The sequence below is a fragment of the Amazonocrinis nigriterrae CENA67 genome (assembly GCF_016056305.1).
GTDB classification, from domain to species: domain Bacteria; phylum Cyanobacteriota; class Cyanobacteriia; order Cyanobacteriales; family Nostocaceae; genus Amazonocrinis; species Amazonocrinis nigriterrae.
Map to the genome: position 1 here is coordinate 2,317 of NZ_JAECZC010000003.1, position 57,671 is coordinate 59,987.

50 protein-coding genes and 1 pseudogene (1 of these 51 running past the window's edge) are annotated in these 57,671 nt (G+C 40.7%); 27 read left to right on the top strand and 24 right to left on the bottom strand.

Annotation, left to right across the window (positions count from 1 at the left end):
• The first annotated feature begins 316 nt into the window (after positions 1 to 316).
• Both I8748_RS03055 and I8748_RS03060 read left to right on the top strand, forming a co-directional pair.
• Positions 317 to 574, top strand: a complete 258-nt coding sequence (locus I8748_RS03055) for a cytotoxic translational repressor of toxin-antitoxin stability system (RefSeq protein ID WP_096559078.1) — start codon at positions 317 to 319, stop codon at positions 572 to 574.
• 112 nt (positions 575 to 686) lie between these two features.
• Positions 687 to 2,273, top strand: coding sequence for a glucose-6-phosphate isomerase (locus I8748_RS03060; protein ID WP_198123203.1), 1,587 nt, complete (start codon positions 687 to 689; stop codon positions 2,271 to 2,273).
• A gap of 206 nt (positions 2,274 to 2,479) precedes the next feature.
• On the opposite strand, the gene nfi is transcribed toward I8748_RS03060, so the two are convergent.
• Positions 2,480 to 3,145 carry a deoxyribonuclease V gene (gene nfi / locus I8748_RS03065; protein WP_198123204.1) on the bottom strand — a complete coding sequence of 222 codons (666 nt, stop codon included), beginning with the start codon at positions 3,143 to 3,145 and terminating at the stop codon, positions 2,480 to 2,482.
• 124 nt (positions 3,146 to 3,269) lie between these two features.
• On the opposite strand from nfi, the gene I8748_RS03070 reads away from it, so the two are divergent.
• Positions 3,270 to 4,112 (top strand): prohibitin family protein, encoded by an 843-nt coding sequence (locus I8748_RS03070; protein ID WP_198123205.1) that lies wholly within the window; start codon positions 3,270 to 3,272, stop codon positions 4,110 to 4,112.
• 264 nt (positions 4,113 to 4,376) lie between these two features.
• Here the strand turns inward: I8748_RS03070 and mnmH are convergent, their stop codons facing one another.
• Complete coding sequence (gene mnmH / locus I8748_RS03075) at positions 4,377 to 5,429, bottom strand: tRNA 2-selenouridine(34) synthase MnmH (RefSeq protein ID WP_198123206.1); 1,053 nt, start codon at positions 5,427 to 5,429, stop codon at positions 4,377 to 4,379.
• 152 nt (positions 5,430 to 5,581) lie between these two features.
• Between mnmH and I8748_RS03080 the strand changes: the two genes are divergently transcribed.
• From I8748_RS03080 to I8748_RS03095, 4 genes are all read left to right on the top strand, one after another.
• Positions 5,582 to 6,103 (top strand): hypothetical protein, encoded by a 522-nt coding sequence (locus I8748_RS03080; RefSeq protein ID WP_198123207.1) that lies wholly within the window; start codon positions 5,582 to 5,584, stop codon positions 6,101 to 6,103.
• Between the two features lie 184 nt (positions 6,104 to 6,287).
• The gene (locus I8748_RS03085) at positions 6,288 to 7,232 is read left to right on the top strand and encodes a hypothetical protein (protein ID WP_198123208.1); all 945 of its coding nucleotides are present in this window, start codon (positions 6,288 to 6,290) and stop codon (positions 7,230 to 7,232) included.
• Between the two features lie 209 nt (positions 7,233 to 7,441).
• Positions 7,442 to 8,947 (top strand): hypothetical protein, encoded by a 1,506-nt coding sequence (locus tag I8748_RS03090; RefSeq protein WP_198123209.1) that lies wholly within the window; start codon positions 7,442 to 7,444, stop codon positions 8,945 to 8,947.
• A gap of 134 nt (positions 8,948 to 9,081) precedes the next feature.
• Entirely contained in the window at positions 9,082 to 10,047 is a 966-nt protein-coding gene (locus I8748_RS03095; RefSeq protein ID WP_198123210.1) for an aldo/keto reductase, read from the top strand.
• 81 nt (positions 10,048 to 10,128) lie between these two features.
• Here I8748_RS03095 and I8748_RS03100 read toward each other — a convergent pair whose 3' ends face one another.
• The 7 genes from I8748_RS03100 to purC all read right to left on the bottom strand — a co-directional run bounded on the left by I8748_RS03100 (position 10,129) and on the right by purC (position 19,288).
• A complete protein-coding gene (locus I8748_RS03100; RefSeq protein WP_225896293.1) occupies positions 10,129 to 11,406 on the bottom strand; it encodes a DNA cytosine methyltransferase in 1,278 nt (425 codons plus the stop codon).
• Positions 11,407 to 11,487: 81 nt separating this feature from the next.
• Complete coding sequence (gene lpxB / locus I8748_RS03105) at positions 11,488 to 12,651, bottom strand: lipid-A-disaccharide synthase (protein ID WP_198123212.1); 1,164 nt, start codon at positions 12,649 to 12,651, stop codon at positions 11,488 to 11,490.
• A gap of 342 nt (positions 12,652 to 12,993) precedes the next feature.
• Positions 12,994 to 13,809: an acyl-ACP--UDP-N-acetylglucosamine O-acyltransferase gene (lpxA, locus tag I8748_RS03110; RefSeq protein ID WP_198123213.1), complete on the bottom strand. Its 816-nt coding sequence runs from the start codon at positions 13,807 to 13,809 to the stop codon at positions 12,994 to 12,996.
• A gap of 246 nt (positions 13,810 to 14,055) precedes the next feature.
• Positions 14,056 to 14,586, bottom strand: coding sequence for a 3-hydroxyacyl-ACP dehydratase FabZ (fabZ, locus tag I8748_RS03115; RefSeq protein ID WP_198123214.1), 531 nt, complete (start codon positions 14,584 to 14,586; stop codon positions 14,056 to 14,058).
• Positions 14,587 to 14,675: 89 nt separating this feature from the next.
• Positions 14,676 to 15,533: a UDP-3-O-acyl-N-acetylglucosamine deacetylase gene (lpxC, locus tag I8748_RS03120; protein WP_198123215.1), complete on the bottom strand. Its 858-nt coding sequence runs from the start codon at positions 15,531 to 15,533 to the stop codon at positions 14,676 to 14,678.
• Positions 15,534 to 15,745: 212 nt separating this feature from the next.
• Positions 15,746 to 18,277: a BamA/TamA family outer membrane protein gene (locus I8748_RS03125; RefSeq protein WP_198123216.1), complete on the bottom strand. Its 2,532-nt coding sequence runs from the start codon at positions 18,275 to 18,277 to the stop codon at positions 15,746 to 15,748.
• Positions 18,278 to 18,550: 273 nt separating this feature from the next.
• Positions 18,551 to 19,288 (bottom strand): phosphoribosylaminoimidazolesuccinocarboxamide synthase, encoded by a 738-nt coding sequence (gene purC, locus I8748_RS03130; protein WP_198123217.1) that lies wholly within the window; start codon positions 19,286 to 19,288, stop codon positions 18,551 to 18,553.
• 576 nt (positions 19,289 to 19,864) lie between these two features.
• Between purC and I8748_RS03135 the strand changes: the two genes are divergently transcribed.
• Positions 19,865 to 20,140 (top strand): DUF7219 family protein, encoded by a 276-nt coding sequence (locus I8748_RS03135; protein ID WP_198123218.1) that lies wholly within the window; start codon positions 19,865 to 19,867, stop codon positions 20,138 to 20,140.
• A gap of 130 nt (positions 20,141 to 20,270) precedes the next feature.
• Here the strand turns inward: I8748_RS03135 and I8748_RS34470 are convergent, their stop codons facing one another.
• Both I8748_RS34470 and I8748_RS03140 read right to left on the bottom strand, forming a co-directional pair.
• Entirely contained in the window at positions 20,271 to 20,411 is a 141-nt protein-coding gene (locus I8748_RS34470; RefSeq protein ID WP_404800262.1) for a hypothetical protein, read from the bottom strand.
• 382 nt (positions 20,412 to 20,793) lie between these two features.
• Positions 20,794 to 21,273: a hypothetical protein gene (locus tag I8748_RS03140; RefSeq protein ID WP_198123334.1), complete on the bottom strand. Its 480-nt coding sequence runs from the start codon at positions 21,271 to 21,273 to the stop codon at positions 20,794 to 20,796.
• A 530-nt stretch (positions 21,274 to 21,803) separates the two neighbouring features.
• Here I8748_RS03140 and I8748_RS03145 point away from each other — a divergent pair.
• The 6 genes from I8748_RS03145 to I8748_RS35600 all read left to right on the top strand — a co-directional run bounded on the left by I8748_RS03145 (position 21,804) and on the right by I8748_RS35600 (position 30,034).
• Positions 21,804 to 22,844, top strand: a complete 1,041-nt coding sequence (locus I8748_RS03145) for an LEVG family PEP-CTERM protein (RefSeq protein ID WP_198123219.1) — start codon at positions 21,804 to 21,806, stop codon at positions 22,842 to 22,844.
• A gap of 222 nt (positions 22,845 to 23,066) precedes the next feature.
• A complete protein-coding gene (gene polA, locus I8748_RS03150) occupies positions 23,067 to 25,988 on the top strand; it encodes a DNA polymerase I (protein ID WP_198123220.1) in 2,922 nt (973 codons plus the stop codon).
• 612 nt (positions 25,989 to 26,600) lie between these two features.
• A complete protein-coding gene (locus I8748_RS03155; RefSeq protein WP_198123221.1) occupies positions 26,601 to 27,482 on the top strand; it encodes a pentapeptide repeat-containing protein in 882 nt (293 codons plus the stop codon).
• A 198-nt stretch (positions 27,483 to 27,680) separates the two neighbouring features.
• The gene (locus tag I8748_RS03160; protein ID WP_198123222.1) at positions 27,681 to 28,667 is read left to right on the top strand and encodes a pentapeptide repeat-containing protein; all 987 of its coding nucleotides are present in this window, start codon (positions 27,681 to 27,683) and stop codon (positions 28,665 to 28,667) included.
• A 232-nt stretch (positions 28,668 to 28,899) separates the two neighbouring features.
• Positions 28,900 to 29,673 (top strand): 1-(5-phosphoribosyl)-5-[(5-phosphoribosylamino)methylideneamino]imidazole-4-carboxamide isomerase, encoded by a 774-nt coding sequence (gene hisA / locus I8748_RS03165; RefSeq protein WP_198123223.1) that lies wholly within the window; start codon positions 28,900 to 28,902, stop codon positions 29,671 to 29,673.
• A 226-nt stretch (positions 29,674 to 29,899) separates the two neighbouring features.
• Positions 29,900 to 30,034, top strand: a complete 135-nt coding sequence (locus tag I8748_RS35600; protein ID WP_263975716.1) for a hypothetical protein — start codon at positions 29,900 to 29,902, stop codon at positions 30,032 to 30,034.
• Positions 30,035 to 30,394: 360 nt separating this feature from the next.
• Here the strand turns inward: I8748_RS35600 and I8748_RS03170 are convergent, their stop codons facing one another.
• Both I8748_RS03170 and I8748_RS03175 read right to left on the bottom strand, forming a co-directional pair.
• On the bottom strand, positions 30,395 to 31,474 hold the full coding sequence (locus tag I8748_RS03170) for a coiled-coil domain-containing protein (protein WP_198123224.1): 1,080 nt from the start codon (positions 31,472 to 31,474) through the stop codon (positions 30,395 to 30,397).
• 54 nt (positions 31,475 to 31,528) lie between these two features.
• Positions 31,529 to 32,512, bottom strand: a complete 984-nt coding sequence (locus I8748_RS03175) for a coiled-coil domain-containing protein (protein WP_198123225.1) — start codon at positions 32,510 to 32,512, stop codon at positions 31,529 to 31,531.
• Between the two features lie 477 nt (positions 32,513 to 32,989).
• On the opposite strand from I8748_RS03175, the gene I8748_RS03180 reads away from it, so the two are divergent.
• The 5 genes from I8748_RS03180 (at position 32,990) to I8748_RS03200 (ending at position 39,160) form a co-directional block, all read left to right on the top strand.
• Entirely contained in the window at positions 32,990 to 33,742 is a 753-nt protein-coding gene (locus I8748_RS03180; protein ID WP_198123226.1) for a winged helix-turn-helix domain-containing protein, read from the top strand.
• A 59-nt stretch (positions 33,743 to 33,801) separates the two neighbouring features.
• Entirely contained in the window at positions 33,802 to 35,115 is a 1,314-nt protein-coding gene (locus I8748_RS03185; protein WP_198123335.1) for a sensor histidine kinase, read from the top strand.
• A gap of 46 nt (positions 35,116 to 35,161) precedes the next feature.
• Positions 35,162 to 35,830 carry a phosphate signaling complex protein PhoU gene (gene phoU / locus I8748_RS03190; RefSeq protein WP_198123227.1) on the top strand — a complete coding sequence of 223 codons (669 nt, stop codon included), beginning with the start codon at positions 35,162 to 35,164 and terminating at the stop codon, positions 35,828 to 35,830.
• Positions 35,831 to 36,813: 983 nt separating this feature from the next.
• On the top strand, positions 36,814 to 37,422 hold the full coding sequence (locus I8748_RS03195; RefSeq protein ID WP_198123228.1) for a Crp/Fnr family transcriptional regulator: 609 nt from the start codon (positions 36,814 to 36,816) through the stop codon (positions 37,420 to 37,422).
• Between the two features lie 142 nt (positions 37,423 to 37,564).
• A complete protein-coding gene (locus I8748_RS03200) occupies positions 37,565 to 39,160 on the top strand; it encodes an iron uptake porin (RefSeq protein WP_198123229.1) in 1,596 nt (531 codons plus the stop codon).
• Between the two features lie 204 nt (positions 39,161 to 39,364).
• Here the strand turns inward: I8748_RS03200 and I8748_RS03205 are convergent, their stop codons facing one another.
• The 4 genes from I8748_RS03205 to I8748_RS03220 all read right to left on the bottom strand — a co-directional run bounded on the left by I8748_RS03205 (position 39,365) and on the right by I8748_RS03220 (position 41,869).
• Complete coding sequence (locus I8748_RS03205) at positions 39,365 to 39,625, bottom strand: hypothetical protein (RefSeq protein ID WP_198123230.1); 261 nt, start codon at positions 39,623 to 39,625, stop codon at positions 39,365 to 39,367.
• A 246-nt stretch (positions 39,626 to 39,871) separates the two neighbouring features.
• A complete protein-coding gene (locus I8748_RS03210; RefSeq protein WP_198123231.1) occupies positions 39,872 to 40,303 on the bottom strand; it encodes an NUDIX hydrolase in 432 nt (143 codons plus the stop codon).
• Between the two features lie 8 nt (positions 40,304 to 40,311).
• Complete coding sequence (locus I8748_RS03215; protein WP_198123232.1) at positions 40,312 to 40,764, bottom strand: DUF3531 family protein; 453 nt, start codon at positions 40,762 to 40,764, stop codon at positions 40,312 to 40,314.
• Positions 40,765 to 40,933: 169 nt separating this feature from the next.
• A complete protein-coding gene (locus I8748_RS03220) occupies positions 40,934 to 41,869 on the bottom strand; it encodes a Sll0314/Alr1548 family TPR repeat-containing protein (protein ID WP_198123233.1) in 936 nt (311 codons plus the stop codon).
• A 321-nt stretch (positions 41,870 to 42,190) separates the two neighbouring features.
• On the opposite strand from I8748_RS03220, the gene I8748_RS03225 reads away from it, so the two are divergent.
• Together I8748_RS03225 and rsmG are read left to right on the top strand one after the other, a co-directional pair.
• The gene (locus I8748_RS03225; RefSeq protein WP_198123234.1) at positions 42,191 to 42,865 is read left to right on the top strand and encodes an ABC transporter ATP-binding protein; all 675 of its coding nucleotides are present in this window, start codon (positions 42,191 to 42,193) and stop codon (positions 42,863 to 42,865) included.
• Between the two features lie 74 nt (positions 42,866 to 42,939).
• On the top strand, positions 42,940 to 43,689 hold the full coding sequence (gene rsmG / locus I8748_RS03230) for a 16S rRNA (guanine(527)-N(7))-methyltransferase RsmG (RefSeq protein ID WP_198123235.1): 750 nt from the start codon (positions 42,940 to 42,942) through the stop codon (positions 43,687 to 43,689).
• A gap of 134 nt (positions 43,690 to 43,823) precedes the next feature.
• Here the strand turns inward: rsmG and I8748_RS03235 are convergent, their stop codons facing one another.
• Positions 43,824 to 44,498 carry a rhomboid family intramembrane serine protease gene (locus I8748_RS03235; protein WP_198123236.1) on the bottom strand — a complete coding sequence of 225 codons (675 nt, stop codon included), beginning with the start codon at positions 44,496 to 44,498 and terminating at the stop codon, positions 43,824 to 43,826.
• 128 nt (positions 44,499 to 44,626) lie between these two features.
• Positions 44,627 to 45,346 carry a rhomboid family intramembrane serine protease gene (locus I8748_RS03240; protein ID WP_198123237.1) on the bottom strand — a complete coding sequence of 240 codons (720 nt, stop codon included), beginning with the start codon at positions 45,344 to 45,346 and terminating at the stop codon, positions 44,627 to 44,629.
• A 271-nt stretch (positions 45,347 to 45,617) separates the two neighbouring features.
• On the opposite strand from I8748_RS03240, the gene I8748_RS03245 reads away from it, so the two are divergent.
• Entirely contained in the window at positions 45,618 to 46,121 is a 504-nt protein-coding gene (locus I8748_RS03245; RefSeq protein WP_198123238.1) for a GNAT family N-acetyltransferase, read from the top strand.
• A 249-nt stretch (positions 46,122 to 46,370) separates the two neighbouring features.
• Here I8748_RS03245 and I8748_RS03250 read toward each other — a convergent pair whose 3' ends face one another.
• Complete coding sequence (locus I8748_RS03250; RefSeq protein WP_198123239.1) at positions 46,371 to 47,138, bottom strand: SDR family oxidoreductase; 768 nt, start codon at positions 47,136 to 47,138, stop codon at positions 46,371 to 46,373.
• Positions 47,139 to 47,150: 12 nt separating this feature from the next.
• Here I8748_RS03250 and I8748_RS03255 point away from each other — a divergent pair.
• Positions 47,151 to 47,600: pseudogene (locus tag I8748_RS03255) on the top strand (hypothetical protein); the annotation flags it as partial.
• Between the two features lie 323 nt (positions 47,601 to 47,923).
• On the opposite strand, the gene I8748_RS03260 reads toward I8748_RS03255, so the two are convergent.
• Positions 47,924 to 50,194 carry a PD-(D/E)XK nuclease family protein gene (locus tag I8748_RS03260; RefSeq protein WP_198123240.1) on the bottom strand — a complete coding sequence of 757 codons (2,271 nt, stop codon included), beginning with the start codon at positions 50,192 to 50,194 and terminating at the stop codon, positions 47,924 to 47,926.
• Between the two features lie 78 nt (positions 50,195 to 50,272).
• Here I8748_RS03260 and I8748_RS03265 point away from each other — a divergent pair, with 78 nt between their 5' ends.
• Positions 50,273 to 51,631 (top strand): proton extrusion protein PcxA, encoded by a 1,359-nt coding sequence (locus I8748_RS03265; RefSeq protein WP_198123241.1) that lies wholly within the window; start codon positions 50,273 to 50,275, stop codon positions 51,629 to 51,631.
• Positions 51,632 to 51,758: 127 nt separating this feature from the next.
• Complete coding sequence (gene mltA, locus I8748_RS03270) at positions 51,759 to 53,081, top strand: murein transglycosylase A (protein WP_198123242.1); 1,323 nt, start codon at positions 51,759 to 51,761, stop codon at positions 53,079 to 53,081.
• 99 nt (positions 53,082 to 53,180) lie between these two features.
• Here the strand turns inward: mltA and I8748_RS03275 are convergent, their stop codons facing one another.
• The 3 genes from I8748_RS03275 to I8748_RS03285 all read right to left on the bottom strand — a co-directional run bounded on the left by I8748_RS03275 (position 53,181) and on the right by I8748_RS03285 (position 55,514).
• Complete coding sequence (locus tag I8748_RS03275) at positions 53,181 to 53,810, bottom strand: J domain-containing protein (RefSeq protein WP_198123243.1); 630 nt, start codon at positions 53,808 to 53,810, stop codon at positions 53,181 to 53,183.
• Positions 53,811 to 54,150: 340 nt separating this feature from the next.
• On the bottom strand, positions 54,151 to 54,744 hold the full coding sequence (locus I8748_RS03280; protein ID WP_198123244.1) for an ATP-dependent Clp protease proteolytic subunit: 594 nt from the start codon (positions 54,742 to 54,744) through the stop codon (positions 54,151 to 54,153).
• Between the two features lie 107 nt (positions 54,745 to 54,851).
• Positions 54,852 to 55,514, bottom strand: a complete 663-nt coding sequence (locus tag I8748_RS03285) for an ATP-dependent Clp protease proteolytic subunit (RefSeq protein ID WP_198123336.1) — start codon at positions 55,512 to 55,514, stop codon at positions 54,852 to 54,854.
• A gap of 250 nt (positions 55,515 to 55,764) precedes the next feature.
• Here I8748_RS03285 and I8748_RS03290 point away from each other — a divergent pair, with 250 nt between their 5' ends.
• Both I8748_RS03290 and I8748_RS03295 read left to right on the top strand, forming a co-directional pair.
• Positions 55,765 to 57,021, top strand: a complete 1,257-nt coding sequence (locus I8748_RS03290) for a vWA domain-containing protein (protein ID WP_198123245.1) — start codon at positions 55,765 to 55,767, stop codon at positions 57,019 to 57,021.
• Positions 57,018 to 57,671, top strand: partial view of a vWA domain-containing protein gene (locus tag I8748_RS03295; RefSeq protein ID WP_198123246.1) — the 5' portion only. It continues 627 nt past the right edge of the window; the window shows 654 of its 1,281 coding nt (coding positions 1-654); it begins with the start codon at positions 57,018 to 57,020; its stop codon lies off the right edge, out of view. Before I8748_RS03290 ends, I8748_RS03295 begins: the two co-directional genes overlap by 4 nt.

Below are 57,671 nucleotides of genomic sequence, written 5' to 3' on the forward strand. Positions count from 1 at the left end.
CTTGATAGCGTTTGGAATGCTCTCCACGCTTTGCATTGCGACTTTTACATGCTAAAAGAAATACAAAAAGTAAAACAATTGCAGCAACCGTGGGACATCTTAACCCATGACGAAGCAATGCGTATGCTAATGTTTGTCTGAATCAGCAGTCAAAAAGGGACTAGGTACTGGGGACTGGTGACTGGTGACTGGGGACTGGGGACTGGGAAAAAATATTAGTTCATCAAACAGCGGTTTTTTTCTAATACCCAATCCCCGATACCCAATACCCAATCCCCAATCCCTAATCCCCAGTCCCTAGTAAAGGTGACGCCTAGTGAGTCTGGAAGTGCGCTATGCCAGGTCTTTTTTGGTAGACCTGAAGAGTTTAGAACCGGCTGCCTACCAGCGGGTATATGATTTTGTGTTTTTAGAGTTTGCCCAAAAGGGACTGCTGCATAGTCTACCAGAACTGCGGCAGCTTGATAGTGAGGGTATTTTTCATCGCTTTACTATAGATAAATATCTTATTGGTATAGAAATTAGGGGTGAAATTGTCAAATTTTTGCGGGTCATCCCTATGCCAGATGTTTAAGCTAGAGAGTTAGACCAACACTTAAAACTGTAAACTGTATAAGGCTAGGCAGGGATGGCTCTATCCTTAAATTAAACTTGTTTTGGAAAAACACTTTACTTGAGATTTCCCTATGGATGCAAGGGCACTTTGGCAACGATACCAAGATTGGTTATATTTCCACGAGGGATTAGGACTTTATCTAGATGTAAGTCGGATGCGTTTTGATGACGCTTTTGTGGAGTCGTTGCAGCCGAAGTTTGACAAAGCGTTTGCGGATATGGCGGAATTAGAGAAGGGCGCGATCGCTAATCCTGACGAAAACCGCATGGTTGGTCACTACTGGCTGCGAAATCCCGATTTAGCACCGTCTCCAGAACTTACACAAGAAATTGTCCAAACTCTAGAAAAAATCGAAGCCTTTGCTGAAAAAGTCCAAACAGGTGCTATTCATCCTCCTAGGGCTAGCCGCTTTACTGATGTGATTTCCATTGGTATTGGTGGTTCTGCCCTTGGCCCTGAATTTGTCGCTGAAGCTTTGGCACCTGATTTCCCACCCCTAAAAATTCACTTTATCGACAACACTGATCCCGCAGGTATTGACCGCACTCTCAATCATCTACGAAACAATCTTGCCAGCACTTTGGTGTTAGTCATCTCTAAATCAGGTGGCACACCAGAACCCCGCAATGGCATGATTGAGGTCAAAAAAGCTTATGCTGGGCACAATTTGGACTTTGCTCAATATGCTGTAGCTATTACTAGCCCTGATAGCAATTTAGATAAAGTGGCTAAGTCTGAAGGTTGGTTGGCCAGGTTTCCCATGTATGACTGGGTAGGAGGACGCACTTCAGAAATGTCTGCTGTGGGGCTAGTTCCAGCAGCATTACAGGGTATTGATGTTCGCGCCATGCTAGAAGGCGCAAAAGAAATGGATGACGCTACCCGCATCCCGGATGTGAAAAACAACCCAGCAGCTTTGTTGGCTTTATCTTGGTATTTTTCTGGCAATGGACGCGGTGAAAAAGACATGGTTGTCCTGCCATATAAGGACAGCTTGCTGTTGTTTAGCCGCTATTTGCAACAGCTGGTGATGGAATCTCTAGGTAAGGAAAAAGACTTAGACGGTAACGTTGTCCATCAAGGCATCGCCGTTTATGGTAATAAAGGTTCAACAGACCAACACGCTTACGTGCAGCAGTTACGCGAGGGTGTACCGAATTTCTTTGCTACTTTCATCGAAGTTTTGGAAGACCGTAACGGGTCATCTCCAGAAATTGATCCTGGAGTCACAGCAGGCGATTATCTTTCTGGTTTTCTCCAAGGAACTCGACAAGCGCTTTATGAAAATCAGCGCGATTCGATTACTGTCACTATTCCTCAAGTAAACCCCCGAACTGTTGGGGCGCTAATTGCTTTGTATGAACGGGCTGTTGGTTTCTACGCCAGCTTAGTCAATATCAATGCTTACCATCAGCCAGGGGTAGAAGCTGGCAAAAAAGCTGCTGCGGTCATTCTCGACTTGCAAACACGAGTATTAGCAGTCCTACAAAAAGAAAAAACTCCCCTTTCCTTGGGAGAAATTGCCGATAAAGCAGGTGCTGCTGATCAAATTGAGGCAATTTACAAGATTCTGCGTCATCTCCATGCCAATCAACGGGGTGTGGTTTTGCAAGGTAATCTTGGACAACCCAGTAGTTTGAAGGTTTCTGCTAGCTAATAAATCATACCTACTTCAGTAGTGTTAACACATGCTTGTTAGTACTAATCAGTTGAGATTATTAGTTGATGTCGAGAAGTATGCTTTCTCGACATCTTTTTTCATTGGCAGCAATATAGTTAATGTTTTCGATCATGTATAGTTGTTTGGACTTTTGACTATCAAAAGCTCTTACAAATGGCTATGCAAAGAATATGTGTTTTACTTTATCTCGCAGATGCTAATTTATCAGCAATGCGTGTAGTTTCTGGCAACCGATATTTTGGTGTGCAACGTAATACATAGTCAATTGCTGTAGGTAAACTAACTTTATATCCACTAGAGACATACACTGGTTTAACTTTTGTGCGTGTCCTTAAAACTGCTCCTATTGTTTCACTTCGATCTATTAGTGGTTGCCAGCTGCCTCTTGTTTCTGGCAATTCTTGATGTTTGCCAATAAGTAATGATTTTGCTACACCTATTGTTGGTATATCAATAAGTATTCCTAAATGAGAAGCTATACCTAATCTGCGAGGGTGGGCGATTCCTTGACCATCACACAAAATGATATCTGGTATTGTTTTAATCTTTTCCAGGGCATCAAGGACAGCAGGAATTTCTCGAAAGGAGAGAAAACCAGGAATGTAGGGAAAGGTCGTAGGACGGTATGCTAAGGTGGTTTCAATCACCTGTAAATCAGGGAAACTCAGTACAGCTACTGCTGCACGGCTAATAGTTCCATCAGCTTCAAAACCCATATCAACTCCAGCAACACACTGGACGGGTTCTTTAAATTTATCCTCTGTAATAACCTGCGATCGCAATTGTTCTTGAATAGCTATGGCTTCTTCCAGCGTCGCTGGCCAATTATGAGCTTGATAAATCTTCATATATATTTTGCGAAATTATTACTGGCAATGGTGTATCTACCCTTGCGATTAATTTTAACAATTTTGTACTATTTTTGGCTGAATCAATCAACAACAAATACTCAGTTAATTTAGTAGGCTAACTATGCATAATCTACGCAGTAATAGTCTGAATAACTTCAACTATATTTTCTACATAGCTGGAGGGATAATTGTATTACTTTTAATAACTAGTTTGTCCCCTTTTACAATTATTAATGCAGGCGAACGTGGCGTTGTGATGAAATTTGGCAAAGTCCAAGATAAAGTCTTAGATGAAGGTATTCATCCAATTATGCCAATTGTGACATCAGTTAAAAGACTCAGCGTCCGCGTACAGCAAAACAGTTTTCAGTCTGATGCCGCTTCCAAAGACCTCCAGAAAATTACAACAGAACTCGCTGTCAATTGGCATGTTAATCCAACACGAGTTAATCAGGTTTTTCAGCAAATTGGCGACCAAGAACAAATCATTGGAGGAATAATTACTCCAGCGGTATCTGAAGTTTTAAAAGCAGCAACTGCGAAAAAGACAGCAGAGGAAATAATTACTAAAAGAACAGAATTAAAAGACGAAATTGATCAGCACCTAAAAACTCGTCTAGCAGCCTATAATTTGATAGTAGATGATGTCTCTCTAGTGAATTTTGCGTTTTCTCCAGAGTTTGGTAAAGCTATTGAAGCCAAACAAATCGCTGAACAAGAGGCTAAACAGGCAGAATTTATTGCTCAAAAAGCAACTCAAGAAGCTCAAGCAGAAGTCAATCGCGCCAAAGGTCAAGCAGAAGCGCAAAGATTACAAAGGCTTACTTTAACACCAGAATTATTACAAAAACAAGCTATTGAGAAATGGGATGGTCGTTTTCCGATGGTTATGGGTGGGAATGGTTCGCTGCCGTTAGTGAATATTAATCCTGAAAGTTTAGCAAGTGAAAATAAGACTCAATAGTTTCTTTTTATTTTTTAGTTAGGCTGGTAAGTAAGGTTGATTGGATTTGCGTTTTCGCTTATTTGCTATAGCAATCTTATCTGATTTATTATGAAAAATGTTTTTTAATCGAACCGCCTTGGGGTGACGCTCGCAAGCTCGCTAACGCCAGTCCCCCATCGTGACGGAAACCGCCAAGACGGGGGCTGGACTCACCAAGGTGCAGAGAACGCGGAGAGTGAACAAACAGAGATTTTCATAATTGATTTAGAATTGCTATACTAATTAATTTGATAGCAAATCTTTTAATAAATTATCAATATTATTAGCTGATAAATTCGGTATTGATAGCAGTTGTTCAGCTTTGCCAAAAAACCGTTTGATTGACTGGTGATAGATGGGATCATAGTAAAACTGCAAAATATCTTGTACAAATATTTCCCACTCACCAGCATCAATCAATTTGTACCAATGGCTTATTTTTTCACCACCACAGCAAGATTTAAGTTTCTCCAGCTTGTTTTTTAAAATATCGGGATGAGTTACCAAATGTGGATATGTCTGTAAAAGAAAGTTAACTCTGGCAGCTAATGATAGTTGAATTTCTACACAATTACCTTGCTTCATTTCATGCCACAGAGACTGAGGTAAATAAAGTTTTCCAATTTTTTGGCTTTCTGATTCTACCCATACTGGCTGATGAAAATTAAACTTTTCCAGTTGTTGTAATAGCAAAGTTTCAAAATATTTTTGTGAAGGTTGAGGCGAAAGTTTTTCCTGCCATTCTTCACCCAGTAAAGAACCCCTATGATTAGCCAAACTTTCCAAATCTAAAACTTGAGCGCCATACTGACGCATTTTATCTAAGATATAAGTCTTACCGCTACCAGTTAGACCACACAATACTTGGTAAGTAAATTTCTCTGGTAAATATTCTAATTTTTCGCGTACATAAGCACGATAAGTTTTATATCCACCTTCAAGTAATGTCACACACCAACCAATTTGTGTTAGCACTAAAGCCATGCTATTAGAACGCTGTCCCCCACGCCAACAATAGATTAGAGGATAGTAGTCTTTATCTTTAGCTGCAAAGTGTTCTATCAAATGGTGAGAGATATTTTTTGATACTAAAGCGGCACCAATTTTCCGTGCATTGAAGGGAGAAACTTGTTTATAAATAGTTCCTACTTCAGCGCGTTCAGCATCATTTAGTACTGGTAAATTTATTGCACCAGGAATGTGATCTTCTGCAAATTCACTAGGCGATCGCACATCAATTATCTCACTATAAGTTGCTGTCCAAGGCTGTTGGGTATATGTAAGTAAACCTGGCATGATGGTTATGACTTGAGTTATGAAATTCTCTGATGTGGTGATTTCAATCAATCTCAGAAAATATTGCCTGAAAAATTAACACAATGTTACTTGCACTTCTCAATTGGGAATCCTGAGATAAAAGACTATTTTTTCAGCTTTGTGTACTAGTTATGATACAACCAAATTCTTTGGAACTTGCGAAACAGGGAGATACAGAGGCGATCGCGTTTTTGATGAATCGTCACTTACAATCTAAGGGTATCACTGCCACAGTCACTCTCAAAGATGCTTGCTTAGAAGTAATGCTGGAATCATTGCAAACGCCAAATCGGCAGGCTTTAGTTACATTTGTTCACAAAGGTATCACTGGCTTAGGTGCTGCATCCATTCAGAAAGTGAAAGTTTATTGGCAACAGACGGGTAAGGTTTTTCCCGCTTGGAGTGAAGAATTTAATGTAGGTACAGCAGAAAGTGAATTAGAAGTAATAGATAATGAAGATGATTCTAACACTCCTCATTTTTTCACTGTTTCTATTACTTTAAGTGGTGATAGCACATCTGGATTAACAGCAGAAAATTTTGAAAGTATTGCTGATAAAATGACAAAAGATATTTTTGCCTACTTTAGTGATATTTGTATTCAAAAAGTGAGTGTAACTAATGGTAGCTCTGTAATCACAAAAGAGCGTTAGTTTTTTATGTTGATGAGTCAATCTAATTACACTAGTTTTTACTTGGGATGTATAGTTACTATCAACTTATATAAATGTTGCCAAGATAAATTGAATGAAAATTTTTGATAATGTTGTTTTCAACTATAAACGGGGAATCCTGATGTTATCACAATATTTGATCAGGTTTTAGCATTTACTAGTTATGACACAGCCCAAGATTTCAGAACTTGCAAAGCATAAATTACAAAAATTTCACTGGCCTGTATGGTTTCCTTATCCTAGTTCTTGGTTGAGAGCGCTGATTCTAGTTCCAATAGTCTTCTTTGCAATACGTTTGATAGCCTTTAGCTTGACGGGAGTGCTTATATCATTTAGTAGAAATACTCCTAAATTATTAATATTGTCTACTTTATTTGGCTTATTAATACCAACAATTTTTTTAGCATTTATTTACCATATTTTTTGGTTTTTTTGGGGTAGTAAGAGTTATAACAATCGCTTACCTAAATGGATACTTAGTTTAATTAGTTTATGGTCAGGTTTCTATGCTACGGTTGTGATTGGTTTATCTTTTCTCATAGTTTTAGTTATTTTTTCCGAATTAGCTTTTTCAAATTGTAAATTATCCTATGAAATAGCAGAAGAATTAAGTGGCTATGCAGGATGTATAACTGGACGCGCTACAAGAGTAATTTTTAAAAGTATTGAGAATAAAACTTTTGTCAATAAACCTTGGTTTATAATTTGGTTACTCACCGCAACTTATCTTTATCAAATTGAATACTTATTTAGTCAATGCTTAATGCCAAAGCTGATATCCATACTCACAAAAAATAAGTTTAAGCGCCAGCCTAACAGTGTTGATAACACAGATTTAAATGTGGACAGATTACAAGGTGATATGGGTGTTATCCAGATGGAAAAGGAAAGAAAACAGCAATCAAATATGACTTCGTTACCCCAGTACTATAATCAAAAGCCTAAAAAACGAAAGAAGCAACTGCTGATATTGTTCTTAATTTCTTTAACTGCTCTAGGAATATACTTGTTTCCTAAATTATCAGAAGTTAAAGACAATATTCCTTTTCATCTAATTCCTACAAGTCAAACAAAATTGCCATCCAAAACTGTAACATTGACACCTTGATTAGCAACTTCTTAATAACCTACTTTTACACCTAAGTCTGATAATTTTCTAGAGGCTGCTAATCAAGCGATTAGTGCAGCTAACCTAACCCAATCAGCAAAAAATCAAGATGATATGTCCTGAAAAATTTAGAAACTGTTGTTTTCATCTGTAACTGGGGAATCCTGAGTATAGAAAATTATTTCCTCAGGTTTTTGTATTTACTGGTTATGACACAGCCTAATCTTTTGGAACTTGCAAAGCAGGGAGATGCACAAGCGATCGCCTCGACGATTAATTACCTTTTGCAAGACAAACACATCACTGCTAAAGCAGTTTTGAAAGACCTTTGCTTACATGTATTATTAGAATCTGCTCAAGTCCCTGAACAACAATCATCAGTCAGATTTATTCGTAATGTGATGAAAAAATTGGCAGTTAAATCTATCAAGTCAGTTAAAATATATGCAAAAAAGACTGGACAACAATCAGTAGCTTGGAGTGATTATTTAACTTTGATTGATGATGTTGAAAAACCACAAAATGACTTAGGCAATTTGGGAGTAAAATATCAGGATAATCAAAAAGCCGCTATATGGCCGGTATGGATACCTTACTTTAATTCATGGTGTAGAGCATTTATTTTAATTCCATTAATAGCTTCAATTGGGTTTATAACTTTTAGGTTGACAGGTTTTTGGGGTCTTATTTTATCAGGTATTACTAATCAACTGGAAATATTTATTATAATTTTAATTTTAGGAATATTACTGCCAATGTTTTTGGTTGCTTATATTCATACTTTTTTTGTAAGTTTATGGAAAAAACAACCAATATCATCTATCTGGCCTCGATGGTTACCCAGTGCTAATAGTTTATGGGAAGGTTTTTATGCAGAAGTAGTGATGTTTTTATCTTTGTTAATAACTATTTTTATTATTTTACCATTTTTACCAATAAACAATTGTTACCATGAGCCATTATTTACCTCCTGTCTTAGATATAGTGAAATAGTTTTAAAACAATATATAGATAAATACTCTATTGATAAAATTGGATCATCGATTTGGATTGTGACTGCTGCATATCTTTATCAAATTGAATATTTATTTAGACATCGTTTCATACCAAAAGTAAAAATCATACTTACAAAATATCAGTCTAAGCGCCAGCCTGACAGTGTTGATAACACAGATTTAGATTTGGACAGATTACTAGTTGATATGGGTGTAACCCAAATGCAAAAGGGTAAAAAACAGCAATTACAGATGACTTATTTACCACAGCAGCATAATCAAAAGCCTAAACAACTAAATAAGCGTCTACTGATATTGCTATTGATTCCCTTAGTGGCTTTAGGGATATACTCGTTTTCTAAACTATCACAATTTCAAGAAACTATTACTTTGCCGATCGCCTCTAAAATTTCAACAGAATTACCATCAAAAACTATAGCAGTTACACCTTCAGCATTAACTTCCAAATCACCTAATTTTATATCTCAGTCTGATAATTTTCGAGAGGCTGTTAATCAAGCGATTAGTGCAGCGAACCTCACCCAATCAGCAAAAAATCCAGATGAATGGAAGATAATAGTAAGTCAGTGGCAAGCAGCGATCGCGCTGATGAACAAAGTACCATCTTCTAGCCCCAATTATTCTATAGCCCAGCAAAAAATTACAGAGTATCAACGCAATCTTAGTTATGCTCAGAAAAATGCTACAGGTGGTAAATAATGGCGATCGCTCTTCAATGCTAAGGTAAAAAAGCTTTCAGTGTGTACCTAATCTAACTGTAGTTTTGCTGTCTCAAATTAATTGTCCTTAGCTAACATACAAAAAGAAAAGCAATTTCGTACCTAAAGCCTACCATGACAGAAAGACAGACACGGCGGAATTTTTTACTTACCAGTGTTGCTGTCACTGGCGGTATTGTAACAACTAGTGCTTTGCAAAAAAATGCCACCAACACGGCTACACCACCAGCAAGTATGCCAGAAAGAGTGTTGGGACGCACAGAAGTAAAAGTGCCTATCTTCGGGTTGGGAGGAGCAGGACAAACACCGCTATCCTGGGAAGGAAAAGAGCGCGATGCTGTGGCAATTATTGAAAAAGCGCTGGAACTTGGGATACGATATTTTGATACTGCGGCTAGTTATGGCCCAAGTGAAGATTATTTGGGTAAAGTCTTACCACCTCATCGTTCAAAGCTGTTTTTAACCAGTAAGACTGATAAAAGAGACCGCGATGGTGCATGGCGAGAATTGGAGCGATCGCTCAAGCGTTTGAATACAGAATATCTCGATTTATGGCAGTTACATCACGTTTCTTTTGCTCAAGAACTTGACACTATCTTTAGTCCATCTGGTGCAATTAAAGCTTTAGAAGAAGCCACTCAGCAGAAACTTGTACGCTTTGCAGGTATTACCGGCCATCATGATCCGCAAGTCATTGCTGAAGGCTTGCGCCGTTATCCGTTCCACACTACTTTGATTCCCATTAATGCTGCGGACAAACACCACCCGCGTCCTTTCATCCCCGTAGTTCTACCAGTAGCGCAAGAGAAAAACCTCGGTGTGATTGCTATGAAAGTCCCAGCCTACGGACGGCTGTTTAAACCAGGCGGATTAAGTGGTATGCAGCAAGCTTTGGGATACACGCTATCTCAGCCTGGTGTTCATTGTTGCGTAATTGCGGCTGAATCGATTGCACAATTGGAGAGTAATGTCAAGATAGCGCGGGCTTTTCAGCCTTTGAATGAGAAAGAATTGACTGCGATCGCTCAACAAACTGCTAGTATCTGGGAAGATAGCACCTTTTTCCGTGCTTGGACTTAGGGAAATCTTGCAGATAAGCGAAAACACATTTAAAACCAATTGCCTAAAATCTTATCCACAAACTCTTTCACAATCAAAAATCTAAAATCTAAAATCCAAAATTGTATAATGTTGTGCTGCTTGTGATATATTCAGTTGCAGTAGTTTATCATCACCCAACTGCTGCCGAAAACTAGGTTTAACAGGCGAAATATTCAAACTACGAATAATTTCTTTTGCCACAGCCTTGGCTAATAGTGGCGGTACAGAGTTACCGACTTGCCTGAATCCGTGCCATTTGGTGACATGAAATCTAAACCAATCTGGATAAGAATGTAGTCTTGCTGCTTCCCTGACTGTAATGCATCTGGGTGTAAATGGATGAATCGGTCTTGGAGAGGTGAAAGAACCTCTATACTTGTCTGTACCTGCGCGCAAAGTGTTACAGACACCAGCAGGATGGAGTTTACGAAAACGACTAATTGGTTCTGTTTCTCCTGGAATCGTAGCAGCAAAGCGTTCACTAGTTGCCGACGAGTGTTTTGTTCTTAAACTGGAAGAGAGAATTCGAGAATCAAATTCACGTTTATAAGAATAATCATCTGCTAAAGTTTTGATACCACGAAGTGCCAGAGCATATTTACTAGGCTTACCATACTCTGCTACAACCCAATCCCTTTGTAGTAACTCTGAATAATTTTCTATTTCTGGTAAATCTCCAATTGCATCCTGTACTGTCGGGCAAATTGGCAGTGTAGATGATTTTTGGTGTGCAGAGATATTTGGCTTCGCTACTTGGGTAATTGGTTGGGGGTATTTCGGTAACTCTACATCTTCCCTTGCACCAATTAAAAACAATCGCTCCCGTGACTGTGGTACACCATAATGAGCAGCGTTAAGAACTTGATAATTTTCTTCAACCTGATAACCTTTATTTTGGAACTCCCTAATCAAGGTTTGAAGTATTTTTTTATGTTCGCCGACTGTGATGCCTCGAACATTTTCCATGACAAAAAATTTCGGTTTTAATTCCAAAACCAAGCGATGAAAGTGAAAAACTAGAGAATTGCGTGGGTCATCAAAAACTCGTTTCCCTATTAGTGAAAATCCTTGGCATGGTGAACCACAAATAACTGCATCAATTTCGCGCTCGCCAATTTTTGATCGATTCCGAATTTCCGCTCCTGTTGTCTGTTCAACACTTTTACATAATACTGAGCAGTAAGGAAAGTTAAATTCATGTGTGGCACAATGGATGGGGTCAATTTCCACAGATGCCAGCACATCAAAACCAGCTTGTTCAAAGCCAAGTGTCATACCACCAGCACCTGCAAACAAATCAACTGCTACGGGTCGTTGTTTTCTCATCTCATGAGCCATCACACCTCTATAGGCATTGGGTATCGAGAATAGGGTATTAAGACAATTATTTACTAATTCCTAGTCCCCAGTCCCTAGTCCCTAGTCCCCAGTCCCCAATAGCATTTGCAAAATTTCGCCAGCAGCGCGATCGCATACTCCTAATTCTCCCAAACAACGCCGCATTTGAGCATAATCTGCTAAAGTTTGCTGCCGTCGGTCAGGATTTAGCAATAATTCCATTGCCGCTTGAGTAATATTTTCTGCTGTGGCTTGCTCTTGTAACAACTCTGGCACAATCGGCTTCATCACGACTAAATTGGTTGGTGAAGCAAAAGGTATGGAACCTTTGAGAATTTTTCGGGCAATCCAAACTGTAACAGAATTTAAGCGATACACCACAACTTGCGGCACATTTAATAAAGCAAGTTCCAGGTTGACAGTGCCAGATTTAGTTATGGCCAAATCAGCAGCAGCAAATACTTCCTTTTGAAGACCTGATACAACTGTAGCCCGTAGACCGTAACGTTTAATCGCCTCCTCAATCGGCTGTCTGTAGATTTCCAGAGAGAGAGGAATCCAAAAATGAACTTGGGGTAATTTCGCTTGAATAGTTTGGGCAGCTTGAAAAATAACTGGTAAGAGATATTTTAGTTCTTGGCGGCGAGAGGCAGGGAGAAGTGCGATCGCTATTTGTTCCGATTCAATACCCAATTTACCACGAGCCTCCAAGCGACTGGGAGCGTTTTGCATCCGGTCAACCAAAGGATGTCCCACCCAACTCACATTCGCCCCATGTTCCTTAAAATAACGCGCTTCTTCTGGGAATATGGCCAAAAGCTTGTCTGTAAAACCGACAATTCGGGAAGTGTTACGCAAACTCATTGACCATACCCACTCTTGGGGGGCAATGTAATATACCACAGGCACTTGTGGCATATGCTGTTGCATATAAGTGCCAATACCGAGATTTGGCCCCATATAGTCAATCAGCACCACCAAGTCTGGTGGATTTTGCTTTAAATAGGCGATCGCTTGGCGTTGTACCCAAAGAGTAGGCAAAATATAAGGCAGAGATTCTATCAGACCCATCGAGCCAATACCAGAGGTATTGCCTAGAATGGTTGCTCCTGCTTCTGCCATCTTTTCACCACCCAAAGCCACAATCTCTAACTGCAAACCAGCAGCTTGACGCTTTATGGCCTCAATTAGCAGCGACCCTTGCAAATCGCCAGACACCTCGCCAGTGCTGATAAATATCCGCATTTGGTAAACAAAGTTAAAAGTTAGGAGTGAATAGTTAGGAGTTAGGAGTGAATAGTTAGGAGTTAGGAGTGAATAGTTAGGAGTTAGGAGTGAATAGTTAGGAGTTAGGAGTGAATAGTTAGGAGTTAGGAGTGAATAATTTAATTCTTAAAACCGATTCTCTATAAACTTCCACTTAATAATTATTCCTTTCCCGCCATCAGACTCCTATTTTTTTCTTTGCGTCCTTAGCGTCCTTTGCGGTTCGTTTAATAAATATTAAATGTACGTACTCAGAGATTAAGTATAATTATTAACTCCTGACTCCTAACTCCTAACTCCTAACTCCTAACTTTCAACTCTTCATTCATCGCTTACAGTCCGTTTCCCCTTGCCAGGAATCAAACCACGCCTTCCTGGCATCTGAGAAAGTAGTAAAAAGCGACGTAGGTGTTGTAGTTGTTCAGTATCTCCCAACTGCTCCAACTGTTCTAACGCGTCCTTAAAGCTGAAGCCAGAGCGGTAGAGAATGCGGAAGGCTTTTTTGAGTGTTTGCAAATCCTCTGAACTCATCCCAGAACGTTTAAGTCCCACCAGATTCAGAGTTCGCACTCGTGCAGGATTGCCTTCCACCAGCATGTAAGGTGGCACATCCCGGTCAACACGTGCCAAGCCACCCACCATTGACATACCACCGATATGTACAAATTGATGGACACCTAAAACCCCACTTAGTCTTGCCCGTGATTCTATATGCACATGACCTGCCAACGCCACAGAGTTAGCAATGATCACATGGTCTTCAATCACGCAATTGTGAGCTACATGGACATAAGCCATCAGCAAATTATTATTGCCAATGACCGTTGCTTCACCTGCACCAGTAGCACGATTAATAGTGACATACTCACGAATCAAGTTATTATCGCCAATTTTGACCCAAGTCGGTTCCCCCACAAACTTGAGATCCTGGGGTTCCATGCCGATCGCTGCACCTGTAAAAATTTGATTTCGCGCCCCAATTTCACAAGGCCCTTCTAGCACTACATGAGCGCCAATGATTGTTTCAGGCCCCACTTTGACATGCGCTCCAATCACAGCATAGGCACCGACTTCCACTGTTGGGTGGAGTTCCGACTTAGGATGAATTACAGCAGTTGGATGAATAAGCGTCTTCAAGGGTGAATCTCCAGAACTGTCTTGAGGAGCCAGCGCTGTGCTTTGGTTGCCAAAGTTGAGGCGACTGGCGTTGCTTTTTGTGTAAGTGTTCAGTGAAAGGAAGTGTCGGGCAAAGTAAGTTAAGTGTGAGGGCGTCGAAAATCAAGAAATTTTAAAAAGCTATTGTAGATTGCTTTTTTGCTGCTATTCTTTTCAAGATTGGGTAAGAGTACATCACGGCTGTACCCTTACCAAGAAAGCAAATTTTTAGTTAACTAGAGAAAACATCAATTCGCCTTCACAAGCGAGTTGACCGTCAACCTCGGCACGTGCTTGCATCTTACCGAAACGACGTTGTTTAATCGTTAACAGTTCCACTGTCATCACCAGCTGATCACCTGGTACTACTTGGCGGCGAAAGCGCACTTTATCAATACCAGCAAAAACAAATAGTCCCTCTTCCAACCCAGGCAATTGTTTTAAGACAATACCGCCTACCTGTGCCATTGCTTCTACAATTAGTACTCCCGGCATTAGTGGTCGTCCTGGGAAGTGTCCTTGGAATTGGGGTTCGTTGACAGTAATGTTTTTAATGCCTACAGCTAATTTTCCTGGCACATAGTCAATTATTTTATCTACAAGTAGAAATGGGTAGCGGTGGGGTAGCAATTCCTGAATTTCTTCAGATGTGAAAGTAGTTTTAATCTCAGGTGTGGGTGTTGTTTCATCATTGGGCTGTGGTTCAGTAGATGTAGGCGTTGTAGTATCTGTACTATTTGCTTCGCTGAGGATTGACATTGGCAGTAAGGTTGATTTTGAATCTGTAAATTAAAGTAGTTTTGCGTTGAAACCTTTAATTATCTAGGATTTTAGTTTAGATTCAGACCCTAAATCTCAAATCCCAAATCTAAAATTTTCTGAGCCAGTTGAATGTGTAAATTGTGGCTGGCTTTATACGCTAAAAAATGAGCATGAGGAAAAGTTCCCAATAAACTCAAATCTCCTACTAAATCCAAGATTTTATGACGGACTGGCTCATTTGCAAATCTTAATGGTGGATTTAGCCAACCTTCAGGCCCACAAACGAGTGCATTATCTAAGCTGCCACCTTTTATTAACCCTGTTTGTTGTAAATGTTCAATTTGATGCAATAAACCAAAAGTCCGGGCGGGGGCAATTTCCGCAGCAAAGCTAGCAGCAGCTTTTCCTAAATCAGTAGGAGCCGCCCAACTGTGCCATTGATTACCAATAGCAGATAAATCGAAGTCAATACCATAACTAAAGCGGGTTTCTGATGCTGGGAGGGCACAAGCAAAGGCATCACCTTGATGAACCCAGATTGGCTCTTTAATAGTCAAAGGTTCTTGGATGTTAGCGACTGGTTGTGATACTAAGCCAACTTGGGTAATGCTGGTTGTCCAAACTTCTGCTGAACCATCTAACAGTGGTACTTCAGACCCATCAATTTCAATTCGGGCGTTATCCACACCCATACCAGCAAGCGCCGCCAACAAATGTTCTACAGTCCGAACACATGCCTCACCTTTACCCAGTTGAGTTGAGAGAACAGTCTGATTCACCGCCGCAACTTGGGCTGGAATTATCGGTAAATCCGGTAAATCCACCCGCACAAAGTAGCGCCCACTTCCTGCGTTAGCTGGTAGTATTCGTACAAGGGTACTGACACCGCTATGCAGTCCCACTCCGGTCTGGGTGATTTCCGCCGCTATTGTATGCTGTTGCATAAGCGAAAAGTAAATATATTTAGATTTGTATCATTCATGTGAAGTTTTGGCAAAGGTTGTAATTAGTAAGTGGTCAGTTGTCATTTGCTACTGACAACTGACAACTTACCCTTCGGGTGACGCTCCTGCGTCGCTAACGCTGCGCTAACGGCAGTTGCGCGGCTGTCGGCAAAGCCGCCCAACGCACTGCCTCACAACTAACAACTGACAACTTAAAACCTTTCACCAATACCAAAGTTAATCCGGCTATCACCGTCGTCGTTGATACCATAGTCGATGCGAATTGGGCCTAGTGGAGATTGCACTCGTACACCAATACCATAGCCGTAGCCTGTGCCATTTTTGTTTAGCAGTTCAGCTGCGGGAGTACTCGTTCCTAAATCGCTACCAACATCAAAAAATGCTGCGCCGCTGACAACTGAGAAAACTGGGAAACGGTACTCAACGGATGCTTGCACGTAACTGCGTCCACTGCTTAATGCTCCTTCTTCATAACCCCGAACGGAGTTACTACCACCAAGGGTAAAGGCTTCATAGGGAGGTAAGTCACCAAGGATAGTTCCCCCTTGCAAGTTAAATGCAAGAGTTTGTGGGCCTTTGGCGAAATTAAGAAACTTGACAGGTAAGTATTGGCTGTAGCTACCCCGTAACCTTGTGAGTAAAATATTACCTAAACCTATAGGTACTGACTGATCCACGCCGAAGCGGAGGTAAGAACCGCTGGTAGGTTGTAAAGGATTATTACGGCGATCGCGTTGTGCCCCCAATTGCAATAGCAGTAAATCGTCTTGTCCTTCCCCGGAAAAACTTAGAGGAACTGTTTCTGGTTGGCTGATGACGTTTCCATTGCGATCGATAGGCTGTCCGTCATTATTGAATAATCCTCCTACTCTTTTGATCCTGCCATCACCATCCCGTGTGGACACTCTTTGATATTGCAACCCTGCTGAAGCTGTCCATTCCGATCTTTCATAAGGATTACCGGAAAGGGGACGGGTAAAAGTCACACCACCACCTAGACGCAACACACGGGGACGGTCTTGAGCGTCTTCATTGGTAATATTGCGTGGGTCAAAAGTTCTGATATCGTCATCTTTGCCGTCAAAAATCAACGAAATAGAACTGCGGCGGAAAAGATTAGTTGTGTAGGAAGTTCTGTAAGGATCTCCAGCAATCCAAGGGTCAGTGAACCGCAGGTCAAACAGCAGTTCTCGCTGTCCTACTTGTACCTCAGCACCGAGTTTTTGATTTCTGCCGTTCAGGTTTTGCTGCTGATAGCTGACTGTACCAAACAGCCCACTAGCAGAACTGATACCAGCCCCAGCGGCAATAGAACCGCTGCTGCGTTCTGCCACATTCACCACCACGTCCACCTTACTGGGGTCTGTACCTGGGTCAAGGGAAACATTCACATCTTCAAACAATCCCAATCCATATACCCGCTGTAGGTCTTTTTGCACCGTGTTGCGGTTGAATACTTGTCCCGGCTTTAATTCCAACTCTCGCTTAATAATATAGTCCTGTGTCCGTCCTCGAATTGGTTCTCCCTTTTCGTTTGTCTCCTGACCTTCTTTATTACGAAAGCGGACTTTAATGTTCTCTACTACGCCTTCTGCTACTTGCAGGGTAACAACTCCGTTTTGGGAGACTTGCGGTGCCCCAATCACGTTTGCCAATACATAACCTTTGTCTTGATAACGCTTAGTTAGCTGCTTGATACCCTCTTGCAAATCACGCAAATTGAGTATTTTACCATACTGTTCGCCGAAGACTTGATCAGTAGTTCCCGCAGGCAGTACTGAAGGAACGCCAGTGCCAGGATTAGCTTGCACTTCTACCTTTGTTAAAACTGGATTCGGCTGCACAATAAAGCTGACTCGCACGCCCAACGGAGTATCTTCTGGTACTGCCTGGACGTTAGAAAAGTAGCCAGTACCAAATATGGCATTAATATCTTCTTGCAACTGGGAGCGCGTTGTCGTTCGTCCTGGTTGAGTACGAATTACTCGGTAAACTTGGTTTTCTAGTTCCGGTGATAGTTGCCCTGTCTGTGGTGTGACTACGACTTCCGACACTAACACACGGGGTTCATTCGCTTCTGGCGTGGCGTTTGGAGAGTTGAAATTCTCTTGAGGTGGAGTTGTTCCAGGTGTTGGGGAAGGCGTTTGTTGCTCAGATGCTGGGGGTGAAGTCTCTGGAGTGGAATTTGGTTGTTGAATTGTTGGGTTTGGGGTTGTCTCTGGTGTTGGGGAAGGCGTTTGTTGTTCAGATGTTGGGGGTGAAATCTCTGGAGTGGAATTTGGTTGTTGAATTGTTGGGTTTGGGGTTGTCTCTGGTGTTGGGGAAGGCGCTTGTTGCTCAGGAGGAGTGGAATTTGGCTGTTGAGTTGCCGGGTTTGGGGTTGTCTGTGGTATTTGTGCCGTTGTGGATGCCTTTGTGGACGTTGTTAAGGTAGGCACTATTAACTCTGATGTCGTTTTTGCTGCTGATTTAGCTGGAAAAACTCCCACAACAATAGACTCAGAATCTTGTGGCAGCTTCACCTCGGTTAAATTGGAGTGAGATTCTAGACTCTGGCTAGCTAAATCTTTACCTGTGTTTTTTTCTGGCTGCTGATTCGTCGCGGGTGTGAAAACCTCTGCTGTCTGTTTTAGACTATTAGCGGTTTGTGCCTTAACACTTAGCGAACCGCTTAAGGGTGCTGCAATTGCTACAGCAGCCAGCAATACGGGAGATAAACGCATTCTATTTAAATTCCTCTTTACATCCACACACCATCACAAACTAGTCATTTGTCAGTGGTCAGTGGTCATTGGTCATTTGTCATTAGTCAATAGTTAATGACAACTGACAACTGACCCTTACGGGTTCGACCTTCGGGTGACGCTCCTGCGTCGAAGATCGCTCTTGCTAACGGCAGTCCCTCATGGGGGTTCTCCCCCCAAGACCGCACTGGCTCACAACTGACAACTGACAACTAACAATTCACACGAGTTTAATCTATGTTGCCCATTTAGTTAATTTTTACTTTCTACTACTTGTAGTACTCGTTGTAAAACCTCCTGGTAAGCATCTTCTACATTCCCTAAGTCTCGGCGGAAGCGGTCTTTATCCATTACGCGACGGTCTGGGTCTGCTTCTGCTGTGTTCCACAGACGGCAGGTGTCGGGGCTAATTTCATCTGCTAAGAGTATCTGCTGTTGTGAATCCAAACCAAATTCTAGTTTGAAGTCTACTAGAGTAATGCCACACTGTTGCCAAAAGCCACTGAGGAATTTGTTGACTTCCAATGCTAGATTGGTAATTACATCCACTTGTTCCGCAGTAGCCAGCTCGAGCAAAAGTAAGCGATCGCGTGTTAATAGTGGATCTCCCAATTGGTCATTTTTGTAATAAAACTCTACCAAAGGCTGTTGCAAAACTTTACCTAGTGGTAATCCTGTTTGCTGACACAGGCTACCAGCAGCAATGTTCCTCACTACTACTTCTAAAGGCAAAATCTTGACTGACTTCACCCGCATTTGATTTGGGGCTGGACTGTCAATAAAGTGAGTTTTTATACCATAAGCTTCCAATTGTTTAAATAAATGGCTGGAAATGCTACAATTAATTTCTCCTTTGCCGTGAATACTGCCGCGCTTTTGGGCATTAAATGCAGTGGCATCATCTTTAAAGTCAGCTAATAAGACTTCCGGATCGTCCGTTGTATAAAGAATTTTTGCTTTGCCTTCGTATAACTTGGAATGAACAGACATGATGGCAGGTGAAGTTTTGAGCGATGTGCAGCTTTTGTCCTTTCGGGCTTAACCATTTTATCTTTAGTTATCCGAGATTAACCATTAGGCGTCAGTCGTCTAGGCCAAATAGACAGCGACACAAAAATTGCCCTCAATATCTGACTTATGATATAGGACAATTGCTTCTAGCATGTGCTATTATCTGCTGTAAGTGGCAGTTTTATGTATAAAGTAATATTTACTACTTAAAATTAAGTATTATTTCGCTATAGTAGTATATTAAAATTTAGGAGATGTCCTTGATCAGGCCATAGTTAATTAAAATCTCAATTTCACAATTGATGAAATATATTGACAATCGCTGCAAAGAGTCAACTCTCCTAATATTGTCTGTTTTACAGAAATTTTATTTGTCAAGCTTACTGCCAAATCACTCTAAGCTCTATCTTCATGTATCTCAATTCAGAATCAACTAATTCCTGACTAACCTTTGCTAAAGAGGTATTACTGATTTAGTTTCTCCTGATCTGACAAAAGAAAGATGAGGGTAGCTACTAGTTTAGCTTCAGATAAAACAGGAAGCATATTGCAAAAATGGAGAAAAAAATAGTGGACAAAGATGATTTTCTCTATCCTCGTGGCCGTTACTACGGTCAGGTAAAGCCAGAAAACTTGGTTTTTAATGCAAATCTACAAGAATTCGCTCAACGAGTAAGTTACATCTGTAACTTAGAAACAGGAGGAAAACTACCACCAGAGGAAGCCTACGAACAAATAAAAGTTTTGTGGAAGCAGTTAAAAAACACGAAAAAACAACTGAGAATAGGCGAAAACCCTTTTCAAAGCGACTCTGGTAATGCAGAAGAATGAAAAAGTTGTTAACTGATAACTGATGACTGTCAAGAATGAACAATTACGATAGGATATTTTTTGTTTGGAATTGTTTGGAAGTCGTTTAATCAAGAGTCAAGATTTTTTACTACTGACCATTGACCATTGACTACTTGGCAATGATTGTCCAAGCACCATCCCAGGAGTCTGGGGGGTTTGTTTGCTGGTAAGTCTGAGCGCGTTCCAAGTGTATGTTTACGGCTTGATCTGTGGGTCGAATGTTTTTAGCTGCTTCAAAACAAGCGATCACTTGTGCAAAATGACGGGATAAATAAGCAGCACGTCCAATGTGGTTTGGTAATTCCTTCCAAACGAGAACTTAAAGCGATCTTCGACGCAGGAGTGTCACCCCCATTAGCGTAGCGAAGCGCGAGAAGAGCGAGCGTTACCCATTCGCTCGAAGAGCGTTCCCGTTCGCGTAGCGTCTTTGTCAGGAGAAGGGTAGGAGGTTCCCACGAGCCGCGCAAGTGGCGTCGGACTGGCGTTGCTGAGTAGGAACCCAGTTTTTTCAAGGCTTTGAGCAATCAATATTGTCCTAACACATCTGGCTACGGCTATAACACCTTTCGATTAAAGACCAGAAACCAAGTAATATTTTTCCCAGTTTCCAGTCTCCAGTCACCAAAGATAGATTATTCAGGCTGGCTACAGTATTTATTTAGTTCATTTACTAATACATCCGACTCCTTACCAGCAGTTTTAGCTGCGGCTGTTAGTGCTGTATCTATTTCTGTTCTAGCCTTTTGTAGTTTTTCTCTACCAGCTGGCGAAGCTTCGGCTGCTTTCGCTGCACCTAACGCCCTAGCTGCTTTCGCGATCGCTTGACTCAGATTCTCAAAGACCTTGACAAAACGACTTTGCAATTCTTTCATTTTGGGATCTGCCAAATTCAGTTCCTTTAAAGAGCGGGTGACAGCTTCCAAATCTTTAGATAGTTGCATACTCGTTATCACCTGCTGTCCTTTTTTTTGATCAATAAGAGAATTTCCTTCATTCACTACCTGAATTAGTCTTTGACACTGGGAAGCCTTATTTTCACTGCAACCAGCAACTAATAAGACAATACTGAGACTAATAGGAGCAATAATGAGATATTTACACCACACAGAGATTAACACCCTACCATCAGTAAATCCTACCAATATTAACGAATAATTCACCTATTGAGATGTGATCTGCAAAAGAATGGAATATTTAAACTGTCTGGGAGAACAGACTAAACCTGTAATCACCCACAATCTCGTCTATTTCCTCCCTAACTACCCTGACTCAGGTGGGTTTTTGCCTATTTCTGTGGACGCGATCGCTCATAGCTTAGGCTTCTTCACAATTACGACTTTCAGAAGTTTAAGATTTCACTTATAACAATATATTTAGACATTTAGTTGACAAAATAACATATGTAAATTTACTGATGATTTAAAATTTATTTATAGAAAAATAGCTATTTCTTTAAAAGATTTCTGCATATTTACTTATTTATAAGTTGAATTTATAATTATTAAATAATTATAAAAATGGCAGATTTTAAAGACTTATTTAAATCACTGATTTGCTCTTGTTATGAAGAATTATTGAGAGATATTCTGATGGCATTGGGATAACGTTGATTCAAATTCTTCTGAAAACAAAACAGAAAATCATGCCGAAATTAAAGGTTATTTCTAAGCTGATAGCAGCATCTACAATTAGCATTGGCTTTTTATCTATTGCATCTACCGCTCATGCAGTGAATTTAGTCCCTCAGCAAGAAGGAGAAATTAAACTCACAAATCTGACATGTCTGAGTAATACAAGTCCCAAATGTATAGATACCAGTTCGGGTCAATACGGTTACACAGTTACCAGTTTGAATTACGATCCACAATTTTCAGCCAGCCGCTTATTTGTGGATACAAAAAACACCGTCAACAATTACTCGCAATTTGGTATTCAGTTTGTAGCACAGGATGCAGGTACTAATCCTGCTTTAGAAGAGTTTTGGTTGCGTCCAGTAGCCTATACTGCTGCCGTTGAAAAAAAAGACTCGCCTAAATCCAATACTGTTACACAAAAGAATGTTGATGCTCCCGCCGGAGCCAAGATTGGCACAGTAACAGTGACATCGCCTACTCAAACGCAAACGACTACAACTGCTGATGGTAAAAAGATCATCACAGCTATTACTGTTCAAACAACAACAGTAACCAAACAAACTAAGGTTAACGGTGTCACCAAGCTAGTACAAGATATTTCTACTAAAACGACTACTCAAACAACTACAACTACCCCAGGTAAGCCTGTTGAAAATGGACAATTAGAAGTTGGTAAATTCCAATTTGATTTCAAAAATCCGTTGGAGGCACTAAAGCTTAGTTTCTTTGATGTTGAAGACTCAAAACACACAGGAATTTTTAGTTATACCAATAGTGAAGGCAAAACTTTTTCAATTCAGGAATTGCTTGCTGGCAAAGAAGACGGTAATTTGCAATCACTGATTATTAAAGATGTGCAATCCTTTGTAGTTCAACTAGGTAATCCTGGTCAAAAATATGGCTATAACGACAGTCAGTTCGCTAAGACTGGTGATGGTGTGGATTTACAATTAGAAACTGTTCCCGAACCTGGTGATATGGCTGGCTTGGGTGCTTTAGCTATGTTAGGTATAATCAGCAGACGCCAACGCAAAAATAAAACCGCATAAAAGAGATTTTTGAAGCGTTGTATATTTGCTCCACAATTTTGATAGTTTTTGGGATAGGCGAAAGCCTATCCCTTATTTTTTCATGTGTTCAGTCATTAGACTATTTCACTCAACTATTGATACAAATTCTCTCACCCCTGCATCCCTGCTCCCCTGTACCCCTGCTCCTATTTCTGCACATTGGCTCTTTCCCTGATTGAAGCAAGTGGCTAGAATAGGGCTATGTCTGAAAATTCTGCTTCTGTAACTGCAACACGCCCCACGTTCATCTTAGTAGATGGGCACTCCCTGGCCTTTCGTTCTTACTTTGCTTTTGCCAAAGGACGAGATGGTGGACTGCGTACCAAAACGGGGATTCCTACCAGTGTATGTTTTGGCTTCCTCAAGTCGCTGCTGGAGGTGATGGCTACACAACAGCCACAAGCAATGGCGATCGCTTTTGATTTAGGTTTGCCAACTTTTCGCCACGAAGCTGATGATACCTATAAAGCCGATCGCCCCGGAACGCCAGAAGACTTTGTACCAGATTTGGAAAATCTGCACGAGTTGCTTGATGGTTTCAACTTGCCAATTTTCACTGCACCAGGTTACGAGGCAGATGATATTTTAGGGACTTTAGCACAAAAAGCCACTGCCGCTGGGTATAAAGTGAAAATTTTAACGGGCGATCGCGATTTATTTCAATTAATCGACCCAGACAAAGAAATTACTGTTTTAAATTTTAGTCCTGATGCTCTGAAGCGCTCTACAAATAGCATTACTGAATTTAGCACAGAAGAAGTTAAAGAAAAATTAGGCATATTTCCTACACAAATTGTCGATTTTAAAGCCCTTTGTGGCGATAAATCAGATAATATTCCTGGAGTTAGGGGAATTGGGGAAAAAACAGCAGTTCAGCTACTTAATACCTACGGGTCTCTGGAAGAGATTTATGCTGGACTGGATCAAATTAAAGGAGCAACTCAGAAAAAGCTTTCAGAGGGAAGAGATGATGCTGAAAAATCTCGCTACTTGGCAAAAATAGTTGTCGATGTTCCTTTAGAAGTTGATGTTGAAAGTTGTAAATTAAAAGGATTTGACACAAGTACCCTGATACCAATTTTAGAAAAGTTAGAATTCAAAACTTTTTTAGGTAAAGTCAACGAACTTCAGCAACGTTTTGGTGGCAAGCTTGAAGAAGCACCAGAAGTAGAAACAACTGATACAGAAAGTGAATTTGAAGAAGAAGACCCCGATTTTTTCACTTTTGCTGAAACACAAGCCGCACAACAGCAATTTGTTTCCCAAATTCAGCCGCGCATCATTAACACCGAAGCTAAACTGACTGAGTTAGTGAATCTGTTGCAACAATTCACAAACCCAGATAACCCAGTTGCTTGGGACACTGAAACTAGTGATTTAGAACCACGAGATGCTGATTTAGTAGGAATTGGCTGCTGCTGGGGAACGAACCCAGATGAATCAGCTTATATTCCCATGAATCACAAATCTGGGGAGAATTTAAATCAAGACATAGTATTAGAAGCACTACGCCCAATTCTTGAAAGTGCAGATTATCCAAAGACGTTTCAGAATGGTAAATTTGACCGCTTAGTTTTCCGCTGTCAGGGAATTAACTTGGCGGGAGTTGTGTTTGACCCCATGCTAGCAAGTTATGTAATTAATCCCGATACTAGCCATAACTTAAGTGATTTGGCACTACGAAACTTGGGATTAACACTGCAAAATTATGTAGATTTAGTTCCTAAAGGCAAAACCATTGCTGATATAAATATTAATGCTGTAGCAAATTATTGCTGTTTGCAAGTCTATGCAACATTCCAACTTGTGCCGAAATTGCGTGAAGAACTAGGGAAAGTTCCAGCTTTATATAAGTTGTTGATGGAAGTGGAACAGCCGCTAGAAGCAGTTTTAGCAGAGATGGAATACACAGGTGTCCGCATTGATTCGGCTTATCTCAAGGAACTTTCACAGCAGTTAGAAACAGATTTAGCAAAGTGGGAGAATCAAGCAACTGATATAGCTGGAGAAAAATTTAATTTGGGTTCTCCTAAACAATTGAGCCGGATATTATTTGAAGAATTAAAATTAGATACTAGATATTCTCGTAAGATTCAAAGCGGTTACTCTACAGATGCTGCAACTTTGGAAAAATTGCTAGAGGTTGATAAAAGTGGGTTTGTTGAAGCCATTATAGAGTATCGTACTTTATCTAAATTAAAGTCTACTTATGTTGATGCATTGCCAGCCTTGGTACGTCCAGATACTCAGCGAGTGCATACCGATTTCAACCAAACAGCAACATCAACTGGTAGGTTATCTTCTTCCAATCCAAATTTACAAAATATCCCCATTCGGACAGCTTTTAGTCGTCAAATTCGTAAAGCATTTTTGCCAGAACCAGGTTGGTTAATGGTGGCTGCTGATTACTCGCAAATCGAGTTGAGAATTTTAGCTCATTTAAGCCAAGAGCCAGTATTAGTACAAGCATATCAGCAAAATCAAGATATTCATACTGTAACGGCAAAATTAATCTTTGAAAAAGAAGATATTACATCAGATGAAAGAAGGGTAGCTAAAACTATCAATTTTGGTGTAATTTATGGCATGGGTTCTGTGAGATTTTCTCGTTCAACTGGGATAGATAGAGCCATTGCTAACGAGTTTATTAAACGATTTAACGAACGTTATCCGAAAATTTTCGCATATTTGGAAGAGGTAAAAAAACAAGCGATCGCTCAAGGTTATGTAGAAACTATTCTGGGTCGTCGTCGTTATTTTGATTTTACCAATAACAGTTTACGCAAATTAAAAAATAGCAATCCTCAAGACATTGACTTGACTAAATTGAAGAATCTCGGTGCTTATGATGCAGGTTTACTCCGCTCTGCTGCCAATGCACCAATTCAAGGTTCCAGTGCTGATATTATTAAAATTGCAATGGTGAGATTGCATGAGGTTTTGCAAAAATATCAAGCACGTTTGTTATTGCAAGTTCACGATGAATTAGTGTTTGAAGTCCCTCACGATGAGTGGCAAGAATTACAACCACAGATTAAATCTGTGATGGAAGACGCTGTGCAATTGAGTGTACCGTTGGTGGTAGATGTGCGTGCAGGTGAAAACTGGATGGAGACGAAGTGATAGTAATTCCTAATTCCTGATACGATTTCACGAAATACCTGCATACAAGAGGAGCATACATCTGTACGCCCCTACACTGATTCATGTGTTGCAAATATTTTTAAAATTGGTGTCAGTAGGGTTTTTGGGTTTCCCAAAGTGGAAAAATGAATTTCCTAAAGAGGAATGAAAAGGAGTTTGTTGAAATTAAGACGTGCTTGATTTATCCCTAACCATTGAGCAAGTTTTTAGCTGGCTAACACTCTAACCCATTTCTTGACTCGCTTAAAAACCCTATTTATTCAAGCTTTTGGTCGCCAATGCTGTCAGCACCTTCCTGCAAGGTCGTATTCTCTCACGAATGATTTCGGATTGCTATAGTCATGCCTTTGACATAACCTTGCAATACCTCTGTCAATATTCTGTAAGATAATGCAATACTGACAATAATCAAATTATCAAAGCGAGTAAGTCATATTCAGGATTTTTTGGTTTTCCATAATATAAGCCAATGAATCAACTGGTTATTTGCTTCTAAAGAAACAACTAAATAAAGCCCAGGCATTTGAGAAGGAGGAAACTACAAACCAAGCACAATAGAATTGAGTTTGTGAGTTTATTCAGCAAATTATCATGGAAATACGAAATAATCGCTTCAGAACGATTGGTTTTGCTTTAATTCCTCTCGTGTCTTTAGTAATATATTTGGGAACTGTTGTAGTCAGAAAGATCCAAATAAAAGGACTTTGGGATACTGTCGAAGTTGCTCAAGAACAAAAAGACAGTACAGCAAGAATTGAAGCGTTGGAAAAACTGGTTAAGACTGATAACACCTTGAGCAATATTCCATCGAATAATGTCGATTTATCCAGTGTCAATCTTGGAGATGCTGACCTTGAAGATGCCAACCTCAATAGTGCTGATCTCTCTAATAGCAAGCTGGAAAATGCCAATCTTAAAGATGCTGAACTCAAGAGTGCCGACCTGAGTAGTGCCGACCTCTCTGGTACAAACTTTAAGAGTGCCAACCTAACCAGTGCTAACCTAACTAGTGCTAACCTAACCAGTGCAGACCTGACCAGTGCTGACCTTAGCAGTGCTAACCTCAGAAATGCCGACCTTCAAGGTGCTAACCTCAGCAGTACCAACTTCAGCAGTGCTAACCTTCAAGGTGCTAATCTTCAAGGTGCTAACCTTCAAGGTGCTAATATCACGAGCGTAAAACTCAGCAGTGCCAACCTCATCAATACCAACCTTCAAGGTGTCAACATCAAAAGTGCCAACCTTCAAGGTGCTAACTTAACTAGTGCCAACCTTGAAGATGCAGACCTCTCTAGTGCAAATCTTCAAGGTGCCAACCTTCAAGGTGCCAACCTTCAAAGTGCTAACCTTCAAGATACCCAAAACCTCAGTCTTCAAAGGCTAAAAGCAGCTAAAAATTGGGATCAAGCCTGCTATAGTCCAGAATTTCGCCAACAGCTAGGCTTACCTCCAGGAAAGCCTAGGCAATGCTAACCTAATTTTTTGTACAGTCGAAGTTGTTTGTGAAGAGGGAAGCTTTCATAGCATTACGAATATCTTTATATTCCCAGGAAATTAACAAATCATTTGCTTCTAGCAAAACAAATAATTGAATTTAAGGTATTTCGGCAGGAGAAAGCTACAAAGCTAGCCGAATCCTGTTTGATTTGTGAGTTTATTTAGCAAAGTATCATGGACATACGAAATAATCGCTTCCAGCCGATTGTTTTTGCTGTGATTTCGTTCGTAGCTTTAGCAATATATGCCGGAACTTTTGTAGAAAAAAAGATCCTAATCAAAGGACTTTGGGATACTGTCGAAGCTGTTCAAGGACAGAAAGACAGTACAGCAAGAATTGAAGCGCTGGAAAAACTGGTTAAGGCTGGCCGTAGTCTGAATAATATTTCATTGAATGATGTCAATCTCTCCAATGCCGAACTCTCCAATGCCAAACTCTCCAGCGCCGACCTTTCCAATGCTGACCTCAATAGTGCCAAGCTCAAACGTGCTAACCTCGATAGTGCCAACCTCAAACGTGCCAAGCTCAAACGTACCGACCTCTCCAATGCCGACCTCTCCAATGCTGACCTTGAGCGTGCAGACTTCAATAGTGCTAACCTTGAACGTGCAGAACTCAACACTGCCAACCTCAAGAGTGCAGGTCTAAATAGTGCCAATCTTGAAGATACAGACCTCTATAGTGCTAATTTTGAAGGTGCCGACCTCGAACGTGCCAACCTCAAGAGTGTTGACCTCGAACGTGGAGGGGGCAAAAGTAGCGAAATCGAAGATAACGATTTATTTCATGTCAACTTTAAAGGTGCTAATCTCAAGAGTGCCAATCTCGAACGTGCAAACATCGAACATGCCAACCTGAAAAATGCCAGGCTTGCCAATGCCAACCTGGAAAATGCCAATCTGGAAAATGCCAATTTGGAAAATGCCAATTTGGAAAATGCCAATTTGGAAAATGCCAATTTGGAAAATGCCAATCTGGAAGGTACTAACTTTGCAGGTACTAACTTTGAAGGTGCCAAGCTTAAGAGTGCTAACTTTAAAAGCGCTCGTAACCTAACTCTTCAAAAATTAAAAGTAGCCGAAAATTGGGATCAAGCCTGCTACGACCCAGAATTTCGCAAACAACTGGGATTACCTTCAGAAATTCCAGACCACTGCTGAGTAACGTTTTTAGGCAGTATTGGTATAACTTGCACAATTGCGATCGCGGCTAATGCGATAAACTGAGAATCCCCACGATTAGCCAGCGATCACACTTTGATATAAAAGTATCATAGCCATTTTTATATTGGGTAAGTCCTAACTTGACTTCGACAAAAATGTGGATAACGGTCACCTTGCTTGAAGATAGAGTGAGGTAAAACAAACACTCATGTCACAGAGGGAAAATTAAATGGACGTAATCCCAGCAATTGATTTACTAGAAGGTCGCTGTGTCAGACTTTATCAAGGAGACTATGAGCGATCGCAAGTTTTTAACGAAAATCCTGTTGATGTTGCTAAACAGTGGGCTGATGAAGGTGCTACTAGATTACACATTGTTGATTTAGATGGTGCAAAAGCTGGTAAAATAGTCAACTTAGCAGCAATTGAAGCGATCGCTCAAGCGGTGTCAGTGCCAATTGAAGTTGGTGGCGGATTGCGCGATCGCGCTAGTGTGCAACAAGTTTTCAATCTAGGTGTACGCTGGGCAATTCTGGGAACCATCGCTGTAGAACAACCCCAGCTAGTACAAACACTCTGCCAAGAATTTCCCGAACAGATTATCATCGGCATTGACGCCCGTAACGGACTAGTAGCAACTCGCGGCTGGTTAGAAACCTCGGAAGTTGCAGCCACACAACTAGCTGTACAAATGCAAGAATTGGGTGCAGCCGCTATTATCTACACTGATATCCATCGTGATGGCACTCTCACAGGCCCTAATTTAGATGCTTTGCGAGAACTTGCTGCTGCCATTTCCATCCCTGTAATTGCTTCTGGGGGAGTTAGTTCTGTCACCGACTTGTTGAGTCTGCTGGCATTAGAACCACAAGGTGTCACTGGTGTGATTGTGGGTCGTGCCTTGTATACTGGCGATATTTCTCTTAAGGAAGCATTACAAGCGATCGGCCCAGGCCGTATTCAAGACATTCCACCAAATTTAGATTTTTCTACTTTTGCTTGACATTAAGCTTTATTTCGACATAAAACTTAATTTTTTAACCGACCACAAGCCGATACTTTTTGACTTGTAATTTCTTCCTTTCCTTTTTTTACAAGAGTTGCGAGGAAAGTAGACAAGCGAAAAGTATTCAGCTACAAGTCGGTTATTTTTTGGATTTCTGGAATAGCAATTTACACTATGGTAGTTATAACTAACAGAGAGTTCACTAACCAATAAGTGCATTTTTATGACTAGCCAACAACCTGGTAACAATGGCAAACCGCGTAAAACTGAATCTGGTGCTATCCGGTTCAAAAGCGACAAAAACATTAACAATGAACAGCAACCCAACAAACCCCAAGGCGAAGGTCTTCAATCTTAAAATTACAAATTACGAATTACGAATTACGAATTACGAATTAAATAATGGGTTACCTCTTTTATAGGGACGTATATATGTTAGCGTCTCTATTTTTGTATGTATTTTTTTTGACGTTTTCTGAAAGCAGTAATATCCTGGTTGTATGTAAACATGTAGCCAATTTACAAATTCAGTTTTATGTCTAGCCAACAACCTAATTCCAACCAACCACCGAAAAAACTAGTCAACGAAACAAACAAAAACAGAAAAAAACCCCTTAATAATGGTAAGCCTAAGAAAACAGACCAATAAATATTTTAGATGAAACTTGATTGTTAGAGACGTAATATGAATTACGTCTCTCTAGTTAATTAACAAAAACTATTTATTTTTCACCTGACTTTTAGCCTGTTCTAAAGCTATTTCTTTAATTGCCTGATACGAATTTACATTTGCAGTACCTTCAATAGCCTTAACAGCTAAATCCTGAACTTGTTTGAGGGCTGATTCTAATTGTTTGGAAAGATTTTGAATCCGAGTTTCTTGGTTGGTAATTGTCTGTTCTAGAGATTGCAACCTTTGTTCGTAAAAACGCTTTTGTCCTTCCACTTCTTTAGCATATAAATCTGCTTTAACTTTCGCTTGGTAATGGGCAATACCTTTACCTTCCTCTGTAGATTTTTTGATAGCCGCTTCTTTATCTTTAGGAAAAGCCTCTACCTTAGCTTTAGATTCTTCAAATTGCTTTTCTCGTTCAGCAATTGCTTTTTCCCGTTCAGACCATTGTTTTTCTGTTTCTTGCTGAAATTCATCTAGTTGTTTAGATAATGTTTTCTGTCTTTGTTGATATTCATCAGCATCTAGTTGACGCTGGAGTTCTAAATTATATTTATACTCTGCTGTATCTCGTTGCCGATTTTTATTGAGATTTTCATCTCGTTCTTTTATCGTCTGTTGATATTCGTCTTGCTCTTTTTGCCAAGCAATCCTTTGTTCTAGTATTTCTTGGGATAATATTTCATAGCTTTGGCTAAACTCTTCTTGATATGCTTTGGAATTATCTTCATAAGCTTTGATCAGAGTATCCAAGGTATTGTCAGCAATTTCTAAGTTATGCAACTGTTTTAATTGCTCAACTTCCTTTTCTACATCTTGTCCAATTTCTTCTAGTTTAGAAGCTCTTGTAGTTAATTGTTCTGATAATTCATTAGCAGCACTGCCAAAACCCAACTGAATCTTTGCCAGACTTTCAATTGTATAATTCATTTTTTGCTGTACAGTTGATGGCTGATTCATAGTTGTAGTTTGCTGTAATTTAGGTTTATCTTTGATTGCAGACTGACTATCTTTCAGTGCTTGGTTAAGTTGAGTTTTGAGCGCGGCTGTTTCTTTTGCTAAATCCTCATATGCTTGCAGAATCTCAACTTTCGTATTTTTCTCGGTTGGTTTTTTAACTGGCACAACAAACCTCTGCTGATTCAAAATTAGTAATAGATCAAAAAACCGAAACTACGGCTATTTAACATTGGAACTACCAAAAGCTCTCATTGCCAAGTCTTGTGCTTGTTTTAATGCCGCTTGTAATTGAGTGGAAATACTTTCAATTTGCTCGGATTGTTTTTTGATTACTTCTTCTAAGGCTTGAGTTTTCAACTCGTAACTTTGTTTACTAGCTTCCCACTCTTTTTCAAATAAATCAGCCTCTATTTTGGCTTTTTGACTAGTTTCTTTAATTGCCTCTTCTCTAGATTTTTTAACAGCTTCTTCCAATTCGCTAGGAAAGGTGGCTATTTTTTGTTGATACTCTGCAAATAGAGTTTGACGTTCTGTAATTACTTTTTCTCGCTGCGTCCAATCTTTCTCTTTTTGCTCAGTACTTTCTTGTATTTCTCTTTCTAACGTGCGTTTTTTGGCCTCGTAAGCATCAGTATTTAGCTTGCGAGTAGTTTCTAATTTATATTGATATTCTTCCTGTTCTTGCCGACGTTCTTTAGCCAATAAATTATTGTATACTTGCAGTGCTTCTTCATACTCTGCTTGCGCCTTCTGCCACTCTTTACGCTGAGTTGTAATTTCTTTTTCTAATGTCTCCCGTTTGCTGGTAATATCTTGTTCTAATGTTTTTAACTTTTCTTGATGTTCTTGAGTTAAAATATCTAAAGTATCTGCAACGATCCTGATTTTTTGCAATTCTTGTAAACGCTGTGTTTGAATCTCTATCGCTCGGTTAAGTTCATCTAACTTGGAGTTCTCTTGAGCTAATTTTTCAGATAGTGAAGTAACAATGCTACCAAATTCCAACTGTAAATCAGCTAAGCCTTTGACAATGTTATCAACAGTATAAGTAGAAGCTGTAGCTAAAATTTCTTGATTTTTTGCCTTTTTTGCTTCTTCTTGTTTAGTTGCGATTTTTGACTCTAGCTTTTTCTTTTCTGTGAGAATTTGTTGAAACGCTTGCATTAATTGTTGTTTGCTGTCTTTGACTGCAACTGTAGTCATACTCCAACTCCCTTGAATTAGCAAAAATTTCTTAGGTAGCAAGCCATACCAAATACTACCCTATGCAGACATCAGGGTAGCCTTTAATCCAGGAATTTAAGCGCAGTGGAAATACTGAATTAAAGCAACATAAGACACTTAGCTACGATGGAATTACCCATAGCAGCGTTCTTATGTCTATTTGGTACAATTTCCTCTTCAGTTTTAGTACTTTTGTACTAAACACTATACTCAAGCTAATCTGCGATTGTCAAGACATAATTGGAGTTATTCCGGCTTGAACGGTGAAAAGACAGCAAAAATAATCTTGGCAAGTTATAACCACCGTGATTTATAATAATATAGTGTATGCTGTCGCATATATTACTTTTTACTAAAGAATTCACGACGGTATAAGTATAGATGCACTGAAATTAGATAATTGTTTCAATGATCTAAATTGATACAAAAAACATACTCCCAAATTTCGTGATATCAATGTACACCAGTGAATCGACTAAGTATTCTGCCAGAGTAGATATTGGAAAAACCAACAATATCTTAGTGGTTGAAGATGAAGAATTAATCCAAGAGATGCTAGCTGTAGCATTAGAAGAGGAAGGTTACGGGGTGGTAACTGCTCCAGATGGGCGGTCTGCTGTAGAATATCTCAAAAGTTTTGAACCCAACTCAGGAGAATTTCCTTTTGACCTAATTATTCTTGACTTAATGCTGCCTCAGATCAATGGGCTGGATATTTGCCGCTTACTACGTCATCAAGGCAACCCTGTACCGATTTTAATGCTTAGTGCTAAAGGTAGTGAAACCGATCGCGTTTTGGGTTTAGAAGTAGGAGCAGATGACTACCTGACCAAACCTTTTAGTATGCGAGAGTTAGTAGCCCGTTGTCGTGCTTTACTGCGTCGCCAGCGCCTAATTACTTTGCCGCAACTACCAGTGTTGAAATACAAAGATGTCACCTTGAATCCCCAAGAGTGTCGCGTGCTGGTTCGCGGTCAAGAAGTGAATCTTTCCCCCAAAGAATTTAGGCTGTTGGAACTGTTTATGAGTTACGCCCGGCGAGTATGGTCACGGGAGCAATTGTTGGATCAGGTGTGGGGGCCTGATTTCGTCGGTGATAGTAAAACTGTAGACGTTCACATTCGCTGGTTACGCGAAAAATTAGAGCTAGACCCCAGCCATCCAGAATATATTGTGACTGTCCGAGGTTTTGGCTATCGATTCGGATAATCTATTGAGATAGTTGTTAGTTTTGATAAATCATAATGCAACTAGCAACTTCAACTCAAATGCTCTTATTGGGATTTATTCTTGGTTTAGCGGTCGGCATTGGGTTTTGGATTTGGCAACAGGTTCAACTTAACCGCTACCTGGGGCGAGTACACAAACCGTTAACTTCCTACTCTTCCAAAGTGGTGCTGCTGCTGATTCCTCGCTTGCGCCAGGAAATAGCAATGGTAAAGCAGCAGCGGCAACATTGGCAGCAATCGTTGCAAACTTACCAAGATGTGCTAGATTTCGCACCAATAGGATATTTGCTCTTAGACGAAGAAAATCAACTACTGTGGTGTAACCAGCAAGCGCGGGAAATCTTGTATTTGGAAAGATGGCAACCAGGACAGGTGCGTTTGTTGTTGGAGTTGGTACGGTCTTATGAACTTGACCGATTAATTGAGCAAACTCGCGATCGCCAAAAACCACAAACAAAAGAGTGGATATTTCATCCTTCTTGTGATAACGCCGCAGAAATGCCGACAATCAAATCCTTGGCTTTACGGGCCTCCAGCTTACCACTGCCAAATGGACAAGTAGGAGTTTTTCTAGAGAATCGCCAACCCCTGTTGGATATGAATGAAGCACGCGATCGCTCTTTTTCTGATTTAGCCCATGAACTGAGAACGCCACTTACTTCCATTAGTCTGGTAGTAGAAACCTTACAAAACCGCTTAGAACCACCGTTAAATCGCTGGGTTGACCGCCTAATGCAAGAAGTGAATCGGCTGATTAACTTAGTGCAAAACTGGTTAGAACTCACCCAAATGGAAGCAAACCCCAGCACTCAGTTGCAAACCGAAGTTATAGAATTGCGATCGCTGATTACATCTGTTTGGGAAACTCTAGAACCTTTGGCACAGCGTCAACATCTGTCTCTTAGCTATTCTGGGCCAGAAAAACTCTGGATTAAAGCAGATCAATCCCGCATTTACCAAGTTTTTCTCAATTTACTGGACAATAGTATTAAATACAGTCTGCCTTGTACAAGTATTCAAATTCAAGCAAAAATCTTACCCACAAAGGATAATCATCGGGGTGATTTTGCTTCCCCAGTTTTAGAAATAAATCTTATTGATTCTGGGATTGGTTTTTCAGAAGCAGATTTACCCCATGTTTTTGAGCGATTTTATCGAGGAGATAAAGCGCGTACCCATTCCTCATTGCCAGATAATTATTCTATGGGGTCAATTGTTGGTAATGGTTTAGGTTTAGCGATCGTCCGGCAAATTCTTCTAGCTCATGGTGGTTCCATCAAAGCCATGAACCATCCAGAAACCGGTGGTGCATGGATGCAAATTCAACTTCCTGAAGTTATGGCAAACTCTTGAGAGCAAGACTATAGTTAAGAATATCTTCACGTTTGAGATTACAAGTGTGAAAGCTGTTCTTTATATACCCAATTCTCCAAGACCTCAGATGGCACGCGCAATTAGGCGCTTAGAACAGGATGTACTACGGATGGGAGCTTTGGTAGAAAAATCATTTCGCCTCAGCCACCAAGCCTTATTTGCCCGTGACTTGACAGCAGCTGAGGAACTTCCCCAATTAGATAAAAAAATTGATCGTTTTTATAGACAAATAGAATCAGACTGTACAGCAATCATGACAATGAAAGCACCTACAGCCCAAGATTTGCGCTGTTTGAGTGCTTTCATGCAACTAGTGCGAGATTTAGAACGCATTGGGGATTATGCTGAGGATTTAGCTGAGATTGCCATTAAACTCTTTCCTTATCCGCCTCATACGTCTTTACCAGAGATTGCTGTCATGTCCCACCATGCCCAAGCAATGCTAGCAACTAGCTTGGTGGCTTTAGCCGATTTGGATGAAGCCGGGGGGCGGAGTATCAAGCATCTAGATGATGCTGTAGATAGTGCTTATGATCGCCTTTATCAGACTTTAGCCCAGCAACGGGATGTCTCAGGCGTAGTTGAACCAATTGTGCTGCTAGCACTGGCGATCCGTTGTCTAGAACGTATGGCAGATCATGCGACTAATATCGGTCAAAGAGTGGCATACATCGTTACTGGTCAACGTTCTTAGTCAATTAGCACTGGAAGATGAGGTATCAGGAATTGGAAATTTACTATTTCCAATCCTCATCTTCACTCTGGCTTAACCTCTAATCAAGAAAACTTATTAATTAACTAAATACTACTTTAGATAGATGTACAAACAGCACACAGCACAGATTTGCTGCTGTTAGTCAGAATAATTGTTTTTTTTAATACTAAAAAAATATAAATTTCTTAGTTAAGTAACATATATTTTACCAAAAGCTTACCTATTCTTAAACTTGCGCGATTAAAGTAACCGAAGTCAACTGAAAAAATACGTTTCTGGCTAACTGGTCTAAAAGCGTATTGACAACTTGTCAGTTGCGATCGCAAGTATACGGATAACTTCCAGCTAATATCGTAAACATTTTTTTGTATCTTTGACTACAAAGCAAGAGAACTGATGACTTAATAAACTCAACTGTTGATATTTTTTGCAGTAATACTATTTACTTGAAGTTTTACAAATTACGTATAAACTTTGAGTGATGAGCATCAGGAAATTGCTAAAAGCCTTTGATTAGCTAGTAAAAACACCATCTGGGATCAAGCTAGTAAAATAACTAACACTCAAGTTTTAATAATGCTTGTTGTTATCAAGTAATAATTTAGGAGGCTGATATACAAATCCGAAAATACACAAGTTTATTACGTATTTGCTACCTCTTTCTTCATCATCAGAATGAATATTATCAAATTTTGTTGACAAAATTTACTTTCACTTAAGCAAAATTGCTATTAAAACTGATTTTTGCATAAGAAATCATCAATATTTTAAGTTACATAACAACTAGGAAAATCAAAAAAATGGTCATTTGGTTAATAATCTAACTGCTCCTATCGATACTTAAAATTACCTTTATTTTTTGAATATTTAATATTTTTGTTTATCAACTAGCTAAATCTGTGAATTAGCAAAGTAAATTTAAGAATTTTCCGATCAATTCTATCACTGTTTAATCTATTAAAATGTCTTCCACAACTTTGATCCCCAATTCTTCTACTACATCAAACAACTCTACCCTTCTTGAAGAGTTACCGCAACAGTTATTTAGCCGCAGGGAAATAATTCCATCACGTATGGATGTACTGTGGCGTATTGATCGTGGGGCAGTCAGGACACTAACCTGGAGTGAAGAAGGAACATTTATTACGCTGGGTTATTGGGGAATAGGAGATTTGATTGGGTATCCCTTAACCAAAGTCCAACCCTATCAAATTGAATGTTTGACAAGTGTAGAGGTGAGCATCATACCAGCTCATATTTGGTATTTACAAACTAGCGCTTTATTATCTCATATTCAACAATCAGAAGAGCTTTTAACTATAGTTAATCGTAAACCAATTTCATTAAGGTTGTGGCAATTTTTGGGGTGGTTAAGTGAAAAATTTGGGCGGAATGTAGAACAGGGTAAACTAATTGAACTAAATTTAACCCATCAAGAAATATCAGAAGTATTAAACACAACTCGCGTAACAGTAACACGGCTATTACAGCAATTTGAAGAACAAGGAGCGCTGTTACGCTACAAACGTCGGATTATTCTACGTTATCCAAATAAATTAGCTAGAAATTAGTCCAAAAAACTAATGATTACTTGTGCTATTTAGTGTAAATTCTGTATAATCATCCGTGAAGTCTTGAGTAAATTTCCTTAAACAAATAAAGTTAAGTAGTTTACCATGACATTGACTAGTTGGTGTGAGTGAAATTAAAACTATGACGAAACCATTCTGGAATGTTCTGAAGGTTAGTCCAATTGTTGTCGCTGCTACATTTTGTGCTGCTAACAGCACTTTAGCCGCGGAAGTAAATGAACAGACAACAAGTGTTGCCCAGCTGTCCCAAGAATCTAACAGCATGGGCCAGGTAACATCAGTTTCTCAATTTTCGGACGTGCAGCCCACAGATTGGGCATTCCAAGCATTGCAGTCCTTAGTTGAGCGCTATGGCTGTATTGCAGGTTACCCCAGTGGCGTCTACCGTGGAAACCGTGCTTTGACTCGTTATGAATTTGCCGCAGGTTTGAACGCCTGTTTAGACAGAGTTAACGAGTTGATTGCTACAGCTACTGCTGATTTGGTAACTAAACAAGACCTAGCTACCTTACAGCGTTTACAAGAAGAATTTTCTGCTGAACTAGCAACCCTGCGCGGTCGTGTAGATTCCTTAGAAGCCCGCACCGCTGAGTTGGAAGCTAATCAATTCTCCACTACGACCAAGTTGGTTGGAGAAGCAATTTTCAACGTATCTGATGTTTTCGGTGATAACAGAGTTGGCGGTGCTGATTTACAAAGCAATACCACTTTCTCCGATCGCGTGCGCTTGAATTTGTTAAGCAGTTTCAATGGTAAAGACCAACTGCAAGTCCGTTTGCAAGCCGGGAATATTGTCTCTAACAGTGGTGTAACTGGCACCAACATGACCCGCTTGGGCTATGATGTGGCTACAACCGATAACAGTGTATCGATTGATAAAGTCAACTACGCTTTCAATTTCAGTGACGCAATCCGTGTCAAAATTGACGCTGCTGGTGGTGAGTTATGGGAAAACGTCAACACCTTTAACCCCGACTTTGCTAGCTCTGGCAAAGGTGCTATCTCTCGTTATGGACGTTTTAGCCCCATCTATCGCCAAGGTCAGGGCGGTGCTGGTATAACGGTCGTCTTCAGTCCTAAAGGCCCTTTGAGTCTCACAGGGGCTTATCTAGCAACCACAGCTAATAACCCCACTGACGGTAATGGTCTTACCGATGGTGCTAGCACAGCCTTTGGACAAATAGCCTTCCAACCCAACAAAGCTTTTAACTTGGGTCTGAGCTACGCCTACACTTATCAAAATAACTCTAGTAATGTAAACCTGTTTAACAGCACAGGTGGCGCTCTGGCGAATCAGCCATTTGGTAGATTGGCTACCACATCCAACAACTATGGTGTGGAAGCAAACTTCCAACCCAACTCGAAAATTACCATTGGTGGTTGGGCTGGTTACACTGTGGCTACAGCTGAAACAGGTGCTAATAGAGGTAAAAATGCAGATATCTTCTATTGGGCTGCCAATCTAGCTTTCAGAGATTTTGGCAAAGAAGGTAATACACTCGGTGTAATTTTTGGTCAGCCACCAAAAGTTACTGAAAGCGAAGTCGATGGTGGAGCAAATGGAAATACCTCCTATCATTTAGAAGGACTCTACAAAATCAAGGTTAGCGATAACCTTCAGGTTACACCTGGCTTGTTAGTGATCTTTAACCCTGAACACGACAACGCTAATGATACCATTTATGTAGGTACTCTACGTACAACCTTCACTTTCTAAAAGTGGTAACCACTTAAGAATAAGTAAAAGCCCGCCTTTGAGCGGGCTTTTGCTTGGAAGAAATAGCTACATAGGATTAAAGTAAGTTCCATAAGTACTGTTTCGACCTCTCCCCCAACCCCTTTCCTACGAGGAGAGGGAAGTAAAACCGTTGTTTTTCCTTACTCCTCCCTCGCTTTTAGGAGAGGCAGAGGTTTGTTAAACTCACATAGAATTACAATCTCGCTGATTATGTAGATCTGATGGGGGACGATCGCTACTCCACGCCCACCAAACAGAATCACAATGGCAATAATAGAACTCTTGCCATTTGCGACGATGCTCTTCTGTCATCACAGGCGATCGCCGATTGATCCAAACTTGCACAGCTTCTAAGCTAGTTGAGCGACACTTTGGACAGCAAAATTCATAAGCGTGAACTGCCTTGTTTGTCCATTCAGGTGGTATCGGGGCAAAAGCGTCCATGTATTTAAATAAAAGTGTAAACTTAATGCTTAACCAAAACTTTCAGGCTTTGAGTTTGGCGACGAAATGACACCATAAAATCCCGCCACACTGTCAAATTGTTTAACTAATTATTTGCTAACTTTGTCTGTTCTAGCCACAAATCTTAATTTACAGAGGTTTTCCTCAATAGAAAAGCCATCTTTAGAGAATGTGACAAAGTTTAATAAAAGTTTTCTCAATTAAACAATAGCAAAAATAGCAAATTTATAAATATGCAAAAAACACCTCTGGAACTAATCTGAATTCCCCAGATTTAAAGCGAGAAATATCTACCCACAAAGCTTTATGATGATGAGTACCAGACTCAGAAAACATTAAGCTGTCCAATTGATAAAACTTTGGTTCAGCAAAGTCACATTGATAAAGTTGAATAATTTCATGTCCTTGCCGACCGTTGAATGTGAACAAATTTTCTATACAACCCAAATAGCGAATATTCGTTAATTCAGCCTGAATCTCTTCTTGAAATTCTCTTTTTAAAGCGTCCTGGCTGGTTTCGCCAAAGTCAACCCCACCACCCAAAGCGCGATAAAATTTATCTTGCTTTACTGAGTCGTAACCTTCAGAAACAAAAATGCGATCGCCATCTCGAATCAGCCCCAAGGCTAATACCCGAATTTCGCCTGGTTTGCTCATTGTTGAAACTAATTATCGTAAATAGAGTAAGAACGATTGTCACTATCTTCTACAGGCCAATCTTCATTTTCGCCGCCAATGTACAATTCTTCAATAGTGACGTATTCTTCACTTAACTGTGTGAGGGCGTTGATTAAAACATCAATAGCGATCGCATCACTAGTTCCCAAATCAAACCAACAACGTGCCCACTGACCCTCATATTCAAACTCACCCATGTTATGCATCAAAGCTAGCAAGCTTTTATCATATCCTTGTGAGTCATAATTCATGTAGCTAATATCAAGTCCTGTTTCCTGTACTTGCAGGTTTTCAGCATTAAATGCCCCCAACTTGCCCAAATAAAACCAGGAACTAAAAACTTCTTCAACATATTGCCTTTCACGTCCAGAAGGAATTGTACTGAACTTCAGCCAAAACCATACATCAAAAGGATTGAACTCACGAAACTGAATGTGCATTGTGTCAAAAATTAAGGTGTGTACTGCTTAAAACTAATTTTAAAGGAATTGGGAATGGGGAATTGGGAATGGGGCATAGGGCATAGGGCATTGTTATTAGTTATTTCTCCCTCATCTCCCTCATCTCCCTCATTTCCCCCATCTCCCTCATCTCCCTCATCTTTCCCTACTATCTACTCACTTCAGCAAGGCCTTTAACGGCGCCGCCGCGTTCATTCTGAATTTGTTTCACCAAACTAGCTGGAAGTTGGGATTTTTTAGTCAAGGCTTTGTCAAAATTAGCGATCGCTTCCTGAATTAATGCCTGACTTTTTTCTTTTTGCCCCTGTTCTCTCAGAATCTGGGCTTTGAGATAATAAAGTTCTGGGTTTTCGGATGTCCCTTTTAAAGCACGGTTGGCATACTCTAAAGCCTGAGAGTACTGTTTTAAATCTCGATAGGCAAGGGCAATACCCCGATCCACTAAATATCTAGGGCCACCATTTGTCTCTAAACGTTTAATGGCCTCATCGGGATCAGCAAAAGGCAGATTCACAGCCAGCATCAAATCCATATAGCCCCGGAGTAAATTCAATTCTGGATCGTTGGCAGAAATCGCTTCTGCTTTGTCTAAATATTCATAGACTTGCCTTAGCCGACCTAGGACTGTTGGTACACTGCCTGTACCTTCACGAGTGTAAATTACTGCTCCCTCAAAAAAATGGCCAACAGCAGTGTATATATTACCGCGCAATTCGTCAGTAGCAATTAACTTTTGTCCAGTTTCTAGAGTTTTCTTGCTGTAAGTGTCTAGCCCAACCATATCTTTTTTCATGTATGCCAAGGATGCCCTCATAGCATACGCTAAAGGTTCATTTGGCTCACTGGATAAGGCTTCTTTGAGGTAACGCTCTGCTGCTGGATAATTACCTTGTTGAAAAATTGCTTTGAAAGCTGCTTCTGTTTTGTCACCAATTTGATGAGGTTCCCTACCCGGAAACGGATCGCCAGCTAGAGATGGACTCGTCCACAGATTGAGTGCGATCGCAGCTGCAAAAGTTGCCTGAACAACTTTGGTTAACCTAGAAAACACTATTAGTTGAGTATTAGATAACCGTTTAGCCATTTTTACTCTCAGAATAATTGCGGTTGTAATAGTTGTATATGTTACTTAGAATGCAAAAATCGTTAAGCTTAACAGGCGTTGATGATAGCCAAAATATTGTATACAGATTGACTTCAGTAATTTTTTCAGGTTCCCATAATTGTTGTAGCCATTGTTAAATCGTAGTCTGTCACAATGGAAGGAGAAGGATAGTTCTTACTGCTAGATTAAGGTTTTAACGCAGGTAATGCGCTGTAAATCTTTCAGAATTTTCCAGTCGCTCTCAGTGTAGTTAATACTAGTTAATTCAGTTAATCGCCAACTTTTTGGTAATCTTAACAAATGCTCTATCTCAGAAATCTAATTTATCATCCAACAGCCTGCCCAACAGCAATTCTCAAAACTCTTAATTTGGAACTAGCACCCCAGAAACTCGGTTTAATAATTGGCCCTAGTGGTTCCGGCAAAAGTACATTACTAGAAATTTTATCAGGACTAGCTGAACCAACCGCTGGTGCAGTCTTCTGGCGAGAACAAGAACTCATAGCCGAACAGCTACAACAATTGGCTGGGTTGGTGTTTCAGTTTCCAGAGCGACATTTTTGTGGAGGTACGATTTTAGAAGAATTGCGTTTAGGACATCCTGAGTTAGGGTCAGAACGAGTCAGGCAGGCACTCACTGAGGTAGGGTTAGAGCATTTATCTCTCTTGGCAGCACCCTATGCTTTAAGTGGAGGTCAGCAGCGGCGTTTAGCTTTAGCAGTACAATTGATCCGCCAGCCAAATTTATTATTATTAGATGAACCGACAGCCGGGTTAGATTGGTCAATGCGTCGGCAACTAGTCAATTTATTGGCAAAACTGAAACAAGATTGGACACTGTTAGTAGTAACACATGACGCTGGGGATTTATTAGCGATCGCAGATAGTTGTTGGACACTCAACCACGGTGAACTAAAATCAATCGATCCCGCAGAACTGGGAGCTAAAGTCAAAGAACCGCAACCTGCTGTGTAAGGGAGTAGGGGAGATGGGGAGATGAGGGAGAAATAACTCCTGACAAATGACAACTGACAACTGACAACTGACAAATGACAAATTCCACCACTCCCTTACTGCCAGAGATGGCACAAACCTGGCAGCAAACTCTCAATTGGCAACCAACTAGCCAACAGCAAGCACAATTTCAGCAACTTTACGAATTAATCCTAGAGGGTAATCGTCAGTTAAATTTAACTCGTATCACTGAGCCTCACGAATTTTGGGAAAAACATCTTTGGGATTCTCTACGAGGAATTGCACCACAGGGGCAATTTATCCAGTCTCTCCAAGAGGGTGCATCTGTGATTGATATTGGCACAGGTGCAGGATTTCCAGGCGTTCCAGTAGGAATTGCTGCACCTAATTGCAAAATTACTCTGATGGATTCAACTAGGAAAAAAATTGTTTTTCTCGACAAAATATTAAGTGAACTTGCCCTGATTGATGCCAAAACTATTGTTGGGAGAGCTGAAGAAATAGCACAGCAATCTCAGTACCGACAAACCTACGACCTCGCTCTCATCCGTGCTGTCGGCCCGGCTTCTGTCTGTGCAGAATATGCCCTTCCATTTGTTAAACAAGGTGGTTTAGCTGTAATTTACCGTGGTAATTGGACAGAAGAGGAAACAACAGCTTTGCAAAATGCTGTCAATCAGCTAGGTGGTGTCATTGAATCAATCGAAAGATTCATCACTCCCATAAGTACAAGCATCCGTCACTGTTTGTACCTGCGTAAAGTAGCTACCACACCAGCAAAGTTTCCCCGTGCTGCTGGGATACCCACTCAAAAGCCACTGTGACGAAAAGGGGAATTGGGAATTGAGAATTGGGAATTGGGAATTGGGAATTGGGAATTGTTATTATTTATTTCTCCCCTGCTCCCCTGCTCCCCATCTCCCTCATCTTCCTCATCCCCCTCATCTCCCTCATCCCCCTAATAATCGCGCCTAAACAAACCAAAAAAGGGAGCAAGAATCATGCCAAAAACAAAACCGCCGATGTGCGCCCAGTAGGCTACTCCGCCTGATTCCACACTCATATTGGCAGCTGCTTGCAGGCTAGCTAGACCAGAGATGACATTCTGTATAAAGAAAATCCCGATTAATACTAGCGCTGGAACGCTGATTGTAGTTACGAAAAAACCCAAGAAAATTAGGGTTGCGATTCTAGCTTGAGGGAAGCGAATAATATACGCACCCAAAACTCCAGAAATCGCACCACTTGCACCCAAAGAAGGAATTTCCGAATACATGCCAATAAGCCATTGGCACATGGCAGCTAAAGCACCACAAGCTAAATAAAAAATTAAATATTTGAAATGTCCCAATCGGTCTTCTACATTGTTGCCAAAGACCCAAAGAAATAACATATTCGATATTAAGTGCCACCAACCACCGTGTAAAAATTGCGATGTGAATAACGTTGTCCACTCATAGGCAAAGTTGGTGGTTAACTGTTGTGGTATTACCGCGTAAAGCTGGAAAAACTGCTCTAACTGTCTATTAGACAGGCTCAATTCATGAAGAAAAACGAGAACATTCATTCCAATCAAACCGTAAGTGAAATACGGGGTGATTCGCGTTTGGTTTTCGTCGTAAAGGGGAAACACTGGTGTTTTTGCTAATTATTCATCATTATCTGCAATATAGCTTGTATGGCTGGCAGTCATTAAATTTTAGGTAAATTCATCTGTGAAATCACCAGCCATCAAAAAAGCTCCCGTGATACCCCAAAGAATTATTGATACCAAGATTCTTTCTGGGATTTATCGCTAAATAAACCTAATATCGGCCCCAAAATCGCTCCAAATATAAACCCGCCTGCATGTGCCCAATAGGCAATTCCACCGCTTTCCATACCGATGTTGGTGGGTGTCTCTAGACTAGCAATTCCATAAAAAGCTTGTTGGAGAAACCAAAATCCTAAAAAGAAATATGCAGGAACGCGGAAAGTAGGGAAGAAGAATCCCAATGGCACTACACCGAGAATTTCGGCTTGGGGAAAGCGAAGAATGTATGCTCCCATAACACCAGCGATCGCACCACTCGCTCCCAATGAAGGAATGTTAGAATTTTGGGCAAAGTACCACTGTGTCAAGGAAGCTAAGATACCACAACTTAAGTAAAAAAGCAAATATTTGGCATGACCTAACTTATCTTCAACGTTGTTGCCAAAAATCCACAGAAACAACATGTTACCAGCTAAGTGCAAAAAACCGCCGTGGAGAAATTGGGAGGTAATCAAGGTTGCCCACTCTGGTACTGGTTGATGAACAGAGACACCAGCAAAGCTTAAGCTGAGTTCTCGCGGCACTACAGCCGCAAGATGTAAAAAGCCATTTAATGCTTGGGGAGGCAGACTTGCTTCATAAAGAAAAGCGAGGACATTAGCAGCAATCAGCCCATAAGTTACATAAGGCGTGATTGTGGTAGGATTATCATCTCTAATTGGAACCACGGGCGTTTTTCCTAATTTTTCAGACCTAGCCCTAGAATACTGAATGGCAGAAGTATTTTCTTCTACCTCGTGGATAGATTTGGGTTCAGTCGAATGGTACTAACGGTGTGCGATCGCTTCATCAGGTTTTGCTAGAAAAAGCAACAATTTTCTCACTTTAAGCAAAGTTTCTTGTGTACAGCCAAGCTGAACTAAAATATAGTCAATCTCTCAAAATCGAATAAACATACTATATTTAATGGCGTAAAAATCCTTATTTTAGTGATTTTGCATGATTTTGCATCTAGAAAAGGTGATGGAACACCACGCCGAATTACTCTACTTACACCTGAGTGAACCGAAGTTATACGAGTATTTAGAAGGTGAAATTCCAACTATTTCGCAGCTAAAGCATCAGTTCAAGTTTGCTGCGCTGGAAAAATCACCAGATAACGACACTATGACCTGGCTAAAGTGGGTGGCGATGCTTCCACAACACCAGTATGTTGGAGTTGTCGAGATTGGTATTTTTGAAGATGCATATGCAGAAATCGGTTTTATGACATTTGTGGACTTCCAGAACCAGGGGTTAGCTTCTGTCTACTGTTCGCTAGCGATCGCCCAGGCGCGAAACCGTTTCGACTTTCCCGCGCTATATGCTTCGGTGAACGAGCATAATCAAGCTTCTCGTAAAGTGATTGAAAAGCTTGGTTTTACTTTACATACTATTAATAAAGATGCAGAGTTGATTAAAGGCAAACTTTCTGATGAACTCATCTATCGTTTATCCTTTTGATTTTAAATTGTGAAAACTGGTGCTTTACTTTTACTGACTTAATTACAGCAATATTCACAATGCAAGGTCTACTTTCTTGGCAAAGTTGAAATTTAGCAAAATAGTCTAGTGCAGGCTGCTTTGGCGCAGGTCAAGCAGTGAAATAAATGCATTAACAGGACTTACGCAAAGGTCACGGAAAAACGAACCACAGAGACACAGAGGACACGGAGGAATGAGAGTTTGAGAGATTTTTTGCGTAAGTCCTAATTAAAAACCAAAAGCTAAAAATCCGCCATCGACTGTAATACATTGCCCAGTTATAAAGGATGCGGCAGGCATACAAAGAAATGCTACTATACCCGCTACTTCTTCTGGTTGACCAACCCGTCCCATAGGTGTTTGTGATAAAACTAATTTGAGAAAATCTTGGTTATCAAGTACAGATTCCGTTAGAGGCGTGCGAATAGCCCAAGGTGCAACAGTATTTACTCTAATACGATCTGATGCCCATTCAACTGATAGCGATCGCGTCAGTTGATTGATGGCGGCTTTAGTCATACCATAAGGTGCGCCAGTACGGTTTGATACCAAACCTGCTACAGAACTAATATTCACAATACTGCTGTTTTCCCCAAATTGCAGGAGAGGGTAAAACAAACGGCACATCTCGAAAATCGAGGTTTGGTTTGTCTGTATGAGAAATTCATACTCAGCTTCCGTATATTCTACTACTTTTTTGCTGATATTGGTTCCTACATTATTGACCAAGATATCTAGTTTTTCCCAAGTTTTGCTAACTTGCTTAAAGATAAATTGGCGACCATCAGGTGTTGCAACATCTGCGGTAATTCCATAAGCAGGTAATCCTGCTTTTTGCCAGGTAGTTAGTTGTTGGTCAATATCATGAGAATTCCGTGCCACAATAGTGACTTCTGCACCAAGAGATAAGAACTCATTGGCAACAGTTAGTCCAATGCCTTTGGTAGCGCCTGTCACCAGTGCTTTCTTTCCTGTCAGTGTCCAGCGATCGCTCATTTGTAATTCTGCCTGAAACCTTATTTATGGCAACGTGGCTTATCTTACTACTATGCAGAAAGATTTGCTGAAGGCGCTCAACAGTTTGAGATAGATTTGACAGTGAACGCGCAAGATGTGGAAGAGACAGTATGGCGATATCTCTGCATGGCGCGTTTGGTGGGTGTTAAAGAAGCACGTAATTTCTTATTAACTGTCAAAAATGACCCTCGACGCATTATGCAGACTGTCTATAATTTATATGCCGGAAATTGTACACCAGATGATGTTGTAGGTGTTGGTAAATTAGAAGGCGATCGCGGTAATTTTTACAGCCATCTTTACCTAGGATTATATTACGAAGCTGAGAATAATCTTGATTTAGCTCAAGAATATATAGTTAAGGCTGCTGATAATTATAAAATTGATGATTATATGTGGTATCTGGCACAGGTACACAAAAAGTTGCGACGATGGGTATAGGCGAGTAGATGATGATTTAAAGAATGCTCATAAACTTAATTTCTAGCAGCTAAAACCCTTATAAACACAGCTTTTGGGTGAGTCAATCAATTCTGTTTCTTACTACATTTTCTTAAAACCGCTCAAATCCATAGTTAATTTCATCATTATTACTTGATAGGCATTGATTAACACTTATGTAAGCATCATCACCTTCTAGTTGCGATCGCGGCTTAATTTCAATGCCCCCTTTGCTAGTAAAGTTTTGGTATTGTCAGTTAGCTTGAGTCTGGATGCTAACTTCATAGACAGTAATATTTTTGACACAGATTATATCATCTATATCAATTAACAAACACTTCAAATGGTACACAAGCATGTACCAAAGGTAACAGCGGCCCTAATAGTTCTTGCCCATTCACAGCTAAATCGCTGTGACACAAATAAACTTTATCAGAAACACGAGAGAGCAAATCTGCCAAAATCCTTCGCAGTCTTTCGGACTCTGCCATTTTTTCATCTTCTGCTGTCCAAGGTTCTCCCAACCTATCTTGCAAGAAAAACGGCGCACCGAATAAAGTAGCTGCACCGCCTTTTGCCCACAAAGGGGAACCAGCATCCAGCCAAAAATGCCAGCGGTGAAATCTTCTACTAGAACGGTATTGAAAGATAGTCGCTAAGGTGACAGCCTTTCTGGCTGGGCCAATGGGACGCAAGGGATAGGGGTTAGCGGTGATGGTACCACGCCGCAGTAGTTGAATGAATTCGGCAATGGTAGTGCTGAGTGCTGAGTGCTGAGGAGCCACTGCGTTGCGGAGGTTCCCTCCGTTGTAGCATGTGGCGTTGCTGAGTCCTGAGTGCTGAGTAACAAGCTCCCCTGCTCCTCCATTGGGTATTTGTCTAAGTCTAGTGTCTATTTCCCAATAGTGTTGGGCGGTTTCTAGTAATTCTCGTAGTGCTGCTAGTTGGTCATAGGGGAGATTGCTACCATTCCACAAAAACTGCTGAATTGCTCTATCTAATAGGGAAATAGGGCTGGGAATCAGTCGCAGTTCTTGTTGCGATCGCTGTTTCTCTAACCAGTCTAATATCTGACTATAGGCATTACTAGCTGCATAGCCGATTCTATCCCAGCGCTCGAAGGTTGTGACTGGCAGCAAGTTGGGGCGGTCAGGATGGGGTACAAAGCAGTAATCTGCGATTAATCCAGCGCGTACTGGGTCGATGTCGGTGCTGAATGCTGAAGAAGTACTCAGTTCTGTTGAGTTTTCTGGTGGTTGTTGTTTTCTACTTAATACTACAAGCATCTCTGCTACGGCATCCCGGTCTACTAGGCGACCTAATCCGGGATACACTAGAGCCAGCATGGTGAGTAATGCTCGGATGACAGGTGAACTAATTAGCGGGCGTTGGTCGTTAAGCGACTCTACCAGGATGTTTTGCTTGTTGAGAATTTCTATTATGGTATAACGAGCGATCGCATCTAAACCTGGTGCAATAATTGCTACTTGGTCTGCTTGTACTTGCCCTGATTTTATGGCATTAACGATCACTTCTGCTGTTTGCCGCAACAATTGGGCGCGGGAAGTGGTTTGAATCGACTGCACTGTATCCGGTAAAGTTGACAGTACCATCGATTCTGTAACTAACTCCGCCATTGGTGTAGCAAGTCTATCTGCTAAAGATTTTACGGGTGGCTCGGTCAAGCTTTCTACACGACAACGCCCTGCTAACCCTTCTAGGTAGTTGGGGTCTGCTCCCAATCCCAGACGCACTGCACCATCAGGATTATAGCTAAATGCCCCGACTGCACCTTGATCCAAGAGAAAATCGAATAAATGACGCGCTACCCCAGGATATTCATCTACATCATCCGCTAGCACTGCCTGGTAACGTTGAATCAGGCGTTGTTGGTAATTGCGATCGCTCAATAAGTGCCGGGTGTAGAGTTCGGTAATAATCCCATAAGTTAGTAATCCTCTCTCTAAACACCAGTTACGCCAATCTATTAGCAAAGACGCTAGAAATTCTGGCTCTAAATTTAAGGTATTTTCTTGTAAGCTTCTTTGCAAAATCTTAGCAATATCTTCACAATGTGTGCCACTGTAAGCTGCTAATTGTAATATATCCAAAATGCGCCGCACTAAGCGATACTCATTTACTCCAGCACGACGTAAGGTTTCTTCATTTAATTGAGAACGCCAGAGTTTTGTTGCTAATTCTTGCTCTGTTTCCGGGCGTAACCTAACCGGAAATTGCGCTTTCAGATTTAACGACTGAATTAATAAAGGCCAAAATAAAATAACTTCATCTTGAAAAAAACCTAGAATAGTTTTAGCACGAACAGGATATTTCCCTAAAGTAGCTGTGACGATTTTATCGCCTAATTCTCGGCGATTTTCATCATTGGCAGCCAGCACTAAAACTCCTGGCTCTATTTTTTGAAGATACAAAGATTTTCTGAGGGTAGTACCTTCTTTCTTGACACCCTTTTTAGTATAAAATAATTCTGGCTCATGATTGTCATTTTGTAACCATTGACAAAAATGCTCTAATAAGCGAGTGGTCTTACCACTGCGGCTACTGCCCACAATCCAAACAGAATAAGAAAGCACAAACCAACTCCTAGTAAATCTGTTAGTATACATTGTGCGTTAACTTAGGGTTAAGAATCACCAAAAATTGCTGGATGATTGCCTACAATGAAAAATTCTGTTTTTAGCCAAAAAATATACTCTTTTTTGCTATCTGCTTACCGATGGTATTTACAAACTCCAGAACGTTCTCTGGAAGAAGCTTACAAGGCTGCATTACAGATTAAAGCAATAGAGGATGAGCATTTTAATGGCCAGAAAATAGACTACCAATCAACTATCCACAGCAATAGTGTGATGGATTATTTTGAGTCAGACTTAAAAAAGCAATTGAAAATTGCTCGGATGCGACTGACAGAGTTTAAAGCTAGTCGCTGGTTCTCCAACGAGTCTCACCAAAAAGCAGCCCATAAAACGGGTATAGAATATCCCAGTACTTCCTTAATTTTAGAAAAATTAAGATTCATTGATGAAGTCATATCAAAATACACCCACTTTGCTACAGAAACTACTTCTCCCCCGATAGTAGATAAACCGATAGTCGATAAACCGATAGTAGATAAACCGCAAATTGTACAAGTTGATCGAGCAGTCGCTCAACCATTACAGCCTAAGTTACCAAATCCAAATAAAGAAATAAATCCAAAAAAGTTTCGGAAAGTCGATACCACAGGAATATTGCCTCGGTCGATTTTAAATACAATTAGCCGTTTGCAAATTGAATTAGACCCAAATTCTGAAGAAGACGTTGTTAAAAATTTCCGTCAAGCTCAACGAAGAACAATAATATCCATTAGATTTATTTTACTACTAATTATAGTACCTTTATTAACTCATCAGATAGCTAAAACATTAGTGGTAGGGCCACTGGTTCAGCATTTTAGAGGCTCGGAAACAGAAGAAGTTTTCCTCAATGAGGAAATGGAAGAAGAAGCGCTGCAAAAACTACAAAGGTTTGAAGAAGAAATTAAATTTGAAAGTTTTATTACCAATGCACCGCCACTATATCCAGAAGAGTTAGAAAATAAGTTAAAAGAAAAAGCTAGTGAAATAGCTGAAGAATTTCGTGTTGAAAGTGCCAATGCAATTAAAAATGTTTTTGCAGATATTTTCGCTGTTGGTGCTTTTATCTGGTTATTAGTTACCAGCAAGTCTTCTATCATGGTATTGAAGGATTTCATTGATCATGTTGTCTATGGTCTAAGTGACAGTGCTAAGGCATTTATTATCATTTTGTTTACTGATATCTTTGTAGGATTCCACTCTCCACATGGCTGGGAAGTAATTCTAGAAGGAATATCACATCACTGGGGCTTACCAGCAAATCGAGATTTTATCTTCTTATTTATTGCTACATTCCCAGTGATTTTAGATACTATTTTTAAATATTGGATATTCCGTTACTTAAACCGCATATCGCCTTCCGCAGTTGCTACCTACCGTAACATGAATGAATAGGGGATTGGGGAATAGGGAATGGGGAATGGGAACTAATGACAACTGACAACTGACAAATGATAAATGACAAATGACAACTAACAACTAACAACTGACAACTGACAACTGACTAATAACCAATTTTTAGATGAGAAAGCAACTAGCAGCCATTGGCATTAGCTTACCTGTAATTCTGTTGATTTTTCTGGCACGTATGCAAGCTGTAGCGCATCGAGAAGTTAGTCTAGCAGAATGTCGGGTGAATAAGTGGGATATTCCAGTGTCGTTGCAAACCCAACCACAAAATATATCTACTAAAAATCAACAACTACCAAAACTACCGATATTTATCCAAAGATCAGCAGTTACTTGTTGTCAGGATGATACTTCTTGTTTGGATGAGGTTCTTGATCAGGAAGAAAATAATCAATTACCGAATAAAAAAGCATTGGTGACAGCTATCGATCGCAGTCTACAATATCTGCAAACCCCTAATGCGATCGCTGCTTACCAAAAATATCAGGTAGCTGGAATTACACGCGATCGCGTTTTGAATAGTTTAACAAGATTCCGCGAACTCTTACTCAAAACCAATTCTGCAACAGAATTACACAAAGCCATAGAACGAGAGTTTGTTTTTTACCAGTCAGTCGGTAAAGACAACAAAGGTTCAGTTTTATTTACTGCTTACTACGAACCACTTTATTTTGCCAGTCGCGTTCCTACAAAAGAGTTTCGTTATCCTGTTTATCGATTACCGCATGATTTAGATTCTTGGCAAGAGCCTCATCCCACACGCTTAGAATTAGAAGGAGCAGATGGTCTACAAGCAGCAAAAGGCAAGCTTAAAGGATTAGAGTTATTTTGGTTTCGCGATCGCCTGGAACCATATTTAGCTCAAATTGAAGGTTCAGCCCGACTGCAACTAACAGATGGCACTCAGACAACAATAGGTTATGCCGGTAATACTGCTTATCACTACAAAAGTATTGGGCGAGAACTCGCCAACGATGGCAAACTACCGCTAGAAGGCATGACTATGCCCATTATTCTCGACTATTTTAACAAAAATCCCCAACAATTAAACATTTATATTCCCCGCGACCCCAGCTTTGTGTTTTTTCAAGAAAACAAAGGTGCGCCAGCGCAAGGTTCCATTAACGTACCAGTCACAGCAGAACGTTCCATAGCCACAGATAAATCCCTCATGCCTCCTGGTGCTTTAGCTTTAATTCGTACCGCCATTCCCTTTGCAGATGCTAACGGCAAAATGGAACATCGCATTGTCAGTCGCTACGTTCTTGACCAAGATACCGGAGGTGCAATTAAAGGTGCAGGGAGAGTAGATTATTTTTTAGGTACTGGGAAATTAGCAGGCGATCGCGCTGGTGTCACAGTTAGTAATGGACATCTGTATTATCTGTTGCTGAAGCCAAAGGGGAGCAGGGGTGCAGAGGTGCAGGGGGGATGAGGGGGATGAGGGAGATGATTCTTCAACTCTTAACTCCTAACTCCTAACTCCTAACTCCTAACTTCTAACTCCTAACTCCTAACTCCTGACAACTGACTTCTAAAAACTTTGTTCTAAACGTTGGAAGTCTCGCTGTACTTCAAGCCACAAAGCTTTGTTGTTAGGGTCTGTTTTTAGGGCTTTTTTAAGATAAATTCTGGCTTTGAGTAGTTGATTTTCACTAATTAGCGCCCTTCCCCAAATTTGATATGCGACTGCTTGCCATTGGCGTACTTCCGCGTCTTTTGGTAAACGTTCTGCTAAAGCTTCCGCCAGTGCGATCGCTTGGGGAAATCGTTTTTCTTTTAAAAATCGTTGCAGTTGTTCATAAGTCTTCCACTTTAGCCGCTGTTCTATTTCCAAAATATTAGGCGGCTTTGGTGTCGGTGGCTTTTCGGTTGTCACCGTAGTTTTGGGTGCTTTTTGTTGGCGGGTAGCCTTTGTTGCTTTACCGTCACCCCCAGATGCAGAGGATTTGCTTGTTCCTTGGGTTGTCTCCTCTGGCGGTACAACTGTCAAAAGTAATCTGTAAGCCTCTGTCAAGGCAATAAATTTATCTTTAGCTTTTGCATCATCTGGGTTAATATCGGGATGATATTGTTGGGCCAAGCGTCTATAAGACGCTTTAATGTCGCCAAAAGAAGCTCCTGACCTTAAACCCAATAAACGGTAGCAATCTCCAAGATCCATTTTGATCTCTTAGCTTTCAAATATTTAGCTATCAGCTATCAGCTTTTAGCTTGAGGTTTTAATAATAAAGACTAATCTACTAATTTATAGTTCAAATTTGACAGTTTTTCTAGGGAATGGGGAATGGGGAATTGGGAATTGGGAATTGGGAATTGGGAATTGGGGATTGGGAATGGGAATGGGGAATTGGGAATGGGGCATGGTAAATGTTCTCCCTCATCTCCCTCATCTCCCTCATCCCCACGGCAGTTGCTCCACTTGGGGAGACCCCAAGACCGCACTGCCTCCTCATCTCCCTCACCCCCCCTACTCCCTACTCCCTACTCCCCACTCCCCACTCTTACGGGCGTTCCTCAATTACACGGTCAATTAAACCGTATTCCTTCGCCTCTTGGGCAGACATGAAAAAGTCGCGATCCATATCTTTTTCAATCTTGGCCACAGTTTGTCCCGTGTTGTGAGCATAAATTTCATTGAGCTGGTTACGAATCCTTAGAATCTCTCTAGCTTCAATTTCAATATCGGTTGCTTGTCCACGGGTGCCGCCAGAAGGCTGGTGAATCATGATCCGAGAATGGGGCAATGCCATGCGTTTGCCTTTGGTACCAGCCGACAATAGGAAAGACCCCATTGAAGCTGCTAAACCTACACAAATGGTTACAACATCTGACTTAATATGTTGCATGGTGTCATAAATCGCCAAGCCAGATGTCACCATACCACCAGGCGAATTGATGTATAAATAAATATCTTTGCCTGGATCGTCAGAATCCAAATACAGCATTACAGCAATGATTTGGTTGGCAATTTCATCATCAATATCTCGCCCTAGGAAAATAATTCGTTCGCGGTAAAGGCGATCGTAGATGCTAATCCAATCTGTATATTGTCCTCCGGGCATCCGGTAAGGAACTTTAGGAACGCCTATAGGCATTTTCGTTACTCCGATATTAATAGACTGGGGGCGATGAGAGAGTTAAAAGTTAGGAATAAGGAGTTTTCTATAACTCATAACTCATAACTCATAACTCCTAACTGAATTTAAAGGACACTAGCCGGGAGTGGAGGATTTGCGAGTTCTTCTTTTTCAAAAACTCTGTCAATCAGTCCGTATTCCTTCGCTTGGTATGGTGTCATGTAGAACAGCCGATCCATATCTTTAGTAATTTTTTCTGGGGGCTGTCCGGTGGTGCGACACAGAATATCAACCATCGAGGCTTTATTTGCCAGAACTTCCTTCGCCCGAATTTGAATATCCGTTGCTTGACCTTGGGCGTAGCTCTTGGGCTGGTGCAGGATAATGGTGGAATGAGGCAAACTGGCGCGGCAACCTTTTGTGCCAGCACTGAGTAACATTGCTGCCATACCCATTGCCGAACCCAGGCAGATGGTGTAGATAGGGGGCTTGATGTATTTTATGGTGTCATAGATGGCAAAGGCTTCGGTTTCAAAGCCAATCGGATCGCCACTATAACCGGATGTGCCGGTGGAGTTGATATAAATTTTAATCGGCTTTTCGGGGTCGTCGGACTGCAAGTACAGTAGTTCGGCCACGATCAATTCCGTGACAGCAGGCACCAGTGGCATTCCCAGATAGACAATTCTTTCCTTTAATAACAAGGAAGGCAAATCTGGCGGCGGTGTCCGGTAGAAATTATCGCCGTAATAGGGGGCTTGAACAGCCTTGATGGGGGAAATGTCCATAGCAACTGATTCGCCTGAAATTATGCCGTTAACTGTAATACATCCTAGCGTGATGCTAGCTTTGTTCAAGTTCGGATTTCTCCCTAGTGAGTAAAAAGCCTAAGCATCTGCCAAGGGGTGGCTACTAAGATATTCTGAATATATTATCCGAAAATATTATTGGATATGTGTTGGCTGGGTTTTCCGTAACACTGTTGTTACGCTTTGAAGTTATTTATAAATATGTGTATCTGATCTAGGAAGTTTCTTTATGAGAGTTAACTTGCAGCCTGTCCTCAATGATGCTAATTTAGACGCAAATCAACACAGTAGTCAACGTCAGTTAGCAATTTCGATTTCCGCGATCGCGGAAAATCTTGACCGGAATGTGCCGCTAAATTTATGCTTAATTCTCGACCATAGTGGCTCGATGAATGGGCGGCCGCTAGAAAATGTCAAAAAAGCCGCCAATCAACTGGTTGATAAACTCAATCCTGGCGATCGCCTGAGTGTTGTAGTGTTCGATCATCGGGCAAAGGTCTTAATACCTAATCAAATTATCCAAAACCCAGAACAAATTAAAAACCAAATTAACCGCTTGTCTGCCGATGGTGGTACCGCCATTGATGAAGGCTTACGCTTGGGTATTGAGGAGTTAGGAAAGGGCAAAAAAGACACAATTTCTCAAGCTTTTTTGTTAACCGATGGCGAAAATGAACACGGTGATAACAATCGTTGCTTGAAATTAGCCCAATTGGCTGCTGGCTATAATTTGACTTTGAACACTTTGGGTTTTGGGGACAATTGGAACCAAGATGTTTTAGAAAAAATCGCTGATGCGGGCTTGGGTACTTTATCTTATATTCAAAAACCCGATCAGGCAGTGCATGAGTTTAGCCGCCTGTTCAGCCGAATGCAAACAGTGGGATTGACTAATGCTTATTTATTATTCTCCCTCATGCCTAATATCCGGCTAGCGGAACTCAAACCCATCGCCCAAGTTGCACCAGACACCATTGAATTACCAGTGCAACAAGAAGCCGATGGACGCTTTGCCATCCGTCTGGGGGATTTAATGAAAAACGCAGAACGGGTGATTTTGGCTAATATTTATTTGGGACAGTTGCCAGAAGGTAAACAAGCGATCGCGAATGTGCAAGTCCGCTACGATGATCCTAGCCAGAATCAAATCGGGTTGTTTACTGCCAATATCCCCGTTTACGCCAATGTTGTCAGGGTTTACCAACCAGACCTCGATCCCCAAGTGCAAAAGTCGATTTTGGCATTAGCCAAATATCGCCAAACCCAATTAGCAGAAACGAAATTGCAACAGGGCGATCGCGCTGGTGCTGCTACCATGTTACAAACTGCTGCGAAAACTGCTTTGCAAATGGGAGATACAAGCGCGGCGACGGTGTTGCAAACTTCTGCGACTCAATTACAAACTGGTGGAGATTTATCGGAAAGCGATCGCAAGAAAACCAGGATTGTCTCAAAAACCGTGTTGCAAGATAATTCTGCCAAATGAAAGTTCAATTGCTCTGGGCATTAAATGATACCAATGTTGATGTCGCTCAATTAAGTAATCAACGTCAATTGGCGATTTCAATTTCGGCGATCGCTGGTGAGTCGCCTCTGGCTTTGCCACTCAATTTATGCTTAATTCTCGATAAAAGTGGTTCGATGCATGGGGAACCAATCTCAACTGTGATTCAAGCAGTAGAACAATTATTGGATAGGTTAAAGCCAGGCGATCGCATCTCAGTTGTAGCTTTTGCTGGTCATGCTGAAGTAATTATTCCTAACCAAGTAATTGACAACATTGATAGTATTAAATCCCAGATTAAAAAGAAACTCAAAGCTAGCGGTGGTACGGTAATTGCTGAGGGTTTGGAACAGGGAATTACAGAATTAATGAAGGGAACAAAAGGAACTGTTTCCCAAGCTTTTCTACTGACAGATGGTCATGGTGAAAGCAGTTTGCGAATTTGGAAGTTTGAGTTCGGTGCAGATGATAATAAGCGCTGTCTGCAACTCGCCCAAAAGGCAGCTAAAATCAATTTGACTATCAATACTCTGGGATTTGGTAATAGTTGGAACCAGGATCTTTTAGAAAAGATTGCCGATGCTGGTGGTGGTACTTTAGCTCATATTGAACGCCCGGAACAAGCTGTAGAG

Coding starts and splice junctions, on each gene's coding strand:
- I8748_RS03060 (WP_198123203.1), top strand. CDS start 687: ATGGATGCAAGGGCACTTTGGCAACGATACCAAGATTGGTTATATTTC.
- nfi (WP_198123204.1), bottom strand. CDS start 3,145: ATGAAGATTTATCAAGCTCATAATTGGCCAGCGACGCTGGAAGAAGCC.
- I8748_RS03070 (WP_198123205.1), top strand. CDS start 3,270: ATGCATAATCTACGCAGTAATAGTCTGAATAACTTCAACTATATTTTC.
- mnmH (WP_198123206.1), bottom strand. CDS start 5,429: ATGCCAGGTTTACTTACATATACCCAACAGCCTTGGACAGCAACTTAT.
- I8748_RS03080 (WP_198123207.1), top strand. CDS start 5,582: ATGATACAACCAAATTCTTTGGAACTTGCGAAACAGGGAGATACAGAG.
- I8748_RS03085 (WP_198123208.1), top strand. CDS start 6,288: ATGACACAGCCCAAGATTTCAGAACTTGCAAAGCATAAATTACAAAAA.
- I8748_RS03090 (WP_198123209.1), top strand. CDS start 7,442: ATGACACAGCCTAATCTTTTGGAACTTGCAAAGCAGGGAGATGCACAA.
- I8748_RS03095 (WP_198123210.1), top strand. CDS start 9,082: ATGACAGAAAGACAGACACGGCGGAATTTTTTACTTACCAGTGTTGCT.
- I8748_RS03100 (WP_225896293.1), bottom strand. CDS start 11,406: ATGGCTCATGAGATGAGAAAACAACGACCCGTAGCAGTTGATTTGTTT.
- lpxB (WP_198123212.1), bottom strand. CDS start 12,651: ATGCGGATATTTATCAGCACTGGCGAGGTGTCTGGCGATTTGCAAGGG.
- fabZ (WP_198123214.1), bottom strand. CDS start 14,586: ATGTCAATCCTCAGCGAAGCAAATAGTACAGATACTACAACGCCTACA.
- lpxC (WP_198123215.1), bottom strand. CDS start 15,533: ATGCAACAGCATACAATAGCGGCGGAAATCACCCAGACCGGAGTGGGA.
- I8748_RS03125 (WP_198123216.1), bottom strand. CDS start 18,277: ATGCGTTTATCTCCCGTATTGCTGGCTGCTGTAGCAATTGCAGCACCC.
- purC (WP_198123217.1), bottom strand. CDS start 19,288: ATGTCTGTTCATTCCAAGTTATACGAAGGCAAAGCAAAAATTCTTTAT.
- I8748_RS03135 (WP_198123218.1), top strand. CDS start 19,865: ATGGAGAAAAAAATAGTGGACAAAGATGATTTTCTCTATCCTCGTGGC.
- I8748_RS03145 (WP_198123219.1), top strand. CDS start 21,804: ATGCCGAAATTAAAGGTTATTTCTAAGCTGATAGCAGCATCTACAATT.
- polA (WP_198123220.1), top strand. CDS start 23,067: ATGTCTGAAAATTCTGCTTCTGTAACTGCAACACGCCCCACGTTCATC.
- I8748_RS03155 (WP_198123221.1), top strand. CDS start 26,601: ATGGAAATACGAAATAATCGCTTCAGAACGATTGGTTTTGCTTTAATT.
- I8748_RS03160 (WP_198123222.1), top strand. CDS start 27,681: ATGGACATACGAAATAATCGCTTCCAGCCGATTGTTTTTGCTGTGATT.
- hisA (WP_198123223.1), top strand. CDS start 28,900: ATGGACGTAATCCCAGCAATTGATTTACTAGAAGGTCGCTGTGTCAGA.
- I8748_RS35600 (WP_263975716.1), top strand. CDS start 29,900: ATGACTAGCCAACAACCTGGTAACAATGGCAAACCGCGTAAAACTGAA.
- I8748_RS03175 (WP_198123225.1), bottom strand. CDS start 32,512: ATGACTACAGTTGCAGTCAAAGACAGCAAACAACAATTAATGCAAGCG.
- I8748_RS03180 (WP_198123226.1), top strand. CDS start 32,990: ATGTACACCAGTGAATCGACTAAGTATTCTGCCAGAGTAGATATTGGA.
- I8748_RS03185 (WP_198123335.1), top strand. CDS start 33,802: ATGCTCTTATTGGGATTTATTCTTGGTTTAGCGGTCGGCATTGGGTTT.
- I8748_RS03195 (WP_198123228.1), top strand. CDS start 36,814: ATGTCTTCCACAACTTTGATCCCCAATTCTTCTACTACATCAAACAAC.
- I8748_RS03200 (WP_198123229.1), top strand. CDS start 37,565: ATGACGAAACCATTCTGGAATGTTCTGAAGGTTAGTCCAATTGTTGTC.
- I8748_RS03205 (WP_198123230.1), bottom strand. CDS start 39,625: ATGGACGCTTTTGCCCCGATACCACCTGAATGGACAAACAAGGCAGTT.
- I8748_RS03210 (WP_198123231.1), bottom strand. CDS start 40,303: ATGAGCAAACCAGGCGAAATTCGGGTATTAGCCTTGGGGCTGATTCGA.
- I8748_RS03215 (WP_198123232.1), bottom strand. CDS start 40,764: ATGCACATTCAGTTTCGTGAGTTCAATCCTTTTGATGTATGGTTTTGG.
- I8748_RS03220 (WP_198123233.1), bottom strand. CDS start 41,869: ATGGCTAAACGGTTATCTAATACTCAACTAATAGTGTTTTCTAGGTTA.
- I8748_RS03225 (WP_198123234.1), top strand. CDS start 42,191: ATGCTCTATCTCAGAAATCTAATTTATCATCCAACAGCCTGCCCAACA.
- rsmG (WP_198123235.1), top strand. CDS start 42,940: ATGACAAATTCCACCACTCCCTTACTGCCAGAGATGGCACAAACCTGG.
- I8748_RS03245 (WP_198123238.1), top strand. CDS start 45,618: ATGATTTTGCATCTAGAAAAGGTGATGGAACACCACGCCGAATTACTC.
- I8748_RS03250 (WP_198123239.1), bottom strand. CDS start 47,138: ATGAGCGATCGCTGGACACTGACAGGAAAGAAAGCACTGGTGACAGGC.
- mltA (WP_198123242.1), top strand. CDS start 51,759: ATGAGAAAGCAACTAGCAGCCATTGGCATTAGCTTACCTGTAATTCTG.
- I8748_RS03275 (WP_198123243.1), bottom strand. CDS start 53,810: ATGGATCTTGGAGATTGCTACCGTTTATTGGGTTTAAGGTCAGGAGCT.
- I8748_RS03280 (WP_198123244.1), bottom strand. CDS start 54,744: ATGCCTATAGGCGTTCCTAAAGTTCCTTACCGGATGCCCGGAGGACAA.
- I8748_RS03285 (WP_198123336.1), bottom strand. CDS start 55,514: ATGGACATTTCCCCCATCAAGGCTGTTCAAGCCCCCTATTACGGCGAT.
- I8748_RS03290 (WP_198123245.1), top strand. CDS start 55,765: ATGAGAGTTAACTTGCAGCCTGTCCTCAATGATGCTAATTTAGACGCA.